Annotated in this window: 59 protein-coding genes, 1 tRNA gene and 1 riboswitch (2 of these 61 only partly in view); of the genes, 22 read left to right on the forward strand and 38 right to left on the reverse strand. The window is 62.8% G+C overall.

Annotation, left to right across the window (positions count from 1 at the left end):
* The 3 genes from fhuF to LAC81_RS12455 form a co-directional block, all read left to right on the forward strand.
* On the forward strand, nt 1-623 hold the 3' portion of the coding sequence (gene fhuF / locus LAC81_RS12445; RefSeq protein ID WP_223725039.1) for a siderophore-iron reductase FhuF. The gene continues 133 nt to the left of window position 1, outside the view; only the last 623 of its 756 coding nucleotides appear in the window; its start codon lies off the left edge, out of view; the stop codon is at nt 621-623.
* 3 nt (nt 624-626) lie between these two features.
* Nucleotides 627-1766 carry an ABC transporter substrate-binding protein gene (locus LAC81_RS12450; RefSeq protein ID WP_419195768.1) on the forward strand — a complete coding sequence of 380 codons (1140 nt, stop codon included), beginning with the start codon at nt 627-629 and terminating at the stop codon, nt 1764-1766.
* 215 nt (nt 1767-1981) lie between these two features.
* Nucleotides 1982-2506, forward strand: coding sequence for a hypothetical protein (locus LAC81_RS12455; protein WP_223725040.1), 525 nt, complete (start codon nt 1982-1984; stop codon nt 2504-2506).
* Between the two features lie 117 nt (nt 2507-2623).
* On the opposite strand, the gene LAC81_RS12460 is transcribed toward LAC81_RS12455, so the two are convergent.
* Entirely contained in the window at nt 2624-3208 is a 585-nt protein-coding gene (locus LAC81_RS12460; RefSeq protein ID WP_223725041.1) for an isochorismatase family protein, read from the reverse strand.
* 114 nt (nt 3209-3322) lie between these two features.
* Here LAC81_RS12460 and LAC81_RS12465 point away from each other — a divergent pair, with 114 nt between their 5' ends.
* A complete protein-coding gene (locus LAC81_RS12465; RefSeq protein WP_223725042.1) occupies nt 3323-3766 on the forward strand; it encodes an Lrp/AsnC family transcriptional regulator in 444 nt (147 codons plus the stop codon).
* 42 nt (nt 3767-3808) lie between these two features.
* Here LAC81_RS12465 and LAC81_RS12470 read toward each other — a convergent pair whose 3' ends face one another.
* The 4 genes from LAC81_RS12470 to LAC81_RS12485 form a co-directional block, all read right to left on the reverse strand.
* A complete protein-coding gene (locus tag LAC81_RS12470) occupies nt 3809-5041 on the reverse strand; it encodes an aromatic ring-hydroxylating oxygenase subunit alpha (protein WP_223725043.1) in 1233 nt (410 codons plus the stop codon).
* Nucleotides 5042-5567: 526 nt separating this feature from the next.
* Entirely contained in the window at nt 5568-7112 is a 1545-nt protein-coding gene (locus LAC81_RS12475; RefSeq protein WP_223725044.1) for a trimethylamine methyltransferase family protein, read from the reverse strand.
* Nucleotides 7113-7452: 340 nt separating this feature from the next.
* Nucleotides 7453-9900, reverse strand: a complete 2448-nt coding sequence (locus LAC81_RS12480; protein WP_223725045.1) for a GcvT family protein — start codon at nt 9898-9900, stop codon at nt 7453-7455.
* Nucleotides 9897-12344 carry a GcvT family protein gene (locus LAC81_RS12485; RefSeq protein WP_223725046.1) on the reverse strand — a complete coding sequence of 816 codons (2448 nt, stop codon included), beginning with the start codon at nt 12342-12344 and terminating at the stop codon, nt 9897-9899. The genes LAC81_RS12480 and LAC81_RS12485 overlap by 4 nt, the downstream gene beginning before the upstream one ends.
* Before the next feature lie 124 nt (nt 12345-12468).
* On the opposite strand from LAC81_RS12485, the gene LAC81_RS12490 reads away from it, so the two are divergent.
* Nucleotides 12469-13344 (forward strand): LysR family transcriptional regulator, encoded by an 876-nt coding sequence (locus tag LAC81_RS12490; RefSeq protein ID WP_223725047.1) that lies wholly within the window; start codon nt 12469-12471, stop codon nt 13342-13344.
* A 15-nt stretch (nt 13345-13359) separates the two neighbouring features.
* On the opposite strand, the gene LAC81_RS12495 is transcribed toward LAC81_RS12490, so the two are convergent.
* The 4 genes from LAC81_RS12495 to LAC81_RS12510 all read right to left on the reverse strand — a co-directional run bounded on the left by LAC81_RS12495 (nt 13360) and on the right by LAC81_RS12510 (nt 15971).
* Nucleotides 13360-14031, reverse strand: coding sequence for an amino acid ABC transporter permease (locus LAC81_RS12495; protein ID WP_223725048.1), 672 nt, complete (start codon nt 14029-14031; stop codon nt 13360-13362).
* A gap of 19 nt (nt 14032-14050) precedes the next feature.
* Nucleotides 14051-14866, reverse strand: a complete 816-nt coding sequence (locus tag LAC81_RS12500) for a transporter substrate-binding domain-containing protein (RefSeq protein WP_223725049.1) — start codon at nt 14864-14866, stop codon at nt 14051-14053.
* 11 nt (nt 14867-14877) lie between these two features.
* Entirely contained in the window at nt 14878-15180 is a 303-nt protein-coding gene (locus LAC81_RS12505; RefSeq protein WP_113540425.1) for a GYD domain-containing protein, read from the reverse strand.
* Between the two features lie 125 nt (nt 15181-15305).
* Nucleotides 15306-15971, reverse strand: coding sequence for a cysteine hydrolase family protein (locus LAC81_RS12510; protein ID WP_223725050.1), 666 nt, complete (start codon nt 15969-15971; stop codon nt 15306-15308).
* 126 nt (nt 15972-16097) lie between these two features.
* Here LAC81_RS12510 and LAC81_RS12515 point away from each other — a divergent pair, with 126 nt between their 5' ends.
* Nucleotides 16098-17012 (forward strand): LysR substrate-binding domain-containing protein, encoded by a 915-nt coding sequence (locus LAC81_RS12515; protein WP_223725051.1) that lies wholly within the window; start codon nt 16098-16100, stop codon nt 17010-17012.
* On the opposite strand, the gene LAC81_RS12520 is transcribed toward LAC81_RS12515, so the two are convergent.
* The 3 genes from LAC81_RS12520 to LAC81_RS12530 form a co-directional block, all read right to left on the reverse strand.
* Nucleotides 17006-18691, reverse strand: a complete 1686-nt coding sequence (locus LAC81_RS12520; protein WP_223725052.1) for an alpha/beta hydrolase — start codon at nt 18689-18691, stop codon at nt 17006-17008. The two genes, LAC81_RS12515 and LAC81_RS12520, sit on opposite strands and share 7 nt — an antisense overlap.
* A 220-nt stretch (nt 18692-18911) precedes the next feature.
* Nucleotides 18912-20201, reverse strand: coding sequence for a mechanosensitive ion channel family protein (locus tag LAC81_RS12525; protein ID WP_223725053.1), 1290 nt, complete (start codon nt 20199-20201; stop codon nt 18912-18914).
* 136 nt (nt 20202-20337) lie between these two features.
* Nucleotides 20338-20796 carry an Lrp/AsnC family transcriptional regulator gene (locus LAC81_RS12530; protein ID WP_113540430.1) on the reverse strand — a complete coding sequence of 153 codons (459 nt, stop codon included), beginning with the start codon at nt 20794-20796 and terminating at the stop codon, nt 20338-20340.
* 126 nt (nt 20797-20922) lie between these two features.
* Between LAC81_RS12530 and LAC81_RS12535 the strand changes: the two genes are divergently transcribed.
* Complete coding sequence (locus LAC81_RS12535; RefSeq protein ID WP_223725054.1) at nt 20923-22206, forward strand: cystathionine gamma-synthase family protein; 1284 nt, start codon at nt 20923-20925, stop codon at nt 22204-22206.
* Between the two features lie 210 nt (nt 22207-22416).
* Here the strand turns inward: LAC81_RS12535 and LAC81_RS12540 are convergent, their stop codons facing one another.
* Nucleotides 22417-22767, reverse strand: coding sequence for a VOC family protein (locus tag LAC81_RS12540; protein ID WP_034792008.1), 351 nt, complete (start codon nt 22765-22767; stop codon nt 22417-22419).
* Between the two features lie 126 nt (nt 22768-22893).
* Entirely contained in the window at nt 22894-23514 is a 621-nt protein-coding gene (locus LAC81_RS12545; RefSeq protein ID WP_223725055.1) for a TetR/AcrR family transcriptional regulator, read from the reverse strand.
* An 82-nt stretch (nt 23515-23596) separates the two neighbouring features.
* Here LAC81_RS12545 and LAC81_RS12550 point away from each other — a divergent pair, with 82 nt between their 5' ends.
* The 3 genes from LAC81_RS12550 to LAC81_RS12560 are packed head-to-tail and all read left to right on the forward strand — an operon-like array spanning nt 23597 to nt 25400.
* Nucleotides 23597-24433 (forward strand): crotonase/enoyl-CoA hydratase family protein, encoded by an 837-nt coding sequence (locus LAC81_RS12550; protein ID WP_223725056.1) that lies wholly within the window; start codon nt 23597-23599, stop codon nt 24431-24433.
* Nucleotides 24434-24465: 32 nt separating this feature from the next.
* Nucleotides 24466-24831, forward strand: a complete 366-nt coding sequence (locus LAC81_RS12555; RefSeq protein ID WP_223727816.1) for an ArsR/SmtB family transcription factor — start codon at nt 24466-24468, stop codon at nt 24829-24831.
* 2 nt (nt 24832-24833) lie between these two features.
* A complete protein-coding gene (locus tag LAC81_RS12560) occupies nt 24834-25400 on the forward strand; it encodes an SRPBCC family protein (RefSeq protein ID WP_223725057.1) in 567 nt (188 codons plus the stop codon).
* A 69-nt stretch (nt 25401-25469) separates the two neighbouring features.
* Here LAC81_RS12560 and LAC81_RS12565 read toward each other — a convergent pair whose 3' ends face one another.
* Genes LAC81_RS12565 through LAC81_RS12570 form a run of 3 tightly spaced genes read right to left on the reverse strand, consistent with a single transcriptional unit; the run spans nt 25470 to nt 26776 of the window.
* Entirely contained in the window at nt 25470-25949 is a 480-nt protein-coding gene (locus tag LAC81_RS12565) for a DUF1772 domain-containing protein (protein ID WP_223725058.1), read from the reverse strand.
* Entirely contained in the window at nt 25946-26206 is a 261-nt protein-coding gene (locus tag LAC81_RS38410; RefSeq protein WP_328716181.1) for a hypothetical protein, read from the reverse strand. Before LAC81_RS38410 ends, LAC81_RS12565 begins: the two co-directional genes overlap by 4 nt.
* A 3-nt stretch (nt 26207-26209) precedes the next feature.
* Nucleotides 26210-26776, reverse strand: a complete 567-nt coding sequence (locus LAC81_RS12570) for an SDR family oxidoreductase (RefSeq protein ID WP_328716183.1) — start codon at nt 26774-26776, stop codon at nt 26210-26212.
* Between the two features lie 104 nt (nt 26777-26880).
* Here LAC81_RS12570 and LAC81_RS12575 point away from each other — a divergent pair, with 104 nt between their 5' ends.
* The 3 genes from LAC81_RS12575 to LAC81_RS12585 all read left to right on the forward strand — a co-directional run bounded on the left by LAC81_RS12575 (nt 26881) and on the right by LAC81_RS12585 (nt 29050).
* On the forward strand, nt 26881-27573 hold the full coding sequence (locus LAC81_RS12575) for a TetR/AcrR family transcriptional regulator (RefSeq protein ID WP_223725059.1): 693 nt from the start codon (nt 26881-26883) through the stop codon (nt 27571-27573).
* A riboswitch (cobalamin riboswitch) is annotated at nt 27572-27836 on the forward strand. (Overlaps the previous gene by 2 nt.)
* Before the next feature lie 42 nt (nt 27837-27878).
* A complete protein-coding gene (locus LAC81_RS12580) occupies nt 27879-28055 on the forward strand; it encodes a CbtB domain-containing protein (protein ID WP_034791966.1) in 177 nt (58 codons plus the stop codon).
* Between the two features lie 197 nt (nt 28056-28252).
* Complete coding sequence (locus LAC81_RS12585; RefSeq protein ID WP_223725060.1) at nt 28253-29050, forward strand: CbtA family protein; 798 nt, start codon at nt 28253-28255, stop codon at nt 29048-29050.
* Nucleotides 29051-29095: 45 nt separating this feature from the next.
* Here the strand turns inward: LAC81_RS12585 and LAC81_RS12590 are convergent, their stop codons facing one another.
* The gene (locus LAC81_RS12590) at nt 29096-29887 is read right to left on the reverse strand and encodes a (2Fe-2S)-binding protein (protein ID WP_223725061.1); all 792 of its coding nucleotides are present in this window, start codon (nt 29885-29887) and stop codon (nt 29096-29098) included.
* Nucleotides 29888-29940: 53 nt separating this feature from the next.
* A complete protein-coding gene (locus LAC81_RS12595) occupies nt 29941-31248 on the reverse strand; it encodes a glucoamylase family protein (RefSeq protein WP_223725062.1) in 1308 nt (435 codons plus the stop codon).
* Nucleotides 31249-31404: 156 nt separating this feature from the next.
* Between LAC81_RS12595 and LAC81_RS12600 the strand changes: the two genes are divergently transcribed.
* From LAC81_RS12600 to LAC81_RS12610, 3 genes are all read left to right on the forward strand, one after another.
* Nucleotides 31405-32199, forward strand: a complete 795-nt coding sequence (locus tag LAC81_RS12600; RefSeq protein WP_223725063.1) for a DUF1194 domain-containing protein — start codon at nt 31405-31407, stop codon at nt 32197-32199.
* 103 nt (nt 32200-32302) lie between these two features.
* Nucleotides 32303-33025 (forward strand): GntR family transcriptional regulator, encoded by a 723-nt coding sequence (locus LAC81_RS12605; protein ID WP_419195769.1) that lies wholly within the window; start codon nt 32303-32305, stop codon nt 33023-33025.
* Between the two features lie 130 nt (nt 33026-33155).
* The gene (locus LAC81_RS12610) at nt 33156-33395 is read left to right on the forward strand and encodes a DUF982 domain-containing protein (protein WP_057253209.1); all 240 of its coding nucleotides are present in this window, start codon (nt 33156-33158) and stop codon (nt 33393-33395) included.
* A 142-nt stretch (nt 33396-33537) separates the two neighbouring features.
* Here LAC81_RS12610 and LAC81_RS12615 read toward each other — a convergent pair whose 3' ends face one another.
* From LAC81_RS12615 to LAC81_RS12625, 3 genes are all read right to left on the reverse strand, one after another.
* Nucleotides 33538-34554 carry a glycoside hydrolase family 26 protein gene (locus LAC81_RS12615; protein ID WP_223725064.1) on the reverse strand — a complete coding sequence of 339 codons (1017 nt, stop codon included), beginning with the start codon at nt 34552-34554 and terminating at the stop codon, nt 33538-33540.
* A gap of 163 nt (nt 34555-34717) precedes the next feature.
* Nucleotides 34718-35068, reverse strand: coding sequence for a hypothetical protein (locus tag LAC81_RS12620; RefSeq protein ID WP_223725065.1), 351 nt, complete (start codon nt 35066-35068; stop codon nt 34718-34720).
* A gap of 211 nt (nt 35069-35279) precedes the next feature.
* Nucleotides 35280-35534 carry a hypothetical protein gene (locus LAC81_RS12625; protein ID WP_223725066.1) on the reverse strand — a complete coding sequence of 85 codons (255 nt, stop codon included), beginning with the start codon at nt 35532-35534 and terminating at the stop codon, nt 35280-35282.
* A 372-nt stretch (nt 35535-35906) separates the two neighbouring features.
* On the opposite strand from LAC81_RS12625, the gene LAC81_RS12630 reads away from it, so the two are divergent.
* On the forward strand, nt 35907-36869 hold the full coding sequence (locus LAC81_RS12630) for a phosphatase PAP2 family protein (protein ID WP_223725067.1): 963 nt from the start codon (nt 35907-35909) through the stop codon (nt 36867-36869).
* Between the two features lie 230 nt (nt 36870-37099).
* On the opposite strand, the gene LAC81_RS12635 is transcribed toward LAC81_RS12630, so the two are convergent.
* Together LAC81_RS12635 and LAC81_RS12640 are read right to left on the reverse strand one after the other, a co-directional pair.
* Nucleotides 37100-37426, reverse strand: a complete 327-nt coding sequence (locus tag LAC81_RS12635) for an ATPase inhibitor subunit zeta (RefSeq protein WP_223725068.1) — start codon at nt 37424-37426, stop codon at nt 37100-37102.
* A gap of 191 nt (nt 37427-37617) precedes the next feature.
* Nucleotides 37618-37693 (reverse strand) — tRNA-Ile (locus tag LAC81_RS12640).
* Nucleotides 37694-37948: 255 nt separating this feature from the next.
* Here LAC81_RS12640 and LAC81_RS12645 point away from each other — a divergent pair.
* Nucleotides 37949-38689, forward strand: a complete 741-nt coding sequence (locus tag LAC81_RS12645) for an SIMPL domain-containing protein (RefSeq protein WP_223725069.1) — start codon at nt 37949-37951, stop codon at nt 38687-38689.
* Between the two features lie 99 nt (nt 38690-38788).
* Here LAC81_RS12645 and LAC81_RS12650 read toward each other — a convergent pair whose 3' ends face one another.
* The 5 genes from LAC81_RS12650 to LAC81_RS12670 all read right to left on the reverse strand — a co-directional run bounded on the left by LAC81_RS12650 (nt 38789) and on the right by LAC81_RS12670 (nt 41827).
* On the reverse strand, nt 38789-39193 hold the full coding sequence (locus LAC81_RS12650; protein WP_223725070.1) for a hypothetical protein: 405 nt from the start codon (nt 39191-39193) through the stop codon (nt 38789-38791).
* A gap of 422 nt (nt 39194-39615) precedes the next feature.
* Nucleotides 39616-40002 carry a hypothetical protein gene (locus LAC81_RS12655; RefSeq protein WP_223725071.1) on the reverse strand — a complete coding sequence of 129 codons (387 nt, stop codon included), beginning with the start codon at nt 40000-40002 and terminating at the stop codon, nt 39616-39618.
* 398 nt (nt 40003-40400) lie between these two features.
* On the reverse strand, nt 40401-40805 hold the full coding sequence (locus LAC81_RS12660) for a ketosteroid isomerase-related protein (protein ID WP_223725072.1): 405 nt from the start codon (nt 40803-40805) through the stop codon (nt 40401-40403).
* Nucleotides 40806-40909: 104 nt separating this feature from the next.
* Nucleotides 40910-41332 carry a secondary thiamine-phosphate synthase enzyme YjbQ gene (locus LAC81_RS12665; protein ID WP_223725073.1) on the reverse strand — a complete coding sequence of 141 codons (423 nt, stop codon included), beginning with the start codon at nt 41330-41332 and terminating at the stop codon, nt 40910-40912.
* A 141-nt stretch (nt 41333-41473) separates the two neighbouring features.
* Entirely contained in the window at nt 41474-41827 is a 354-nt protein-coding gene (locus LAC81_RS12670) for a DUF1428 domain-containing protein (protein WP_223725074.1), read from the reverse strand.
* Between the two features lie 151 nt (nt 41828-41978).
* Between LAC81_RS12670 and LAC81_RS12675 the strand changes: the two genes are divergently transcribed.
* Nucleotides 41979-42431 carry a VOC family protein gene (locus LAC81_RS12675; RefSeq protein WP_223725075.1) on the forward strand — a complete coding sequence of 151 codons (453 nt, stop codon included), beginning with the start codon at nt 41979-41981 and terminating at the stop codon, nt 42429-42431.
* Between the two features lie 91 nt (nt 42432-42522).
* On the opposite strand, the gene LAC81_RS12680 is transcribed toward LAC81_RS12675, so the two are convergent.
* Complete coding sequence (locus LAC81_RS12680; protein ID WP_113540451.1) at nt 42523-43092, reverse strand: hypothetical protein; 570 nt, start codon at nt 43090-43092, stop codon at nt 42523-42525.
* Between the two features lie 87 nt (nt 43093-43179).
* Here LAC81_RS12680 and LAC81_RS12685 point away from each other — a divergent pair, with 87 nt between their 5' ends.
* Nucleotides 43180-43995, forward strand: coding sequence for a DUF2066 domain-containing protein (locus LAC81_RS12685; RefSeq protein ID WP_223725076.1), 816 nt, complete (start codon nt 43180-43182; stop codon nt 43993-43995).
* Between the two features lie 25 nt (nt 43996-44020).
* On the opposite strand, the gene LAC81_RS12690 is transcribed toward LAC81_RS12685, so the two are convergent.
* The 4 genes from LAC81_RS12690 to LAC81_RS12705 all read right to left on the reverse strand — a co-directional run bounded on the left by LAC81_RS12690 (nt 44021) and on the right by LAC81_RS12705 (nt 47370).
* Complete coding sequence (locus LAC81_RS12690) at nt 44021-44314, reverse strand: GYD domain-containing protein (RefSeq protein ID WP_223725077.1); 294 nt, start codon at nt 44312-44314, stop codon at nt 44021-44023.
* 193 nt (nt 44315-44507) lie between these two features.
* Nucleotides 44508-46565, reverse strand: a complete 2058-nt coding sequence (gene rpoD, locus LAC81_RS12695) for an RNA polymerase sigma factor RpoD (protein WP_223725078.1) — start codon at nt 46563-46565, stop codon at nt 44508-44510.
* A gap of 89 nt (nt 46566-46654) precedes the next feature.
* On the reverse strand, nt 46655-46879 hold the full coding sequence (locus LAC81_RS12700) for a hypothetical protein (RefSeq protein ID WP_162768926.1): 225 nt from the start codon (nt 46877-46879) through the stop codon (nt 46655-46657).
* Nucleotides 46880-47025: 146 nt separating this feature from the next.
* The gene (locus tag LAC81_RS12705) at nt 47026-47370 is read right to left on the reverse strand and encodes a GFA family protein (protein ID WP_113540456.1); all 345 of its coding nucleotides are present in this window, start codon (nt 47368-47370) and stop codon (nt 47026-47028) included.
* A 217-nt stretch (nt 47371-47587) separates the two neighbouring features.
* On the opposite strand from LAC81_RS12705, the gene LAC81_RS12710 reads away from it, so the two are divergent.
* On the forward strand, nt 47588-48046 hold the full coding sequence (locus LAC81_RS12710) for a hypothetical protein (protein WP_223725079.1): 459 nt from the start codon (nt 47588-47590) through the stop codon (nt 48044-48046).
* A gap of 37 nt (nt 48047-48083) precedes the next feature.
* On the opposite strand, the gene tdh is transcribed toward LAC81_RS12710, so the two are convergent.
* The 3 genes from tdh to recQ form a co-directional block, all read right to left on the reverse strand.
* Entirely contained in the window at nt 48084-49118 is a 1035-nt protein-coding gene (gene tdh / locus LAC81_RS12715) for an L-threonine 3-dehydrogenase (RefSeq protein ID WP_223725080.1), read from the reverse strand.
* A 13-nt stretch (nt 49119-49131) separates the two neighbouring features.
* Nucleotides 49132-50319 carry a glycine C-acetyltransferase gene (locus LAC81_RS12720; protein WP_223725081.1) on the reverse strand — a complete coding sequence of 396 codons (1188 nt, stop codon included), beginning with the start codon at nt 50317-50319 and terminating at the stop codon, nt 49132-49134.
* A gap of 338 nt (nt 50320-50657) precedes the next feature.
* The gene (recQ, locus tag LAC81_RS12725; protein ID WP_223725082.1) at nt 50658-52535 is read right to left on the reverse strand and encodes a DNA helicase RecQ; all 1878 of its coding nucleotides are present in this window, start codon (nt 52533-52535) and stop codon (nt 50658-50660) included.
* A 201-nt stretch (nt 52536-52736) separates the two neighbouring features.
* Between recQ and LAC81_RS12730 the strand changes: the two genes are divergently transcribed.
* Nucleotides 52737-53576, forward strand: coding sequence for a glycosyl transferase (locus tag LAC81_RS12730; RefSeq protein WP_419195770.1), 840 nt, complete (start codon nt 52737-52739; stop codon nt 53574-53576).
* A 55-nt stretch (nt 53577-53631) separates the two neighbouring features.
* Here the strand turns inward: LAC81_RS12730 and dnaG are convergent, their stop codons facing one another.
* Nucleotides 53632-54156: the 3' end of a DNA primase gene (gene dnaG, locus LAC81_RS12735; protein WP_223725083.1), read on the reverse strand. Its footprint extends 1488 nt past the window's final position; only the last 525 of its 2013 coding nucleotides appear in the window; its start codon lies off the right edge, out of view; it ends in the stop codon at nt 53632-53634.

The following is a 54156-nucleotide window of genomic DNA, read 5'->3' on the forward strand; positions in this document are numbered from 1 at the left end:
TACCCGACTTCTTTTCCTCCGGTGCCTTCGGTCACGCGCTCGATATCTACACGGCAAAATCCGGCGCCAGCGACCGGCGCGCCGTCGCCTCCATGTGGTCGCTCTATTATTTCTCGGCCCTCACTATCCCCTATCTGGTGGCGCGTGTGCTCGACCATCAGGTGCTTCCCGTCACCTTCGACCAGATGAAAGTGGCGCTCGGCGAAGACGGCCTTCCCCGAACCTTCGGCGTGGCGACATCGGGCGACTGGCAGCAGGCTGACGATACCGACGTGTTCGCAACGCTTGGCCCGCCGATGCACGGGCACCTGCGCGAGGTCGTCGGCTACCTCAAGTCCGTAGGTGGCATCGCCCCGAAGCTCGCCTGGAACAACGCGCTCGTCTATATCGACTATGCGCTACGGGCCTCCGGCATCGAGCCGCTGAACGCCCAGGCCGACGCGCTGATCGGCAGCAAGTCCCTGCCGGACGGCACGCCCAACCCCTTCTTCGATTGCCTTCGCCACGAAGAAGAAGACGGCGCCCGTGTCTGCCGCCGCAAGATCTGCTGCCTGCGCTATCTGCTGCCCGGTATCCCGAGCTGCGGCAGCCTCTGCGCCCTCCCCAGCCAAAGGAACCAATAGGTTTTGTCGTCCCGCCGCCCCTTCCAGGCCGCCATTCGGCTGACGCTCGCTCTCGTTGTCGCGCTGCTCTTCGCCTTTTCTGCCCGCGCCGAAGGCAACTGGCCGATGACCGTCACCGATGCGGTCGGCCGCGAGGTGATGATCCCGGCAAGGCCGAAGGCAATCCTGCTTGGAAGCGGCTTCAACCTTGTCGCTTTGTCGCTGATCCATCCCGATCCCGTCAGCCTGCTCGTCGGCTGGTCCGGCGACATGAAGGGTGACAATCCCGAGATCTATGAGGCCTTCCGGCGGAAATTCCCTGATATCGCCGACGTGCCGCAGATCGACGACGGAACCGGCCCCGGCCTTTCCTTCGAAACGCTGCTGACGCTGAAAGCCGACCTCGGCATCCTCGCCAACTGGCAGGCCGATACCGAGCCGGGCAAGCGCGCGATCGACTATCTGACCGGCATCGGCGTGCCGGTGGTGGTCGTCGATTTCAACAACGACCCGCTGACGAGCACGCCGCGCATGATGCGCCTGCTTGGCAGGATCCTCGAACGGGACGAGCAGGCCGACGCGTTTGCCCGGTTCTACGAGGACAGGCTGGCGCTGATCCAGGCCCGCATTGCCGCCAAGCCGGAGCCCCGTCCGCTGGTGCTGATGGATGCCTTCCCCCAGGCAGACCGTTGCTGCTGGGCCTACGGCACCGGCGGTCTCGGCGAATTCCTGACGATCGCCGGCGGCCGCAACATCGCCGAAGGCGTGCTGCCGCGCCCCGGCGGCACGGTCAATGCCGAAGCGGTCATGGCCGCCAACCCCGATATCTACATCGCCACCTCCTCGCCCGGCGGCAAATACGGCACGCTCTCGATCGGGCCCGGTGTCAGCCAGGACGAAGCGCGCCAGACGCTCGCCCGCACCATCGAGGCGCCCGCGCTCACGAGCATGCGCGCCGTTGAGGAAAAGCGGGTCCATGGACTCTGGAACTTCTTCAACGCCATCCCACTCAACATCGTCGCCGCAGAAGCCTTCGCCACCTGGATCCGGCCGGATCTCTTTGGTGATCTCGATCCGAAGAAGAGCCTTGACGAAATCAACACCCGTTTCGCTGCGGTCCCGTTCGAAGGCACCTACTGGGTAGACCTGAAGCCGACGGAGTAGCTCTCCTTCCTCACTTGACCTGTGTCCGTCCCTGGTCGGCCGGGATAGCCACCCGCTGCTTATCGTTGCGTGTTGTCTGCCGCAAGACGCACTATATAAGTGTCGTCACGGCCTTGTTCCAAGAGGGCAAGGACCGTCTAACGCTTTGATCGGCTGCATGGTTTCCCTCTTGCATCGAATCCGATTCAAGGAATGATGCGGTGAGGAGGATCTGGATGCTTTGGTTGATTGCGTTACCGCTGGGTCTTGTCGTTGTGTATCTGGCAGCGCGCTTCAGCCGTTTTCGCCAATGGGCGGAACCGATCCTCTCGGTCGCCGTAGCGGTCGGCCTGCTCGTCGCCTTCATCATCTGGTTCAGCGATCGCGACGGCCGCAAGCCCGTAGCACCGGAGCCGGCGCAGACGACGCAACCCGCGGGCCTCACCGCTGCCGACATCGCGTTGGAAGGGCTAACCTTTGAGCAAAGCCAGCCGGAACGAAGCTTCCGCCTGCGTGGCACGGTGACGAACAGGGGCCAGACTCTGCTCGAATATTTCCGGCTTTCGGTCACGCTGGAAGATTGCCCTGACGATGCCTGCCAGGCGATCGGCGACGACGCGGCCCTCATCCTCGCCCGGGTGCCGGCCGGCCAGAGCCGGCCGTTCGAAACTTTCCTCACCTTTCCGAACCGCGAGGGCCAGAGCCTGACGGCCCCAAAATGGACGACCAATATCGTCGAGGTTCGCGGCACAAACCGGTGAACAGCGTGCGCAGTGCCCGGAATGCGACACAATTCCGGCGGAAACCCGCTTCAAAGTTTATCAGGAATCGCTTGTGAACAGCGCGCGCTCGGCGATTCGACAGGAGAGTGGGATATTCTAGGCAGCGTCCGGACGGCGTAGGGCTTCGACGAAAGCAACCGTCGTCGTCACCTCGGCGAATTCGGCGCGCAAGGTCGCGACATGGGCTCGGTGGACGTCCCGTGCCGGGATTTCCGTTCCATCTCCATCCGGCTGATCGAAGCAATCGCATGCATCCTCGACGAGGATCATGCGGTAACCGAGATTGGCGCCGACGCGCACCGAGGTGGAGACACACATGTCGGTGGAAATGCCGAATGCAACGACTGTATCGACGCCGAGACGACGCAGCCTTAGGTCGAGGTCGGTGCCGATGAACGCTGCGTTGACGCTTTTGGTGACGAGTGGCTCGCCGGCCTGCGGCTCGAAACCGGGCCGGAAGGCGTTGCCGGATGCACCGGGGGCGAGTGTCGAGCCCGGCATGACGCTATCATGGCGTACGTGGATCACCGGCCGGCCTGCGGCGCGCCAGGCGGCAAGCAAAGCGAGACCATTCCGGTCGATATCGGCATTCCATCGGCGTGGCCAGGGGGCGCTGTCGAAAGCCTGCTGCATGTCGATCGGCAGCAGCACGGCATTGTCGGGCACTACGGGTAATTTCATGGCAAGGCTCCTTCGTTGCGAGAAGGAAGCTATCTGTCCTATCGTCCGGTTTCACTGGACAAGATGGCGCCAGACCGGACAAATGTCCGGTCTTCGCACGAAAGGAGATACAATTTGACGGAACTCGACGACAAGGATCGGCTGCTGCTGGCAGCGCTTCGCCAGGATTCTCGCCAGAGCCTGGTGGCGCTCGCCCGACATGCCGGCCTCTCGCGCAGCGGCGTGCACGAGCGCCTGCGGCGCCTCGAAGCCAAAGGCGTCGTCGCCGGCTACACGATCCGTCTCGGCGTCGAGGACAAGAACCCGACGGTCAGGGCCCTGGTCGCCATCACGTTCCAGTCCAACAAGAATTGCGATCACATCGTGCCGCATCTTTCCGCCATGCCGCCAGTGGTCACCTGCTGGTCGCTCGCCGGGTCCACCGACCTGATGGTGCTCGTCGAATGCGCATCCAATGGCGATCTCGACACGATCCGCCGGCAGATTTCCCTGATCCCGGGCATCGCCACAGTGCAGACGCATGTGGCGCTCCGGACGCATTTCGATCGAAGAGATTAGGTGGGGCGGCCTTGGCCGATCTCACACATTTGAGGCCCTGCCTCAGACCGGCCGGCTGATCTCGTCGAGATACCAATGGATGTAGCGCAGCTCGTTCTGCTCCATCGGCGCGATCGGACCCGGCGCGAAATAGTGCGAGCGCACGCCGCGCGAGGTGTGCTCGATGATCGCCTTGTCTTCCTCGGTCGTCACCTTCCACAGCCACGTCAGCCTTTCTAGATCGTAGTCGCGCCCCTCCTCGGCGCTACCGTCGACGAGCCAGATCAGCTCCATCTCCGAGGTCTCCGCGGTCTTGGGCACGAAGCGGTAGATCATGCCGTGATCGGGATAGCAGACGAGGAAGGTGGTGCCGCCGAGGTGAATGGAGGTGACGCCGCCGTCGAAATCGCTGAAGCGCCCCATCAGCGTGCTCAGCGCCTGGCCGTCCTTGCTCCCGGTCTTGGCGCCGTCATAGAGCGGATAACGGAAGGCATGCACCGCCTCCTTGCCGCCGGCAGACGTCTGCCAGTGGTTGCCGGAGCCAACCTCGATGCCCAGTTCACAAGTACGCGCCTCCATCCGCGCGTTCAGTTCCTCGATCATGTGCAGGGGCTGTTCCAGCGCATGCGTCTCGGAATATTCCGGATGCGCCGGACCGCAGTGGTAGCACTCCACATAGTTCTCGACGGCGAGCTTCCAGTTGGCGTCAACCGGATAGGACTGGCGATGAGCGATCTTCGCCGATCCCCAGCCATACTGCCCGCAGGTCGCGTGCAGCAGATGCTCGACCTCGGAGAAATCGAGCGGCTCGTCGGCAAAGGAGATGAAGATCAGCCCTTCGGCGACGCGCACATGCAGCTTCTTCAGCCCGTGGTCCTCACGCCTGAAATCCTTGGGCATCAGCCTTGCTGCCTTCAGCGCCCCGTCATTGCCATAGGTCCAGGCGTGATAGGGGCAGACGAAGGCGCGGGCGTTGCCCTTGTCCTTGGTGCAGACCTCGGCGCCGCGATGACGGCAGACATTGAGCATCGCGTGGATCTCGCCGTTCGCCGTGCGGGTGACGATCACCTGCTCTGAGGCCATGCGAAAGACCTCGAAATCGTTGGCGTTCGGGATCGCACTTTCATGCGCCACGCAATGCCAGTGGCGGCGGAAGACCCGTTCGAGGTCGCGTTCATAGATTTCCGGGTCGAGATAGAAGGCGCGCGCGAGCCCATGGCCGGGTCGATGCGCTGCGACAAGCTGGTCGATCCGGTCGCCGATGGTGGTCGTATTCTTGAGCTCCGAAACGAACATGAGGCTGAACTCCACTAATTGGACCGGAAGGACCGCGTTCCGGCGCGCGTGTATTTTTCGTTTTCCGCGGGGGCTCGTTCGCCCCAAGTTCGTCGCTGGAGCAAAAACTGCCCCTCACCCTGATCCTCTCCCCGCCTGCGGGCAGAGGGGAAAGTCGCCGTTGGCGCCAACGCCTACCTTTGGCCGGCGGGCACATTAACGTTCCTCCCTGCCGGCCTGCTCTATTGGAGCGAGACCTCACAGGGCGTCGCCTCTTTGCCTCACCCTGCGGGTGAGGCACGGCAGTTGCCTCGAGTCTCCTTCTCCCCGCCTGCGGGGAGAAGGTGGCCGGCAGGCCGGATGAGGGCGCCACCCTCACAGCGCCAGCAACGGACAGCACCAAGCACTTGCGTCATTTAAGGCACGGGCCATCGCTCGCGAGCTTCGGTTGACACCTTCGCCCGGCGCAATTCCGTGCAATCTGTAGAAGACGAGCGACCTGACCCGGCAGCCCGTTGCCCCGCCCCGAAACCGGGGCGAGCGAAACTCAGCAGAAGATCTGGAACTTCTCCCGGATCGCCCTGTCGATCTCAGGCGCGATCACCGAAGGCGCCGCCTCGGCCAGTATCCGGTTCTTCTTCTCGATCGCCTTTGCCACCAGGTCCGGACGACCGATCTCGACCCATTCCTTCGGGCTCGTGCGGTCGGCGACTGCCGGATAGATATACTCCGTCTGCATGAGCCCCAGCGTCTGCGGATGGCCGAGATAGTGGCCGGGTCCCTCGAGGCAGACAGAGCGCATGGTTTCGAGCGAGACCGAATCCTCGGTCACGTCGATGCCACGGATGCAGCGCTGGACCTGACCCAGGAGATCGTCGCCGAGCACCAGCGACTCCAGGCAGAAGCCGAGCAGCGAAGCGTGCATGCCGACGGCTTCATAGACCATGTTGAGGCCCGAGAGCCCGGCCATGACGTTGGAGATTGCCTGCTCCCAGCCCGCCTGCATGTCCGGCAGCTTGGCGTCGGCGATGCCAGCGGCAGCGCCACCGGGCAGGCGGTAGAACTGGTGCATCTGCGCGCAACCGGCCGTCAACAGTGCCTGTTCGCCCGAGCCGCCGGACATTGCGCCGGTGCGCAGGTCCGAGACGAAGGGCCAGGTGCCGAAGACTGCCGGGTGCCCCGCCGACATGGCGTTGACATAGACGACGCCCGCCAGGCATTCGGCGACCGCCTGCACGATCGCGGTTGCAAGCGGCGCCGGCGCGGTGGCGCCCGCCTGGCCGGCCGAGAGAAGCAGGATCGGCATGCCGGCGCGGATGCACTTCTCCATGGTGATGCAGCTTTCCTCCGCAAATTTCATCGGCGGCACGACGAAGCAGTTCGAGTTGGAAACGAAGGGCCGCGCCCGCCACTTGTCTTCTCCGCCGGCGATCATGTGGATGAGATCGAAGCAGCCGTCGACATGCGAAGGATCGGAGAAGCTGGTGCCGACATGTTTCGTCGTGCCGGCGCAGCAGGCATAGAGCGTATTGACGTCCATCAGGAAATTGTCGGCCACATCGCGGCAGACCATGGCGCGCTGGAAGAAGTGCACGTTGTCGAGATGGTGGACGAGCTGCGCGGCATTGAGCAGGTCCTTGGAGGTCGACTCGCGGTACTCGCGTTTCTCGACGTCGACGATGTGCACCGCCGCACCCGCCGTGCCGTAATAGACGCGGGTACCGCTGAGCTCGAGATCCTGTTTCGGGTCACGGGCATGAAGCGTGATGTCGCGCGCGGCGATCGCAAGCATGTCCTCGACCAGCGCCCGCGGAAAGCGTATCCGCCCGTCGTCACCGAGGATGGCGCCGGCGCCGGTCATGATCTCGACGCCGGATTTCGGCGCATTGGCAAGGCCGATCTGTTCCAGCGCATCGAGTGCCGCCTCGTGGATGCGCTTCACGCCGGCGTCCGTCAGCGGCTTGTACTGGCCGCCGGAAAGACCGGGACGGACCGGCCGGATATTTTCGGCAAGCGGTGCGGCGCGCAGCGCCACCCGCGCCGCCCGCCCGCCAGACCGTCTCGAAGCCGCAACTGCACAATCGTCAGCCATCATCATCTCCCAATGGGGCTGGTGCCCCCTTAACCGCGCGGTGAGGGTGTTGCCCCTCATCCGCCTGCCGGCACCTTCTCCCCGTTCTGACGGGGAGAAGGGACTTGTTGCTTGCGCTCGTTCCTCTCTCCCCCGTTCACGGGAACAGATACCCATGTTGGAGCCGGCGCTCGTTTTGTAGTCCGCCGGCCACCCGGCCCCTCGCCTCGTCAAGCGAGGGAACGAGTCCGGCGCCACGTGTCCCTTCTCCCTGCCTGCGGAGAGAAGGTGCCGGCAGGCGGATGAGGGGCAATCGTCAAGCACTGAACACGATGCCCGGCGCGCGCCAAAACCGCCTGCCCTACATCCGCACCCGCTCGGCCCGTGGGTCGTACATCGGTTTCAGAGATGCCTCCGCCTTCACTCGCGTTCCCGCGATCTCGATCTCGAAGCTCGACCCGAGCACATCCCGGTCGCTCTCGCCTTCCGACGGCACGTAGCCGAGGCCGATCGCGCCGCCGAGGTGGTGGCCGTAATTGCCTGATGTGATGGTGCCGACGATCTTGCCGTCGCGAACGATCGCCTCGTTGTGGAAGAGCAGCGGCTCCGGGTCGGCGAGACGGAACTGCACCAGCCGGCGCGACAGCCCGCGATTGTGCTTGGCAAGCACCGCCTCGCGGCCGATGAAATCGCCCTTGTCGGCTTTCACCGCAAAGCCGAGCCCGGCTTCAAGCACATGATCCTCATCGGTGATGTCGTGGCCGAAATGGCGGAAGGCCTTTTCGATGCGGCAGCTATCGAGCGTATGAATGCCGCAGAGCTTGAGGCCCAACCCCTCGCCGGCTTCTTCCAATGCCTCGAACACATGCGCCGTCTGGTCGGTCGGGACATAAAGCTCCCAGCCGAGCTCGCCGACATAGGTGACGCGGTGAGCCCGGGCGAGCCCCATGCCCACTTCGATCTCGCGCGCCGTGCCGAACGGATGCGCCGCATTGGAAAAATCGTTGGGGCTCACCTTCTGCAAGAGATCGCGCGATTTCGGCCCCATGACGCAGAGCACGCTTTCGCCGGCGCCGACATCGGTGATGACCACGAATTCGTCGGTCAGATGCTTGCGCAGCCAGGCAAGGTCGCGCTGCAGCGTGGCGCCGGGCACGACCAGCAGGAAGGCGGTTTCAGAGAGACGCGTGACCGTCAGGTCGCTCTCGATGCCGCCACGAGCATTCAGCATCTGGGTGTAGACGATACGGCCGGGCTCGACGTTCATCTCGTTGGCGCAGAGCCGCTGCAGGAAGGAAAGCGCATCGCGCCCCTCGACCCGGATCTTGCCGAAGGAGGTCATGTCGAACAGGCCGACGCCGTTTCGGACCGCCATGTGCTCGTCCCTCTGGTTCTCGAACCAGTTCTGCCGTTTCCAGGAATAGCGGTATTCGCGTTCCTGTCCCTCGTTCGCAAACCAGTTTGCGCGCTCCCAGCCGGCGACTTCGCCGAAGACGGCACCGCGGGCCTTCAGGTGCTCGTGCAGCGGCGAGCGGCGCACGCCGCGAGCCGTCGCCATCTGGCGATAGGGGAAATGATCCGCATAGAGCAGGCCGAGTGTTTCCGAGACGCGGTCTTTCAGGTAGGCGCGGTTCTTCTGGAACGGTTGCGCCCGGCGGATATCCACCTCCCAGAGATCGAAGGGCGGCTCGCCGTCGTTCATCCATTGCGCCAACGCCATGCCGGCCCCGCCCGAGGAAACAATGCCGATCGAGTTGTAGCCGGCCGCCACCCAGTAGCCCTTCACTTCAGGCGCTTCGCCGAGATAGTAGCGATCGTCGGGCGTAAAACTTTCCGGGCCATTGAAGAAGGTGTGGATGCCGGCCGTTTCCAGCATCGGCATGCGGTTGACCGCCATCTCCAGGATCGGCGCGAAGTGGTCGAAATCGTCGGGCAGCTGATCGAAGCAGAAGTCCTCGCGGATGCCGTCCATGCCCCAGGGCTTGGCCTTGAGCTCGAAGGCGCCGATCAGCATCTTGCCGGCGTCTTCCTTGTAGTAGGTGCACTCGTCCGGCACGCGCAGCACCGGCAGGCGCTTGAGCTCCGGGATCGCCTCGGTGACGATGTAGAAATGCTCGCAGGCATGCAGCGGCACGGTAACGCCGGATTGCCGCGCAAACTCCCTGCCCCACATGCCGGCGCAGTTGACGACATGGTCGGTCTCGATCGTATAGGTCTCGCCGTTCTGTTCGCAGGTGACACCGGTCACCCGGCCGTCCTTCTTCAAGACAGACGTGACCTTGACGCCTTCGAGGATCGTCGCACCGTTCTGCCGCGCGCCCTTGGCAAGCGCCATGGCGATGTTGGCCGGGTCGCACTGGCCGTCGAGCGGCAGGTGCACCGCCGCCTTCACATCCGAGGTGTTGAGATGCGGATACATCGCCTTCACTTCGTCGGGCGTGATCTCGCGCACGTCGACATTGAAGGCGCGCGCCAGCGAGGCCTGGCGGTAAATCTCCTCCTTACGCTCCCCGGTGAGCGCCACCGTGATCGAGCCGTTCTGGCGCATGCCGGTGGAAATGCCGGTCTCTGCCTCGAGCTTGACGTAGAGATCGGCCGAATATTTCGCGAGCCGCGTCATGTTCTGCGAAGCACGCAGCTGGCCAATGAGGCCCGCCGCATGCCAGGTGGTGCCGGAGGTCAGCTGCTTGCGTTCAAGCAGCACCACATCGGTCCAGCCGAGCTTGGCCAGGTGATAGGCGACCGAACAGCCGGACACGCCGCCACCGATGATGACCGCACGGGCTTTCGAGGGAATGGGCTTGGTCATGCACGCAGTCTTTCGTTGGAGGGATCCCAGAGCGGCTGGTCCGCTTCGACCGTAGCCTTGAAGCGATCGCCGAAGATCTCAACCTCGATTTCCTTGCCCGGCACGGCGAGATCGGCCCTGAGCATGCCGAGCGCGATCGACTTGCCGACGCGGTGGCCCCAGTTGCCCGAGGTGGTCTCGCCAACGACCTCTCCGCCCGACCAGAGCGTCGACATGTAGGGCGCGTCGCAGCCGTCGGCGGCGACCGTCAGCGTCACGAAGCGCTTGGAAACACCCTGTTGCTTCTCACGCTCCAGGGCCGCCTTGCCCTTGAAGCCGGGCTTGCCCCAATCGACGAAGCGTTCCAGCCCGCCCTGCAGGATCGTGTAGTCGGTCGACAGATCGCCCTTCCAGGCGCGGTAGCCCTTCTCGATCCGCAGGCTGTCGAGCGCCTCCATGCCGAAAGGTTTCAACCCGCGCTTCTGCCCGGCTGCCCAGACGGCGTCGAAGATCACGGCGGTATCCTCGACCCTGGTGTGGATCTCCCAGCCGAGCTCGCCGGCGAAGGAGACACGCACGAGCTGGCAATAGCGCCCGGCGATCTGTGCCGTCTGATGCGTCAGCCAGCCCTTGGTCAGATCGGCGTCGCTGACTTCAGTGAGGATTGCGCGCGATTTCGGCCCGGTCAGGATCTGGCAGGAGAAGGATTTGGTGACATCGTCGATGGTGAAGGCGGCCTCGGCGGGCCGGTGCTTCATCAGCCATTCGAAATCGTGCCACTGAGCCGTTGCCGCCGTGATCAGGAAGAAGAAGTCCTCGTCAAGCATCATGACCGACATTTCGGTGACGATCCGGCCCTTGTCGTCGGCGAAATAGGCAAGGCCGATGCGGCCCGGCTTCGGCACGCGGCCGGTGATGAGACCGGACAGCCACGCGGTTGCGCCCTCGCCCTTCACCCTGAAGCGCGAGAAGCCCGGCAGGTCGAGAATGCCGGCGGCATCGCGTACGGCAAGGCACTCTTCCTCGATGCGTTTGGCCCATGGCCCTTCGCGGCCCCAGGTCTGCGTCGCCTCTTCGGAAGTGTCGTCGCCGGGTTCGGCGTACCACATCGCCCGTTCCCAACCGTTATAGGGCTTGAACTGGGCGCCGAGGGCGGCGACACGATCGTGGATCGGCGAGAGCTTGCGGTCGCGCCCGGCCGGCCAATAATGCTTCGGGAAATGCATCGCGTATTCGTGGCCATAGATCTCCATGCCCTTGGCGATGCAATAGTCCTGGTCGGTGTAGTCGGTGTAGCGGCGCGGATCGCAGGACCACATGTCCCACTCGGTCTGGCCTTCGGTGATCCATTCGGCAAGCACCTTGCCGGCGCCGCCCGCCTGGCAGATGCCGAAGGTGAAGACGCAAGCCTCGAACGCGTTCGGCACGCCCGGCATCGGGCCGATTAGCGGATTGCCGTCGGGCGCATAGGGGATTGGGCCGTTGATAATGCGCGACAGCCCGGCGGTGCCGAGGATCGGCACGCGCTCGACCGCATCGTTCAGGTACCATTCCAGCCGATCGAGATCGTCGGGGAAGAGCTGGAAGGAAAAATCTTCCGGCATCGGGTCCTCGGGCGTCACCCAATGGGCGCGGCAGTTGCGCTCGTACGGCCCGAGGTTCATGCCGTTCTTTTCCTGCCTGAGATAATAGGAGCTGTCGACGTCACGGAGCAGCGGCAGCTTGTGGCCGGCCTCCTTCGACCAGGCGGCAAGCTCCGGGATCTCGTCGAACAGGATGTACTGATGGCTCATCACCATCATCGGCACATCGCGGCCGAACATCTTGCCGACTTCGCGGGCATAATAGCCGGCGGCGTTGACGACATATTCGCAGCGGATCTCACCCTGCGGCGTGGAGATCACCCATTCGTCGTTTTCGCGGCGCGCACCGGTGACCGGACAGAAGCGGATGATCTTCGCGCCCATGTCGCGCGCGCCCTTGGCAAGCGCCTGCGTCAGCTGTGCCGGGTCGATGTCGCCGTCATAGGGATCGTAGAGTGCGCCGGTCAGTTCGTGCGTTTCCAGGAAGGGATAGCGGGCGCGCATCTCGTCGGGCGAGAGGATATCGAGATCCATGCCCTGATAGCGGCCCATGCCCACGACGCGCTTGAACTCCTGCAGCCTCTCCTTGGAGTGGCCCAGCCGGATCGAGCCGGTGACGTGATAGTTCATCGGGTAGTCGACGAGCGCACCGAGGTCGCGATAGAGCGAGGCCGAATAGCGCTGCATGTTCATGATCGACCAGGAGGACGAGAAGGTCGGCACGTTGCCGGCCGCATGCCAGGTGGAGCCTGCCGTCAGCTCATTCTTTTCCAGAAGCACGCAATCGGTCCAGCCGGCCTTGGCCAAATGGTAGAGCGAGGAAGCGCCGATCGCTCCCCCACCGATGATCACGACGCGTGCATGCGACGGCAAATTCGACATCAACTGTTCCCTCGTTTTGGCCGAATTCTTGCCGGTGAAGCGCGGCGCCATCAAGCGAAGGAAACAGGCTTTATTGATCGATGAATTCGATTAGATTGAGAGACTAGCAACGGGAGGCTACGGCATGCAGGTTGAACTGATCGAAACCTTTCTCGACCTGATGGAGAGCCGCTCCTTCAACCGCACCGCCGAGCGGCTGAACATCACCCAATCGACCGTCTCGCACCGGGTGAAGGCACTGGAAGCCCAGTTCAACCGCAAGCTCTTCACCCGCAACAAGGGCGGCACCGTGCCGACCGCTGCCGGGCTGCGCTTCCTCGACTATGCGAAAGCCTTGCAAAACCAATGGCATGAGGCAACGCGCGCGGTCACCAATGCCGGGGCGCTGGAACGCTCCATGCGCCTCGGCATCCAGCACGATCTGGCGGAGGCTTTTGCCGGCGAATGGATGGCGGCCATCCGCCGGGACATGCCGGGCATCGAGGTCTATATGGAGGCCGATTACTCGAACCAGATGAACCGCGATCTCGGCGCCGGCGACCTGGATCTCGCGATCCTCTACACGCCCCACTACCTGCCTGACCTCTACTATGAACGGATCGGCGATCTGCATTACGTGCTGGTCAGCACCGAGGCCCGCGAACTCTCCGATGTGCGCTCCGAGAGCTACATCCGCTCCAGCTATTCTCCGACCTTCGACCGCGCGCACAGGCTGGCCTTGCCGCATCTCTCCGCCGCGCTCGTCTCGGCCGGCCAGAACATGGCGATCACCCGGTTGCTCGCAGCCCTCGACGGCTCGGCCTATGTGACCGCCGCCACGGCGGAGCGGCTGGCTGCAGACGGATTTGCCGCCCGCGTTCACGATGCGCCGGTGATCCCGCAGACGGTCTATGCCGCAACCAGCCTGCGCACCCGTCACGCCCACCAGCACCGCAAGATCATCGCCGCCATGGGCGAACTGCTCGCCACGCTGCCGGTGCCAAATACAGAAAGCGCCTAGATCAGGTTAGATCCGTTATGCCATTCGGCGCTGGATCAGCCGCTGCAGGACCATCAGGATAGAGACGATCGCGAGATAATAGACCAAAGCCGCGGAGTACCATTCGACGAAGCGGAAGCTCGATGCGATCGCGTCGTTGACGACCGCCATGATCTCGCGCATCGAAATCACATAGGCAAGCGACGTCAGTTTGATCAGGTTGATGAACTCGTTGACCAGCACCGGCATGACGATCCTGAGCGCCTGCGGCAGGATCACGAGGAAGAACGTCTGCCAGCGATTGAGGCCGAGCGCGCGGGCGGCATCCGTCTGCCCCTGGCCGATCGCCGAAAGCGCCCCGCGCATCGCTTCGGCCATGTAGGCCGCCGTCACCAGAGTAAACGCGATGAAGGCGGCGACGAAGGGCGTGTACCAGGGCGCCCGCGTCAGGCCCGGAAAGAGCTGCGGTGCGCCGTTCCAGACGATCAGAAGCACGAGGATCAGCGGTGACGAGCGGAACAGCCAGACATAGAGCTGCGCTGCCGTCCGCCTGACCGCCGCCACCGAGTTGAGCGCGACGGCGAGCGGCAGGCAGAGCAGAAAGGAAGCAGCCTGCACCAGGATCGACAGCAGGATGGCAATACCCGCCCCCTGCAGCATCACCGGCATGGTCAGGGCATCCAGAAACAGTTTGGTGTCGAAGTTCATGCCCTGCCCGCCTTCGAGATTAAGAATCGTAGTCGACGTCGAAGAGCGCCGGATCGAGGCCGTACTTCTTGGCGAGCTCGCCGAAGAAACCCTTCTCCTTCAGCGCCTTGAGCGCCGCCTTGACAGCGGCCGCGTCCGCAGCTTCGCGACGGCTGTAGATGCCGTACTTGAAATCCGAGGCCCAGACGTAGGGAAGCTGAAGCGTGCCGTCGGATCGCGAGGCGCGGTAGGCGCCCTCCGCCTCCTCGGTCACTGTCGCATCGACCCGGCCGACGAGCACCTGTTGATAGGCGGCCTGTTGGGTCGGATACTCTTGCACCTCGACCGGCGGCAGGCCCTTGGCGGCAAGTGCGGTGTTGAGCGGTCCGATCCGCTCCTCCTTGTAGTAGGCACCGGCTTCGAGCGCGATCACCTTGCCGCTCAGGTCCTCCGGCACTTTGATCGCATCGCTGCCCGCCTTGGTGACCATGGCAGTGGCCGATTTCATGTAGGGCACGCCGTCATAGGTCTCGCGCCGCTTGGCGTTGATGTAGATGCCACTGATGATGACATCGCAGCGCCCTGCCCCGAGCGTCGGCAACAGGCCGGCAAATTCGGTGACGGTGTAGGCGACCTTGGCGTTCCAGAGGCCGGCAAGCGCCTCGGCGATCTCGATGTCGATGCCGGTCGGCGCCGCATCGGCCGGATGCTCCTTGAAGGACAGCGGCGGAAAGGCGGCGGTGGTGCAGACGCCGATCTCGCCATCGGCGGCAAAGGCCGGCGGCTCGGCCTGTGCGGCGCCGGCCGAAAGCACGGCGGTTGCGAGAAGGGTTGCGCAGGATGCCAGTCTGATCATCTTCATTCCCCTCATTGTGCTGGTGAAACGCGGCCGACGATGTCGCCATAGGTCTGGCTGTCGAAGGCAGGAAGGATGAGCGGATCCACAAAGCCGTCGCGCCGCGCCGTCAGCACGTATTGCATCATCGACGCATTGTCCGGCATCTCGAAAACCTGGACGAAGTCGTAGGCTCCGAGCGTGGCATAGAAGGCGACCGAGCGGCCGCCGAGTGCTGCGACCCGATCCTCGCTCACCTTGCGCCGGGCGCCGCTGTCCGAGAGCTCGGCCAGTCCCTTGGAGGTCAGTCGCATCAGCGAGATATATCTTTGCATGGGGCATCATTCCGTTGAAACGGTTGGCAAAAATCTTGAAAATGTGGACGTGCGCGGCGCGCCCGAAGCAATTCCAGGAAAACTGCGATGCGGTTTTGCGTCCGGAATTGCGCGGTGCCAGAGCGCTAGCGCGCGGCCTTGGCCAATCCGGCAATGACGGCATCACTGGTCGAAACCGTGCCGAAGATGCCGTTCTCGATCGAGATCATGTTGATCGCCGCCTCATGCGCCCACTGCTCGCCGCTGGCACAGCAGTCCGAAATCGTCAGGCACTGGAAATTGCGGTCGCAGGCTTCGCGCAGCGTCGTGTGCACGCAGACATCCGTGGTGCAGCCCGTGAAAAGCATGTGGGTGATGCCCTGGGACCTCAGCACATGCTCGAGATCCGTATAGGTGAAGGAACTGTTGCAGGTCTTGTCGATGATGACGTCGGTGTCGGCGACATCGAGTTCGGGCAAGAGCTGGAACCCCGGGCTCGAACGCAAGAGCACCTGCGTATTCTCCAGCCCCGAGCGCTTGCGCCGCCATTTCTCGTAAGGCGTCATGTCGGCGAGATCGGCACGGTAGCCCTGGCGCGTGTGGATGATCAGGCAGCCGGCTTGCCGTGCCGCCGCAATCACGCGGTTGACCGCCGGCACGATGGCGGCCAACGGCGCCGGATCGTAGCCCATCGACGCGAAGTAGCCGTTGGGCGAGCAGAAGTCGATCTGCAGATCGATCACCATCAGCGCGGTCTGCGACGGAACCAGCTTTCCATCATAAGGAAAATCAAACGGTTGTGCCTCGATCATGGTGTTCTCCCTCTCTCCGGTTCGATTCATAGGAGCAAAAATCGATTGGGAATAGCGATTTTTTATGCTTGATTTTGTGCAGTCTCGCTAAACAATTTCGAGATTCGATCCTGAGGAAAATGACGGATGAAGGCGCTGCATTTCCTGCCCTATATCCGGGCATTCGAGGCTGTTGCGCGCATCGGCTCGGTGCGCCAGGCGGCGGACGAGTTGGGCTTGAGCCCCGGCGCCGTGTCGCTGCAACTGCGCCGCCTGTCGGAGACGACCGGGCTGACGCTTCTCGAAAAGTCCGGACGCAACATCAAGCTCACGGCAGCTGGCCGCGACTTCGCGCAGACGGTCTCCCACGCGATCGGCAACCTTGCTGCAGCCGTCGAGGACGGCACCGACCGACGGCTCGAAAGCCACCAGCACAAGCTGACCGTCGCCCTGCCACCGGCGCTGGCGATTGCCTGGATGGCCGGGCTGCTGGTGCAGTTTGCCGGTGCGCGAGGTTTGACCGACCTTTCAATGCGCAACTGCATTCGCGCCAGCGACGTCGCCTGGGACGATGTCGATCTCGCCGTCGTCTACGACAACCCGCCTTTCGACGGCCTGTGGTGGCAGGCGGTCAGCGACGTGAAACTGCGCACGGTCTGCTCGCCGCTGCTCTTCCCCCGGCTCGAAGGGCCGCTACGCGAGAGGAAGCTGCGCGACGTCACGCTGCTGCATGAGGATGACGGCCGGGAATGGACGCGCTGGTCGGCCGCTTCGCGCATTTCGCTCGAAGGCAGCCGTAGCGTGCGCGTGCAATCGGTCGCGATCGCCGTAGCCTCGGCGCTGCAGGGCCAGGGAATCGCCCTCGTTTCCGACGTACTGACGCGCTCCTATCTCTACGAGGGACGCCTGATCCAGCCATTTCCGACGGCGATACCGGCGTCGGCCGGCTACTACCTGCTCTGCCCGACGGAAAAGGCAGAGGAGCCGCTGATCCAGGCCTTCGCCAACCAGATCGCAGCACACCTGCGCGGCGAGCGATCCGGCGAAAAGCAGGCTCAGTAGCGACCCTTGAGCTGCGCCTTCAGCCGCTCGGCATCCGCCTCGGTCACACCAGACGGTGCCACCGCCTGCATCCAGGCGTCGATATAGTGTTCCGGCGCATAGACATGGCCGTAACCGATCGGCGACGTCGTCGCGAGCGCCATGTCGGCCAACAGCTGGAACATCGTGACAACAGGGAACCAGCGAAGAGCCGGCGAAACGTCCGCCCCGCGCGGCGCCTTCATCCAGTCCGGTTCGCGGTAGAAGGAATAGGGATCGAAGAAGGTGATCGGGTCGCTTGCATATTGCAGGTAGACGATGCGGACATTGCCCCATTGGGCGCCCGGAATGTTGAGCGCGTTTTCCTGATTGGTGAAACGGATCACCGAGCCGTCGCGATAGAGCGGCCGCCATTCCGGCGAGCCCGGATTGCGGTTTCGTGTGATCTGCAGCCAGGTTTTGGTCGGGAATGGCGAGCCGACCCAAAGTGCCCCCTGGAACGGGTCGCTGATGATGTCGAAGGGATCGACCGAGCCTTGCGAGTTCATCGCGCCGAGGCTGAGACCATAGAGATAGAGCCTCGGCCGCTTGTCCTTCGGCAGCGTCGTCCAATAGCCATAGACCGCATCGAAGAGCGCATCGGCCGTCTCCGCCCCATATTCCGGCTCGACCAGCAGCGACAGCCAGCTTGTAAGATAGGAATACTGCACGGCAACGCTGGCGACGTCGCCCTTGAGAAGATACTCGAGCGAATCGAGGCCAGGCGGGTCGATCCAGCCGGTGCCGGTCGGAACGACGATCAGGAGATTGGAACGCTCGAAACCGCCGACGCGCTTCAATTCCTCGAGCGCCAGCTTCGCCCGTTTCTTGGCGGTTTCGGCCGAATTGAGACCGGCATAGACGCGCAAGGGCTCCTTTGCCTCAGCCCCGAAGAAGGCGCCGATGTCCTTCGCGGCCGGGCCGGAAGCGATGAACTGGCGCCCCTGGCGGCCAAGCTCGTCCCAGGTCATCAGCGACGCGCTGCTGCCGGTTTTTGAGGGATCGGTCGGCGGCGCGACGTCGGGGTCGATCAAGGCGTCCAGCCGCTGGAACGAGCTGTCGGCCGCATGCAGGGCAAAGCGGAAGATGACGCCATCGGCGGCTGACCAGAAGAGCGCCAGTGCCGCAACCACCCCGGCGAGCTTGGCCATCGGCCGGGTCAGCACATATTCGAAACGCTTGGTCAGAAACCGGAAGGTCAGCCGGAACAGGCGCGCCAGCAGCACGATGACGACGAAGACGACGGCGGCGATCAGGCCGAGCTTGAACGGCTCGGCGCTTTCGACCGGAGCGAGCCCCATGATCTCACGCACCGTGTTCTGCCAGTAGGCGGTGCGCCAGAGGAAGGTGAGCGCAACGGCGATGCAGCCGAACGCCGCCACCACCTTCACGATGAAGCCGGTGCGTCCGCGGATCTCCGGCAGGTCCAGCAAGGACCAGACCCAGCGCATCAGCACGCCGATCGCATAGCCGGCACAAAGCGACAGGCCCGAGATCACCGCCTGCACCACATAGGGCCGCGGGATCAGGCTCGGCGTCAGCGACATCGCAAAGAAGAAGACGCCGACAATCAGGCCGGAGGTCGAGAAGGATGCAAGCAGCGCCGAAACGAAGCGCGGCACCGGCAGTCTCGACAGTCGCGTCTGTTGAAGATTTGCCATGGCCGATCCCACCCTATGCAGACATGTCCCCGCAACGGCCGAGGCCGTCCGGCGAAGGTCCCGTATCACTTTGAATTGCTGCACATTTATCCTCAAATCGGCGACGATTTGACGAAACGCGCAGCAGGCGCCGGCAGCAATGTCGCCTCCCGCTCGTGTCCAGTCAATCGCCGCAACCGGAAGACGCGCAAGCACTGGCCTGACAGCGGCACTCCGACCCTCACGCGCGGGTCACCTCGACCGGTGTTTTCATGATGATTTCGCGGTGCGGGAACGGGATCGAAATGCCCGCCGCCTTGAAGGCATCCCACAGCGCCATCAGCACCTGACCGCGAATGTTGGTGAGCCCGTTGCTCGGATCGGAGATCCAGAACCTCAGCTTGAAATCGAGCGACGATGCGCCGAAGCCGGTCATCCAGCAGACCGGCTCCGCGTGGCTGCTGGCAACCCGTGGGATCGATTTGGCAGCCGCAATGGCAATGCGCGCCACCTCGTGCGGATCGCTGTCATAGGAGGTGCCGAAACTGACCTCGATACGGACGAAGTCGCTGGAGAACGACCAGTTCACCACCTGCTGCGAGATGAAGTCCTCATTCGGAATGAGGTACTCCTTGCCGTCCCTGGTGATGACGGAGACGAAGCGGGAGCGTAGGTCGCGGACGGAGCCGAAGGTATCGCCGAGCGTGATCGTGTCGCCGGGTTTGATGGATTTGTCGAGCAGGATGATGATCCCGGAAATGAAGTTGGAGACCACCTTCTGCAGACCGAAACCGATACCGACGCCGACCGCCCCGGAAAAGACCGTCAGCGCCGTTAGGTCGATGCCGGTTGCCGACAGCGCGATTGCACCGGCAAAGCCGATCAGTGCGATCTTGACCAACTTGCTGATCAGCACCTTGAAGGAGGGCGTCAGTTCCGCTGAACGCTGGATCCAGTGCGACGAGACGTTGCCGATCAACACCGCAAGCCAGACCAGCGCGGAAGAAAGTACGATGGCTTTGAGAACCAGCAGCAGCGACAGACGAACCGCGCCGAAATTGATGGCAACGCCGTCGAGCGTCGTCAGAATCACCCGATCGAGCCCGACCGCATAGAGCGCAAAATAGATCCAGCCGACGACGGCGGTAACCCGCGCCAGCATCTGGTTGCGGATGATGCGTGTCAGCACCGAGATGACGAACCAGGCCGCCGCCAGCGTCAGCGCAGTGGCCACTAGCCAGCGATAGGAAGGCCATCCGAAGCGCAATATCATTCCGTCGGCGATCCAGAGCCAGACGATCAGAAACAGCCACTGCAGTCGCCGCATGAAGGCGATGATCACGCGCAGCAGATCCGGATTACCCTTGATCAGACGGGCACGGGCTTCGACCAACGGCTCTGTCCGCTTTGCCAGCGCGCCGCAGATCAGGTAGCCGGCGACGATGATGGCGAGCTGATAATACGTCCACTCGTTCAAAAGGACCGTGCGCAACCAGGAAGCGACGGCATCGAACGCTGTTGCGAAATCCATCGTCTCTCTCCGAGAGATCAAGGCGCCCGCCGAGCGTTTGGGGACGCCCTGATCCCTTGAATCTAGGGCATCCTCGACGCTTTCAAAGCCGACCGGAGAAAGTCGAACGTCTTCAAGGATATATGCAGCGTAGACGCTAGATCCGCCGCTCCTTGATGGTGTTCATGACGAAGCTGGTCTCGATCGAGGCGACGCATTTGAGCCTTGCGATCTTCTCCTTGATGAAGCGCTCGTACTGATCGAGGCCGGCGCTCATCACCTTCAGCACATAATCGCGCGAGCCGGTTACCAGGTGGCACTCGAGCACCTCGTCCCAGCCGCGCACCGCCTCCTCGAACATGACGATCTCGTCCTCGTGCTGGCGGCTGAGCCTGACAGTCGCGATCGCCGTCATCGTCCAGCCGTCGACCGCCGGATCGATCAGCGCCGTATAGCCGCGGATGACGCCGGTCTCCTCGAGCCGTCGCAGCCGGCGAAGACAGGGCGAAGCCGATAGCCCCACCCGTTCGGCAAGCTCGTTGTTGGTGAGACGGGCATCCCCCACCAGTTCCTTCAAAATCCTGCGATCCATCTCGTCGGCAATTTTCTGCGCCATATCTTCTCAACTCAGCCAGATCTTTGCGCAACTCAAAGACATAGAGCCGGAAATAGCAAGGATCAGTCCAAGCATCTGATATAATTTGCCTGTCAGTCGAGTCCGCTTCCCATCAGGAGACAAGTCATGACCGCACCGCATCCCTCCAAGACCCATATCGGAAACCACAAGCTGCATCCCGAAACGCAGATGCTGAACTATGGCTACGATCCGGAACTGTCCGAGGGCGCCGTCAAGCCGCCGGTGTTCCTGACCTCCACCTTCGTCTTCCGCTCGGCCGAAGAGGGCCGCGACTTCTTCGACTTCGTTTCCGGCCGTCGCGAGCCGCCGGCGGGCGTCGGCGCCGGCCTCGTCTATTCGCGCTTCAACCATCCGAACAGCGAGATTGTCGAAGACCGCCTCGCCGTCTACGAGCGCACCGAAAGCTGCGCGCTGTTCTCGTCGGGCATGTCGGCGATCGCCACGACGCTGCTCGCCTTCGTCAAGCCGGGTGACGCGGTCCTGCACAGCCAGCCGCTCTATGGCGGCACCGAGACGCTGCTTGCCCGCACCTTCCTCAATCTCGGAGTCGCCGCCGTCGGCTTTGCCGATGGCGTCAACGAAGCGGCGGTGACGGCTGCGGCCGAAGCGGCGATGGCCAAGGGCCGTGTCTCCGTGATCCTGATCGAGACGCCGGCGAACCCGACCAACAGCCTCGTTGATGTCGCCATGATCCGCCGCGTTGCCGACGCGATCGGCCGAAAACAGGGCCATACGCCGATCGTCGCCTGCGACAACACGCTGCTCGGCCCGGTCTTCCAGCGGCCGATCGAACACGGCGCCGACATCTCGCTCTATTCGCTGACCAAGTATGTCGGCGGCCATTCCGACCTTATCGCCGGCGCTGCGCTCGGCTCCAAGGCGGTGATGAAGCAGGTCAAGGCGCTGCGCGGCGCGATCGGCACCCAGCTCGATCCGCATTCCTGCTGGATGCTCGGCCGTTCCTTGGAAACGCTCTCGGTGCGCATGCAGAAGGCCGACGACAATGCCCGCATCGTCGCCGAGTTCCTGCGCGAGCACCCGAAGGTCGAGCGCATCCACTACCTGCCCTTCCATGGCGAGGACACCCCTGTCGGCCGCACTTTCAAGGCACAGTGCACCGGCGCGGGCTCGACCTTCTCCTTCGACATCACGGGCGGTCAGGAAGCGGCCTTCCGCTTCCTCAATGCGCTGCAAATCTTCAAGCTCGCCGTCAGTCTCGGCGGCACGGAATCGCTGGCCAGCCACCCGGCGGCGATGACCCATTCCGGCGTGCCGATCGAGGTGCGGCACCGCATCGGCGTGCTGGAATCGACCATCCGCCTGTCGATCGGCATCGAGCATCCGGATGATCTCGTCGCGGATCTCTCAAACGCCCTGTCGGTCGCCTGATGCAAGCGGCCGCCGGTCCAGCCGGCGGCCCCTTCGCTAAATTGAAATGTTCAATTCCGGACGGAAAACCGTTTCGCACTTTTCCTGGAATCGGCCCGCTTGGCTGGCGCAATTCCGGACGGAAAACCGCTTCGCACTTTTCCTGGAATTGGCCCGCTTGGCTGGCGCAATTCCGGACGGAAAACCGCTTCGCACTTTTCCTGGAATTGCTTAGTGCGCCAGGATGTTGACGATATTGCCGAACGGGTCGCGCATATAGAAACGGCGCACGCCCCAGGGTTCGTTGGTGATGTCGTAGACAATCTCGACACCGGCGGCCTTGGCCCGCTGATAGGCTCGGTCGACGTCGTCGACCTCTATGGATAGCACCGGCACGGGCGTATCGTTGCCGCCCTCGCTGGCGATGCTCACCTGCGGCATCGCGGCCTTGCCCTCGGCGGCAAACGTCAGGATCCAGCCGTGATCCATCACCACGTCGAGTTCCAGCAGGTCGCCGTAGAAGGCGCGCGCCACTTGCGGGTCCGGGGCGTAGAGGTTTGAGACGATACGCTTGACTGTCATGGAATTCTGCTCCCTTCGACGCGCCGCAACGCGGCAGCATCGACGCTTACTGGTTGTTCGGCTGATAACGATACAGCCCATACTGCCGGCCAACGGCAGCCGATTGAAAGCGGAAATCGCCTCGCTTCAGAATGAAGCCGCCGCATGTTCCGATGGCGCCTTCGGTTTTGCTCCGGCAAGCGCCACCCGCACAAGCGTCGCCGCTGCCTTGCCCGCCACCTCCATGTAGCTTGGATCCCGGTGCAGCAGCACGACCGCGAAACTGCCGTCGAGCAACAGCAGGATCTGCCTTGCCAGCATGGCCGGCTCGGCGACACCGGCTTCGGTAAAGGTCTCGGCAATCCAGGCCTCGAACTTCTTCTTGTGGGCGGCACCGATGCGGATCGCCGGATGACCGGGCATGTTGGCAAGCTCGGCGGAGGTGCGCAGGAAGCCACAGCCCTTCCATTTCGGATGGCGCGCCGCCCGCGCCAGGTTGACGAAGATCGCCTCGACCTTGTCGGCAAGGTCCCCGTCGCCCGTGTCGAACCACTTCCGAAAGAGCTTGAGATTGGGCTGGTCGCGACCTTCGAGATAGGCGGCGATCAGCTCGTCCTTGCTTTGGAAGTGGTAATAGAGCGTGCGCTTCGTCACGCCCGCCGCCTCGGCCACCGCATCGACGCTGACGGCGCGGATGCCCTCGGCGTAGAAGAGCTTTTCCGCCGCTGCTACGATCATGTCCCGGGTCGATTTCGCTGCTTTTGCCATCGTGATGTATACCGACTAGTGAATATACAGGACATCCTCCCTCACCTAGCCTCTCCCCGTCAACCCAAGCCGGAGAGCAACCATGTCCAATACCGTTCTGATGCAGATTTCCGAGGGTATCGCCCTCCTCACGCTTAACCGCCCACAGAAGCTCAATGCCTTGAATTACGAACTGATCGACTGGCTCCTTACCCTTCTCGATACGATCGAGGTGAACGACAATGTCGGCGCCGTGATCATCACCGGCGCCGGCGAGCGCGCCTTTTCCGCCGGCGGCGATATCCACGAGTTCTCGGAAAGCGTGCGCCAGGGCGTGAACCCCGCCGTGCGCGATTTCGTCCGGCGCGGCCAGCGCCTCACGGCTCGGCTGGAAGCCTTTCCGAAGCCGATCATCACCGCCGTCAACGGCCTCGCCTATGGCGGCGGCTGCGAGATCACCGAAGCCGTGCATCTGGCTGTCGCCAGCGATCGGGCGCGCTTTGCCAAACCGGAGATCAAGCTCGGCATGCCGCCAACCTTCGGCGGGACGCAGCGCCTGCCGCGGCTTGCCGGCCGCAAACGGGCGCTCGAACTCTTGCTGACGGGTGAGGACTTCTCGCCGGAGTGCGCCCTGGAGATGGGGCTCGTGAACCACGTCGTTCCCCACGACAACCTGATCCCCGCCGCCCGCGACCTCGCCAAGCGCATCATGCATCACTCCCCCCTCGCCGTTCGCTCAATCATCACCGCCGTAACCCGCGGTCTCAACATGTCGATATCAGAGGGCCTGCTGGTCGAAAGCGAGCAATTTACCCAGATGGTGCCGACCGACGACCTCTCGGATGGGCTCGCCGCCTGGAAGGGACGACGCATCCATGAAGACCGCCTGAGCGACGACTTTTTCTCGTCGCTCAGGAGGAATATTCAACCAAAAGGTTGACAAACTTCGTGATCGCGACGATGTTCAACAACATGGTTGAATATCACACTGATCATCTCGATGCCGTGTTTCACGCGCTTTCGGATCCGACGCGCCGCGCCATGCTGCGGAACCTCTCGCAGGGCGAGAGGCTGGTGGGCGAGCTTGCGGCGCCCTTCTCGATCTCGCTGGCCGCGGCATCGAAGCACATCAAGGTGCTGGAAGGAGCAGGTCTGGTGCGCCGTGAAGTGAAGGGCCGCACGCATGTATGCCGGCTGGATGCCGCGCCGATGCATGCCGGCATGGAGTGGATGCGCCACTACGAAGCCTTCTGGCGCACGCGTATCGACGCCCTCGAGACACTGCTTCTCGCCGAAGACGCAACTGTTCGAAACGATCCGAACGACCCGGAGGAATAGTCATGACAAAGCATGCCACAGCCTTTGCCGGTACCGATTACGGCCGCGTCATCGCACCGGACGCGGTGCGCATCGAACGCCTGCTGCCCGGCCCGATCGAGCGGGTCTGGTCCTATCTGACCGACGAAAGCAAGCGTCGGCTCTGGATGGCATCGGGCACGATCGGCTCTTCCGAAGGCGCCGCGGTCGAGCATGTCTTCCGCCATTCCGAACTGACGACGCACGACGATCGGCCGCCGCAGAAATATGCCGAGCATGCCGGCGAGGTGCGCAATTACGGTCACGTGCTCGCCTGGGAGCCGCCGCGGCTGCTCGCCTATACTTGGAACGAAGAGACCGGCACGCCCTCGGAGGTCCGCTTCGAGCTCAGTCCCCGCGGCGACAAGGTGCTGCTCGTCGTCACCCATAAGCGCATCGCCGATCGCGCCATCATGACCAGCTTCTCCGCCGGCTGGCACGTGCATCTCGACATTTTGCGCGCTCTGCTCGAAGGCGAAAAGCCGGCAGCCTTCTGGAGCAAGTTTACCGACCTGGAAGCGCAATATGACGCGCGTATTCCGAAGCCTTGACGGTAGGATGGGCTTAAAGATCAAGACGCGTGCAGGCGCCGGCGAGGATCCACTTGCCGGCGCTTTTCGTCAGGCGCGGGCGAAACCGAGGATGAAGAACGCCAGCGCGCCGATCGATGCAAAGGTGCGCACGTGGTTCCACCAGACCCAGTCGGTGAGATAGCGCTCACGCCAGAGATCAACCGCCGCCTGCCCAGGTGCCGCTGCACCGAGCGCATCGTTCATCGGCACGTTGAAGATAATCGTCACCAGAAGCACGCCGACGACATAGGCGATGCCGCCGGCAGCAAGCCACCACCTGCCCTCGCCGCCCGAGAGGAAGGCCATGACGACGAGCACCAGACCGAGCAGCGCGGTGCCCATGAAAGCACTGAGGAAGATCGGGTTCTGGATGACGACATTGATCGCGTTCATCGCGGCGATCCCCTGCTCCGGCGGCAGCCGCGACAGGGCCTGCATGATGCAGACCGAGAAGATGAAGAACAGCCCGGCCATCAGGCCGGAACCGATCGCGGCGGCAAACGCCAGAGCGGGGATCAGCGGGATCATGCGGCAATACTCCAAACACCAGTTGCTGCGGTTTCCCGGGCATAAACCGCAAAGTCGCGCGGGGGCCGCCCAAGCACGCGCTCGACATCGGACGTCATGCTGGAATTGCGTCCGTCGAGCACCGAGGAGAAGAGATAGCGGATGAGTGCGACATAGTCATCCGGCACGCCGTCGGCCTTGAGTTGCGCCGCAAAATCGTCGATCGGCACCGGCTGATAGGCGATCCGGCGGTTGGCCGCAACGGCGATCTCGGCCACGGCCTAGGCAAAGGTCATCAGCCGCGGGCCGGTCAAGGCATAGACCTTGCCGATATGCGCGTCGTCCAGAAGGGCCGCAACCGCCACGTCGGCAATGTCGTCGCAACTGACGAAGGGCTCGGTGACCTCGTCCACGGGCAGGAAGACCGACCCACTCATCACGCCATCGGCCAAGAAGCCTTCGTCGAAATTCTCGAAGAACCAGCTGCCTCGGATGACCGTCCAGTCGGCACCGGAAGCCTGCAGCGCACGCTCGGCCGCTTCCGCCTCGTCCTCGCCACGCCCCGACAGAAGCACCAGCCGCTTGATGCGCGAGCGAACGGCAAGGCTCGAGAAGCGGTCGATGACATCGACGGCGCCCGGCACCGCCAGATCGGGCTGGTAGCAGACATAGATGCGATCGACATTTTCAAGGGCAGACGCCCAGGTCGCCTCGTCCGTCCAATCGAAGGAAGGCGACGCCGAACGGGCGCCGATGCGCACCGCTACGCCCCGCTCCCGAAGGCGCCCGGCCACCCGCCGCCCCGTCTTGCCGGTACCGCCCAAAACCAGTGTGACTTTCTGAGACATCGTTTCCTCCTGAGGCTTCATCTACAAACATGAGTATCTCTCACATTTGCAAATGTGATAAATCCTCGTATTTTAAGAGTCAAGTCAAAATGTGAGCATTACTCATGATTACAGACACAAACCCCACCACGCCTCCCGCCGAAGACGAGACCACGTTGCGCCGGACGCCCAGCCAGAAGCGCAGCCGCGAGCGCGTCGAGCAGATCCTTTCCTGCGCGACGGCACTCATCCAGGAGAAGGGCAGCGACGCCATGCGCATGAGCGACGTCGCTGAAAAGGCGGGGATTTCAATCGGGTCGCTCTACCAGTACTTCCCGGACAAGGCGGCGATCGTGCGTACGCTGGCCGAGCGCTACAATGCCGTTTGCAACGAGTGCATCTCCGCCGAACTGGCCAAGGTCACGTCGATGGCAGAACTGCGCGACGCCTTCTCACTGCTGTTCGACATCTACTACGACATGTTCCTGGCCGAGCCTGTCATGCGCGACATCTGGTCGGCGATGCAGGCCGACAAGGCGCTGCGTGAGGTCGATCTCCAACAAAGCCGCGCCGGCGGCAAGCTTCTAGCCGATGTCTGGGCCCGCTTTGCGCCCGAGACGCCGCGCGAAACGATCGACAGCGCTGCCTTCCTGATCATGCATCTCGGCGACTGCACCATGCGGCTTGCCGTCTCGGTCGATCGGCCGGAGGGCGACCGCATCGTCGAGGCCTACAAGCAGATGATGCTTCGCGATTTTGTCGCGGATGAAGCGGCCGGCGGCGCAGGCTCAATTGACAACGCCATGACACGCTCCTAATCATTTTGGATCGATTGGTTCCCGGGACGCGAACGCGTTTCGGGAGTAAACGGGAACGTGACGGATGGACCCATGCTGGGCATTCAAATCACGGCCGACCCCGCGACTGTAGAGCGACGTTGATCTTGCCGTTCCGGAGCAATCCGGAAGAAGCCACTGGAACAGGCCCCGAGAGGGTGGTCGAACTGGGAAGGCGAGGCAGATCCCGGGCATTTCGCCCAGCGCCGTGAGCCAGGAAACCTGCCACTCGATACGGGCATAGGGCCCACACCGGGAAATTTCCCGATGCCATCACGGAGGTTGTCATGGCTACGTCTACTATTTCGAGCACCCCGCTCTCCCTGAGCGATCGTCTGACCGCTGGCGTCATCGCCCTTTTCATCGGCGCATTCCTCGTCTTCGGTGCCGGCCTTGCCAATTCGGCCGTGCTGCACGACACCGCGCACGACACCCGCCACTCCTACGGCTTCCCCTGCCACTAAACGATGCGCCGGAACGTGAACAACGTTCCGCATCGAAATAGCCGCGGACCTGAATGCATCCGGCTCACGCCGGATGTCGGCGTTTGCGCATGGCGCTTTGGCGAACATGCAAGCACCGTCCGCATGGCACAGCAAATAGGAAGGCTCACCAACCACGCCGAAGCGCGTGGCGTTTGCCGTTATCGAGGGAATTCAAGATGATTGTCAGAACGCTTCTGGCCGCAATCGTGGCTGGGCTGATTGCCGGTGTCTTCATGACCGGCGCCCAGGAACTGCGGGTAACGCCGCTGATCCTGCATGCGGAGCAATTCGAAGGCGAGGCTCCGGCCGCGACCGAACAGCCGGCCGGCCAACCGGGCACGGCACAACCGGCCGCCGAGGGCCATGACCAGCATTCATCGCTGAAGGCGGTATCGCCGCTTGGCGCCGTACTCGACGCGCTGTCGCCGATCACGCCGGCCTATGCGCACGAAGGCGAACATGAGGAAGGCGGCATCATGTTCGGTATGAGCCGCTTCTCCGGCACGCTGATGGCAAACCTCGTCACCGGCTCCGGCTTCGGCTTGCTGCTCGCCGGCGTCAGCCTGGTGATCGGCTATCCGATCACGCTCAGGAACGGCGCTCTCTGGGGCGCCTGCGGCTGGCTCGCGGTGCACATGCTGCCGGCGATCGGCCTGCCGCCGGAACTCCCGGGCTTCCCGGCGGCCGAACTCGGCGACCGCCAGACCTGGTGGCTGACAACCGTCGCTCTCTCCGCGGTCGGCCTCTATCTCCTGGTCCTGCGCGAAGAAATAGTGTCCAAGGTCGCCGGCCTCGTCCTCATCGCCGCACCCCATGTCTACGGCGCGCCGCAACCGCTCGATATCTCCAGCAACGTCCCGGCCGTGCTCGGCGCCGAGTTCGCGGTCGCCGCGCTCGCCACCACGCTCGCCTTCTGGATCGTTCTCGGCGTCGTCTCCGGCTTCATCAACGAGCGCTTCCTTAAGTCGCATTGAACCCGCTGCGCCTCAAAAGGCACCGGAACATAAAAACGGCGGGGTTCAGGCCCCGCCGTTTTGCATCAGACGCGCTGCCAGCCGCGCGCGGCGATCGTCCGGCTCCAGCAGGACGCAGGTATCGCAGAAGCCGCCGCCCTCCGTCTTGAAATAGAGGCAACAGCCGCAGCGGATCCGGTACTGGCACGACAGTTGCGCGCCGCTTGCCGGATCGGTGGCGGAGATCTCCTCGTAGCAGATCTCTTCCGAAAACAGCCGCGACCCCGGCCGTTTGACGATCGCGAGCGCCTCGGCCATGCCGCGCACTTCGTCCCCGATCGCCCGTCCGATCTCCAGGAACGTGCCCGCAAGCGAATCCGCTGCCAGCCGCCACTGCGCCCCGGAAGAAAGCCCCGAGCGCTTCTTCAGGATCGCGATGACCGGCGCCAGATGCGCTGTGAAGCCGCGCTCGAAAACGCCGATGCATTCCGCCTGCTGCGATCTCTCCGCCAGATCGACGTGGAAATGATAGCGTTTGCCGGCAACCGCGCGGTCCTGGTGAAGGCGACTCCAGTCTTCAAAGCGAATGCCCGCGATCTCAGCCTGAACGCCCGCACCGAGATAGAGCGCGCCGAGAACCACACTTACCTGACGGCTGTAAAAGGCGATCAGATGCGCGGCCCGGATCCGGTCCGTCATGCCGACTGCGAAAAAGTCCTGATAGGCGAGGCTCTCCTCGATCCCGGCCCCGCCCGCAGCCCAGAAGCCGGCCGGGGCGCTGAAGGCGCCGTCCACCGTCCCGAGCGAGACACCGACGTCAGGGAACTCAGCGCGCAACCGCTCGACCACTGCCAGCACCCGTGGCGGATATCCTTCCCCGGTCTGCGCAATCTGTTGCTGGCTTCCCAAATTCATAACGTCTCCGTCGCCAGCCAGCCGCCTTCAAATCCCGCACGCTCAAGTCCGCGCCGGATTGCAGGCAGACTACGCGTCAGCTTCCAGACGAAGCCGCTCCGCCAGTTCTCGATCATCATCACGACGAGCCCCTGGTCAAGGCCGACGACGCGCGTGTCGACCCACCCCTCCGGCCCCTCGCCCGGCAGGCTCGGATTGAAGCCACCCGGAAAGCGCCCCGCCTTCAGAAGCCCGGGGTGGCTGGCTGTCATCTGGCTGAGCGCCGACAGCGACGCATCCGCACAGAAAGGCAGGCAGGCCGCCGCCGCCCAGGGCACGAGCGTGCCATCATCCGGACCGAAAGGTGCGCCGCGATTGGCGTAGCCCCGAAGTCGCTGCCAGCGTCCGTCCTTGCGGCGCAGCCGGCCACGTGGCGCATGGCAGGCGCTGAGCCCCCAGAGGTGTTCGCCATAGCCGGCGAAGCGGCCCTGATTTTGCCGCGCATGGTCACGCTGCAGCCCGATGGCTCGCCGGCTGTTCTCGAAATAGTCCGTTCCCCTCTCCCGCATCGGCCGATCGGCGAGGCCGCGAAGGTCGAGCCAGGCCTGCGGGAACAGGTGGATGAACAACGGCGCCGCGTGGAGATGAGCCCCGCCTTGAACCACGATCCAGTCATAACCGTCCGCAAAGACGGTGTAGTGCTTCGGTTCGATTGCGTGCTCAGGCGCCCCGAGCGCCAGCAGATAGAGCAGCAGTGCCTCGCTGTAGCCTCGCCAGCGATACTTCAGGAACCGGCCCGGTGGGCGCCAGCCCATCGTCAGTGTGTCACTCCGGTTCAACGCCCAGCGCCAGTCGACCCGCGCATAGAGCCGTTCGGCAAGCGCGCGGATCTCGCCCTCCTCCTCATCTTCGCGGGAGAAGAAGGCCGAAGCCGTCAGGCAGCCGGCGATCAGCAGCGCCGTATCGATGGTCGAAAGCTCGCTGCGCCAGGTGCGCGCGCCGGTCCGCATATCGAGAAAGTGATAGTAGAACCCGCGATAGCCGCTCGCCCGCTGGTCTCGCGACTGCGAGCTTTCAGCCAGGAAACGCAGCGTGGTCAACACCCGCCCGACCGCCTCGCGGCGCGAAATCCACCCGCGCTCGACGCCGATGGGATAGCAGGAAAGGCCGAAGCCGGTCGCCGCAATGCTCGACGGCGCGCCCGGAAGCGACGTATCCGCGATCAACCCGGTGACTGGATCCGCATATTCGAGAAAGTAGCCGAACGCCGCCCTCTGCAGACTATCGATCTGAAATAGTTCGGCATTTTCCGTCGGTTTCAGCATTCCGCCTTTCCGGCCCTTGACCGGTCGCAAGTACTTCCGGGCCGCCCGCGACAAAATCACTCTTTGTTGAAGGCCAACTACACCCAAATGGTCGCCGAAATCCAATCCTGTGTTACATTCTTCTAATCTGACCGCGCGCAATGACTGGTTGAAGCGATGTTGAGCGTGTTGGCGTTGATCCTCTCATTGAGTGGTGGCACGAGCCCATCGACCGCCATGTCGACGGATGTCGATGTCGAACTGATCCTGGCCGTCGATATGTCCGGCTCGATGGATCTGGATGAGGCGCGCATCCAGCGCGCCGGTTATGTCGAGGCGCTCCGGCACCGCGATTTCCTCGACGCGGTCGAAAGCGGACAACTGGGCAAGATCGCCATCGGCTATTTCGAATGGGCGGGCACAGTAAACGAATCCTCCGTCGTCGCCTGGCAAGTTATCTCCACCGCCGCCGACGCCGATGCCTTTGCCAAGCTGATCGAGGCGCGCCCGGTCGGCACCAGGCGCGGCACGTCGATTTCGAACGCGATCACCTACGGTACGGCGCTGATCGATTCGAACGCCTTCAACGGCATACGCCGGGTCATCGACGTTTCCGGCGACGGCCCGAACAATATCGGCCCGCCGGTCATCCCGGCCCGCGAGACGGCAATCGCCCGCGGCATCACCATCAACGGGCTGGCGATCCTCATTCGCCCCTCGGTCTCGACCGGCCCGCTCGACCAGTATTACGCCGAATGCGTCATCGGCGGCCCCGGCTCCTTCGTGCTGCCGGTGCACGAACCGGAGGATTTTTCGATCGCCATTCGCCAGAAGCTGGTGCTCGAGGTCAGCGGCTTGCAGCCGCCGCCATCCGTTCGCCTGGCCGATGCGCTGCCGGCATCCGACTGCCTGATCGGCGAGAAGCTGAGGCCCGGTTTCCTCGACCGCGTCTATCCCGAACTCGACAAATAGTCTTCGCCGCCTAGTTGTTGCCGCGCAACCCACGGGCGTCAGATTGTCATTTCCCTTCGCTTCGTCCGGCGATAAGATGAGCCGTTGCTTCGCGGATCGATTCATGTCCTTGACCACTACGCCCCCACCGGCCGACATGGCCGCAGACCCGGCCACCGACACCGGCAGTCAGCATATCCGCGACACGTTGCGCGATGCGATCGTCGAGCGGCGGCTCACCCCCGGCACCAAGCTTTCGGAAAGCGATGTCGGCGAACTCTTCAATGTCAGCCGTACTCTCGTGCGCGCCGCGCTGCAGGCGCTCTCCTATGAAGGCCTCGTCAGCGTCGAGAAGAACCGCGGCGCCTTTGTCGCGCACCCCTCGATCGACGAGGCGCGCCAGATCTTCGCGACCCGCCGCCTGATCGAGCCCGGCGTCGTGCGGGCTGCTGCCGCGAATATCGGCAAGGCCGAACTTGCCGAGCTCCGGCGCATGCTGGCAGAGGAGCGGCAGCTCACCGAACAGCGCGGCCAGTCGGCCCGCCGCGCCGAGATCAAGGCCTCGGGAGATTTTCACCTGGCACTCGCCGATCTCAGCGGCAACGCCATCCTCCGGCGTTTCATGGACGAGCTCGTCGCCCGCTCTTCGCTCGTCATCGCGCTTTACGGCCAGTCGACCGTTTCAAGCTGCGGCCACAGCGAACATGACGAGATCGTCAATGCGCTGGAACGCGGCGACATCGACTTGGCTGCCAAGATGATGGTCCACCATATCGACCACATCGAAGCCGACCTCGATCTTCGCGCGCACAAGTCGAGCGACCTCAAGGCTGCACTCGAGCTTTAGAGCTCGCCCCCAGCACTCGCCGAATCACGAAAAGGTCACGGGCTGAAAAAAGTCGGTGAGCCGGCGGAACCATTGCCGCGCCACAGCGTTGGCCTCGCGCTCGAAAAAGACTGAGAACGAGGATAAGCAAATGAGCGAGAAGTTCTTCGCCACTCCCATCCCCCTCCGGTTATCCGCAAAACGGCAGACCGTCGTCAGAACGGTCTTCGAAGCCGTCGAGTTGCTGCGGCAATGGCCGGGGCGCCGTGGACGTGAGTACCGCGCGGCTCTCAGGCGCTGCCTGGACGCGCTGGATGGATTGACGAGTACGGACCGGGCCAGCCGCTGCTTTGCTGCCGCTGCCCGCGAATCGGGCCTGCTTCTGGCCTGACGCGGAAATCCCAAGATCCGGGGCCATGTGTTCGTAGATCGGGTCTCTTACGATGCGCCGAAGGACGATCGGCGCATCGCCTCCCCCCAAAAGGCGCTGCGCCATCGCACAAGCCTGACTTTTCCACGAACGTAATGGACGATCAGTCGGCGAGTTCTGCCGCTTGCTTCGTCTGACGCTCGGCAAGCGCCTTCAGTGCTTCCCTGTCGAGCCGCCAATCTGGTGAGCCGTAGCCGAGCGGCCACTTGTAAGGCTCCTTGTCGTTGAAAAACACGACGGTGGTCAGCAGCGGGAAAGCCCGGCGATAGGTCTGCTGATCAAGGATTTCCTTGTACCAGGCGCGCCTGTAGTCGGCCGAACCCGAGACGCCGAGTTCGGCGATCATGACCGGTTTGCCGAAGCCTGCCACGCGCTGGTACTTTTCGTTCAGCGCTTCCGCGAAGCGGCGCTCGCGGCCCCAATAGTCGACATCCATTTTCTGCAAGCCCCAGATGGGGATCCCGACCACATCGACGACATCGTCACCCGGATAGTAGGCGGCGAGATTGCGGTGGCCCTTCGGCGACCAGACGAACCGCGCTTGCGGCGCGAGCTCGCGGCATTTGCCGACGAAATAGCGAAACGCCTTCTTGTAGCCTTCCGTGTCGCGACGTGCCCAGGGATAGCGGCCGTCAGGGTCCTCCATCTCGTGCCCCCAGCGCACATAGACCGGGCCATCGAAGGCGGCAGCGCGGGCGCAGACGTCGCCGATCTCGCGATCGAAGCGGCCCTTGCCGATATCGGCAAACAGCCTTTCGCCGCCGGCGCGCCAGTCGGCGGCATGGGTATAGGGCTCGACCGAGAGCATCAGCGCCCGGCCCTGCCGCGCCGCAGTCGCGATCTTGCGCTTCAACAGCGCGCGGTCCGGCTTTTGCCAATAAACGAACACATGCTCTAGCTCGAGCGCCTCACTGTCGGCAACGGCGTCATGCGGATCGTAGACGCCGATGGCAACCGCCCGCTCCTTCGCGCCCTTTGCCTCGGGCGCGATCGCAGCTGTCGTCAGCGCCCGGTCGATGCCGGCGGCCGGATCATCCGCACGCGCCGCCGGCGTGCCGGAAACGGCGAGAAGCGCCAGCGTTCCCGCGGCAAGGGCTGATCTCAAAAGTCTGGCCGACAACGAACATTCTCCGGCGGATCGTCTTTCGACGCCGCAAATGAAAGCAGACGCATCACGCATGCGGCGGTCCGTCACCGCCGAAGACGGGGATCCCAGTCCCCCAAACGATCCCGAGCGGCTTGGCCGCGCCGGAATTATGCAAACTCGAACTGAGACAATCCCGCTAGAGCGAAGCTCGGAGGAAGCAGTGCGACGTACGGCCGAAGCCGCTCGGCGAGCAGATGTAGGGCGCGCGACCCAGATAGGCGGCCGTGGTCTTCCTCACAGGCTGCGGTGCGACCACATCCCCATCCGCTTCGGCGACCTGCAGCTGCTTCTCTTCCTTGCGAATCTTGACCGAAGGGCTCGCGTAAGCGCTGGAATGGCTCGATGCGAACAACGGCGTTTCTCCAATAACCGTCGACGAGCAGCCGGAAAGCAGCAGAAGGCCAAGAATTGAGGCGGTCGGTACGAGATACTTGAAACCCGAAATGGGGGTGCGGCTCGCGCCGGCACATGCGGTCTTATCTCGCATAAGCATCCTTTCGAATTAGCGACCTTGGCCGCCCGATGCCTCCTTTGGGGGATATGGCGGCGTTGTTCAACCCCCTGTCCATTATAGATTGCTAAATTTAACAAATTCTTTCTTAGGGCTTTCTTCCGGCGGTTGCAGCGGATGGCACCGGCGCCCGGCACAAACACGGCTGCTGATTGGCACACGCTGGGCTTGGGGCGCCGCACGAGGATCAGGAAGACAAATCAGGAAAACCAGATGCTTGCCCAACAGCAAGCCCGAAGGCGAACCGGCCCGCCACTTGCAGGCCCACCCGCGCCGTCAGCCACCACGCCCGGTGGTAGCTGCGCCGCCGGAAACGCCGGATGGTTCGCAAGGAAATTTTTTCGCGCGAAGGCGCAAAATCGGCCGCACTGGCGCGGAAACCGCCAGGCCCGTCGATCAAGCGGCGCACGGCGACAACGGACGCGGCACCGTCCTTCCTCATTTTTAGCTATCACGCATTTACAGTTCGTTGACCTCTGGCCGCCACCTTGGAGCGAGGCGCAACATGTTGAGCGTATGCGCCCACTCCAAAACTGCCCGCGTCGTGCGGGCATTTTTTTGCGCTGAGAGCACCTTCTTCGTGCCGCCCCCTCACCTTCCCGCCCCTTGGCGAGACGCCCGATACCTGGCGCGGTACTTATGGACGCAGGCGCCCCCTGACGGGGAACGCGCATCATCGTTGATGATTAAGAAGAATTTCAGCTATTGATAATATCAATGTTACTAATTTAATCGGGATTTCTTGGCGGCTATGCTTGATCCTCGAACATTTATAGGCGCATTGCTTTCCGGTATGCGCAGAGACGCTTGCGTCGTGTCTTTGTCGATCGCCTATCTGCTTCTGGCTTTCGGCCTGCTTGAAGTGACACCCAGCACGTGGATCTGGTACTTCGGCGTTTCCCTGATAGGTCTGATCGCGATTACGGCATTGTTCGCGGCGGGCGTGCGGGGTGCCTACCATGTTCTGGTCAATCGCGTGGACCGCCCCATTACGGCGATTATCCGTGACATCCGCGGCGTGCCGTTCGCAACGGCAGTCTCCTATTTTCCCGTTGCCGTCGCACAAGTGATCCTCACCAGCGTATTCTGGCAGTGGAAGACGCGCCTGCCTGTCTTCTCCTGGGACCAGACGCTGAGCGATCTCGACCGAACGCTCCACTTCGGCTGGCTCCCGTGGCAATGGCTTCAGCCGGTTCTGGGCTATTGGCCGATCACCTTCCTGCTCAGCATCAACTACAGCATCTGGTTCATGGTGATGTGGACCTTCTGGATGGCCGTCGCATTCAGCGAGCGGCCTCAGCGAACGCAATTTCTCGTCACATTCGCCTTGTCATGGATCATTCTCGGCAGCTTCCTGGCGACCGCGTTCGCATCCGCCGGCCCGTGCTTTTTCGGCAATCTCGGCCTCGGGGAAAATCCATATGCCGATTTGATGTCCTATCTCAGGGCCGCCGACCAAAACGCGCCGATCTTTGCTCTCAACGTGCAGAACCTGCTCTGGCAGGGCTACGCGGGTGCCGGCACCGAAATGGGCATCTCTGCCATGCCCAGCCTTCACAATGCGACGGCGCTCTTGATGGTCCTGGCTTCAAGGAGCTTTCACCCCGCCATACAATGGGCGCTCAAGGTCCATTGCGTGCTGATTTTTCTGGGGTCGATCCACCTCGGCTGGCACTATGCCGTCGACGCCTACGTTTCCTATGCCGCAACGCTGGTGATCTGGTTCGGGATTGCCTCGCGGTTCCAATCCCGAAGGCTAACGCCTCAAGTCGCCTAGGCGAAATATCAGAGACTGCGTCGGCTCACCGGGTGCGCACGCATGCCAAAAAGACCGCGGACCGGGCAATAAGGCACGTGAGTTGCTCCGGCTGCGACGGTGTTGCTCCCGGTCGTTTGGGAGAAATCGCCGTTTCCCAGCAAGGTGCCGGCGCCCGATACCATGCCGTTGAGCGTAAGCGTCGACACCGCATCGATAATGAAAGTGCCGGCACGCTCACGATCCTTGCATCACGATCGTTGCATGAGGTGACGCGCAATGTGCACCAGCGCTGCATCGCTGCCGTCGGCCCCCTTCGTTTGTTTTCCCGCCTCCAGCCAGCAGACGTTCATGACCGCCAGAATGTCCTCGTCTGACAGGATCACTCCTGCCGCGTCAAAATCTCTTCGAATTATCACAAGAATGTTGCTGCGTTCGGCGTCCATCGCCGCCATCGCCAGACCATCCGAGTAGGTCTTGGCATTTTCGCCGGCAAGAGCCAGTTTCTCCGCCGCCCAGAAACCAACCAACTTGTTGCGACGTACCATTCGCACCATGTCCACACCCAGACCAGCCATCGAATTTCTCCATTGCTGCCTGGTCGGATATCGTAGCAGAAACTGCGAGGTTTGGGATTGTCCGACGGACACATCTTGACGCTGTATCACATAGCAACAAAATCGCTGGAAAAGCGTCCCAGACCGGTGTGCATATCAAATACGCGACACAAACAGCCAGAAAACCTGCAAATTCAATGTTCAGAAGCGATTGGTGGGCCCGGAGGGACTCGAACCCCCAACCAAGCGGTTATGAGCCGCCGGCTCTAACCATTGAGCTACAGGCCCACTCTGGATCTGCAGGCTTCCTGAAATCGTAACGATCTCAGGGTAAGACAAGCAGCAACTTTAAGTGCTACGGCGACCTTGGCACGTCTGAGAAGGACGTATGGCGCCGTGGCAATCCAGGTGCGCGAACCAATGGCAGTTCGCGGTGAAATGGCTCTAGCGGAAAACCTTTTTGCGGACAAGCCATTGCCGCAATGCTCACACAATCGCCAGCCAAGAAGACGCAGGGACGGAACAACCGGAGAGACATAGACCATGATTTCCACACGCACTGCCCGCACGCTTTCGATTGCCGCTTTCGCCGCCGCTTTTGCCGGTGTGGCCGCCGCTCAGGCGCAGGAGTCGGACAAGGACAAGGCAACCATTATTGTTGCCGGCGAAGGCCGCGCGACGACCGCGCCGGACATGGCGGTCCTGCAACTCAGCGTCGTCAAGGACGCCAAGACCGCCCGCGATGCGCTGGACGCCAACAACAAGACCATGGCCGAAGTGCTGAAGGCGCTGAAGGACAGCGGCATTGCCGACCGCGACCTGCAGACGAGCGGCTTCATGCTTAACCCGCAGTACAACTACCCGACCAACACCGATGGTGGGAACCGCCCGCCGGAGCTGATCGGCTATCAGGTCACCAACGGCGTCACCGTCCGCGTGCGTGATCTCGCCAAGCTCGGCGACGTCATCGACAAGTCGGTCACGCTCGGCGTCAACCAGGGCGGCGGCGTGCAGTTCACCAACGACAAGCCGGAAGCGGTCATCACCGAAGCGCGCAAGGCCGCTGTTGCCGATGCCGTGGAGAAGGCCAAGGTGCTTGCCGAAGCTGCCGGCGTCTCGGTCGGCAAGATCGTCACCATCAGCGAGCAGGGCTTCCGCCCCGAGCCGGTCCCGATGATGCGCGCCGGCATGGCCAAGGAATATGCCGCCGACGCCGTTCCGGTCGCAACCGGCGAGAACAGCTACAACGTGACGGTCAACGTGACCTTCGAAATCAAGCAGTAAAAACCTGGCAAAGCCCGCAGCGATCGCGCGCGGGCTTTCACCCTTTTCGCCCCTGGCTCCGGAAATCGGCGCCGGGGGCGAATCGTTTTGGACCCGTACTCATCGATCTTCGCGCCGGAACCGCGGATTGAAACGAGTACGGTAGCTCCGGAACAAGGTGGGGATGCCTTCGTCGGTAAGATGTCCGGCGTCTGGCGAACGCCTTGTCGCGCAACAGATGCCGCAGATCAGCAGATAGCGATGGCCTTCGCTCAGCATTCGCACGCGATCCTCAAACCGGTCGAGAAAGGTCAACAGCGCCTTTCGATGAAACCTTTGTTTGCGAGGCAGCAGACCGGGACAAAGGACGTATTTCTCGACGATCGAACCCAGTCGCGCATTCCCTCTGACGTCACGCCGCAGCTCCGGAAATCGAGCGAGAATATCGAGCCAGATTTTCTCTCGACACCCACGTAACGCCCCAATGACGATGGCTTGTCGACCAATCCGGGAAAGAACGGGCAATGAAGCCCTCAATGAAGAGAAACGCCTCTTCTATCATGCTGAATACATCTGGACCAAACCGGTCGTAGCCACTCTCGTCGCCGAAGCCGTGGTCACAGGGGACGAAATTCAAGGAAGCCCACCGCGGGGTCCGTCTGCAAGTCTGTAGTCGAATGACATCGAAATGCGGACACCACGTGCCGCATTGGGTAAAGACCGCCCCATATCAACCCCTCTGCGATCGCTACTTCGTGAGAGAGGCCGCGCAACCGGAGCCGGAAGGGAGCGGTATGTGGGCGACCAGTAGAGCCGCGCTGCAATGCTCAAACCTTCTGGTCGCAACAACGCGCGGCACAGCACATAAAAAGGCCCCCCATGCCGAAGCGTGGGGGGCCATTCTTCCGCCGGCCGGGGGAGACAAGGCGGGAGATTGGGATTGGCGCTTACCAGCGGCCGATCGTCGGGCAGCCGCGCGCGTTTGCGAAGACGATCGTCTGGCGGTAGCCGTGGCGGCGGCCCTCGACGATGACGCGGCGCGGCGTCACGTCGGCGACATAGGCGCGGCGGAGACCCCGGTCGCGAGCCTTGTCAACGGCCATCCACGGAGAGCAGCCGCCGCGGCGACCACGGTCCCAGTGACGGTCACGACCGCGGTTCCAATCGCGCTCGTCGCCATAGCCGCCGTTGTAGTCGCGATACTGCACGTCGATGCCGTCGCGGGGGCCGAGGCCGAATTCGATCGAGTCCGCCGAAGCGGTAGAGGCCGCACCAAGCAGGCCAGTCAATCCAATGACGGCGGCGGCAGCAGCGTTAAAAAAGCGGTTCTTCATGACATCTCTCCAAGCTTGAAGGGTTCAGCAGGCAATCACCGTCCCAAGCGATTGAGCAAAGAATAGGTTCCCTAAGCTGAACGACAGCGGAACCCGGTGTTCATGGGAGGTTCAGATTGCCGGAACGTGATCCCACCCCCCACTGACGCAGGATTCGGCCTTGCGAAGCGGTCCGGTCCGCGGATTGCAGACGGACGATAAGCCACTGATCCAGAACGGCTTATTGAGATCGTCGGGGACAAGAATGCGGCCCGGCGCGAAAGCGACGATTGCTGATGTGATCGTCGCGGCAAAAGCAAATCGGGTGCCGCCAGGACGGTCGCGCAATCAAAACATCGGGGCATTCTCTGGCGTCGAAGGCCGCAATCGAGCGATTCGCGCTCGCCTTCAGGCCCTCGTCAGCCGGCGAGCGTCCGTTCGAAAACGCGGATGTTGCGATAGTGGCTGAGGCGGGTGATGACCCCCTCCTCTATCTCGAAGATCAGCACGCTCGGGATGGAATAGCTCTGGCCCGTTGCAGGGGGAAAGCCCTCCATCGTTTCGCGATAGGTGCCACGCACCGTCAAGTCGGCCGCCACCCGCTGGCCGAAGGCATCGCGCATCAGCACGACGTCTCCGAACTGTTCGTCGAAGCGGCGTAGGTAGTTCATAAGCCAGGCGCGCAGGGGACCGACGCCAACGGTGCGCTGACCCGTTAGCGAATCGAGCTCGATATCCTCATGGACGAGCCGCGCCAGCGCCTCGAAATCACGCTGGTTCAGCGCTTCGATGAAACGGTTGGCAATGGTCTGTGCATCCGTCATTGCTGTTCCTCTCCGGCGCCGCGCCGGAGCCCTCCGATCTCCATGCACTAACTAGGACGAATCCCGTTCCGGTCAATTGCATCGGCGCGCCGATCGGATGGCGGTCAGGCGCCAAGGTGCAGCACGATCTCGCGACGGTGCGGCCGGTCGCGATGTTCGAAGAGATAAATCCCCTGCCAGGTGCCGAGCACCATGCGGCCACGGGCGACGGGAATACTGAGCGAGACCGATGTCAGCGCCGCCTTGATATGCGCCGGCATGTCATCCGGCCCCTCCTGCGTGTGCACCACCCAGCTCATCGTGGGATCGGAAGACGGCGGCACCAGCCGGCGAAAGAAGGCATCGAGATCGCGCTTCACATCCGGATCGGCATTTTCCTGAATGAGAAGCGAGCAGGACGTATGGCGGACGAAGACGGTCAGGAGCCCCTCTCTGTCTGTGTTGGCCCGCACGAATGCTGCCACCTCGTCGGTGAACTCGTATAGCCCCTGCCCGCGGGTGGAAATGGTGATGCTCGTCTGCGGCATGTCGGTCTCCAGCGCGCAGCGGCACCCGCCGCAAGGCAGGTGCAACTCGTTGATTTGCCCAACGCTTCTACCCCTGGACCGTTTCCGCTCCAAGACAGGGCGCCATGGGAAAAGGTGCCGCGCGCCGCCTACATCTCCAGGCTACATCTCCAGAAAGGTCTGGAAGCCGCCATAGATCATGCGCTTGCCGTCGAAGACTTCCTTCCAGGCGTCGCCCTGCAGCCGCGGATCGGCCATCACCTTGGCGACGATCGTGTCGCGGTCCGCCCGCGACTTGTAGGCGATCCAGGAAAAGACCACCGTTTCATCGTCCTTGGCCTGGACCGAGCGGGGGAAGGACGTCACCTCGCCATAGGGCACGTCGTCGGCCAGGCATTCGTTATAGGAAAGCGCGCCATACTCCATCCAGACATCGCCCGCCGCCTTGGCCATCGCCTTGTACGCCTCGACGTTCGCCTTCGGCACCGCAACGATAAAACCATCCACATAGGTCATTGAGAAATCCTCCTTGGTTCTTTCGACCAGCAAAGGACGCTTGAGGCGCAAAGGTTCCGACACCGCCTTTGATTTTTTTTGAACCGCGCCTGTCGGAACGGGCATGGCTCGTTCGTCCTTGGTTGGTAGCAACACCACGGGAGACATATCCATGCAGAAGATCACGCCCTTTCTCTGGTTCGACGATCAGCTGGAGGAAGCCATCGGTTTCTACACCTCCATCTTCCGCAACGCCCGCGTCACCGACATCCAGAAAGGCCCGGACGGCAAGGCCTTCACCGCGAGCTTCGAACTCGACGGGCAGCATTTCATGGGGCTGAACGGCGGCCCGCATTTCAAGTTCAACGAGGCGGTATCGTTTTTCCTGCGCTGTGCCGATCAGGCGGAGGTCGACTACTACTGGAACCGGTTGATCGAAGGCGGCACGCCGCAGCATTGCGGTTGGTTGAAGGACAAGTTCGGCCTTGCCTGGCAGATCATTCCCAGCGCCCTGATGCGGCACCTTAGCGATCCCGATCCGGCACGCGCCGCGCGCGCCCAGCAGGCGATGATGGGCATGGTGAAGATCGACGTCGCCGAACTGGAGAGAGCGGCAGCCGGCTGAAGCAAAATCCGGCGAAAGTGTCACACGGTTTGGCGTCCGGTTGCGCAAAACAATGGGACAGGACACTCCGGCGCCCTTGGCTGGAAGGACCTTAGCTGCCGCAGCCCCTGAGCTGCTTGTTGTAAATCGACGCCATGCCGGCCGCCCGCTTGGCGCCGGTCTTGGCCGTATCGCTCCAGTTGCCGCGCGCATAGCCGGCGTGGCCGTGATAGTAGGCGATGTAGAGCCGGTAGGCGTCGTTGAGCGCAATGCCGTTCTGCTGCGCGCTCTCACGGTGATACCAGGCGATGAAGCGGATGGCGTCGCCGAAGTCCGAGCGTCGCGCGGCCCAGCGGCCGGTCTCGCTCTGATAGCGTGCCCAGGTGCCGTCAAGCGCCTGGGAGTAACCATAGGCGGTGGAGGCGCGCGTCCAGGGTATGAAGCCGAAGAGCTTGGTGCGCGGCGGCCGGGCATTATGGCGGAAGCCGGACTCGGTATAGATCGTCGCCATCAGGATCGGCACGGGCACGCCATATTCGCGCTCGGCGCCATAGGCGGCACGACGCCAATTGTTGAACAGGCCATCTCGCTGCTCGAAAACCGCACAGGCATTCCGGGTGTCTCTCGGCACCGTTCCGCAGCCGGCCAGCAACAGGAGGACGACGACAAATACGCAACGCATCGCTGAACCTCGGGTTTCCGAGAAATTGATAAAGTGTAAACGTTAAAGATCTCTTTTGATTCAAAGGCGAACGATCGGGAGAACGGCATGACAACGTCACGAATGCTGCTGACGTTCCTCTTCGCTGCGGGTCTTGGCGCCGCCGCCTGCGCCGGCGATATCGAGCGGCTTTATCAGAGCGACGCAATCGTCACCGGCACCGGCGAGGTCAACCGGCAGATCGGCTTTCGCGAATGCCTGGGTGAAGTGCTGGTGAAAGTTTCGGGTGATCCGACGATCCCCAAAGCGCCCGGCTTCGCAGCGCTTGAGGCTGAGGCGGGCAGCTTCGTCGCGTCCTTTTCCTATCGCGACCGGCTGGAAGGCATCCCCATCCACGACGAACAGGGCACCCACGATCGCCCGCACGATCTTACGTGCCTTTATGCACCGGCAACGCTCGACCCGCTTCTCGCAAAGCTCGGCCGCAAGCCGTGGCTCGAGCCGCGCCCGGTGATCGCCGTGTTGCTGGCAGTCGAGGATCAGAGACGCCGCTTCGTGCTCGCGCGCGACGGCGATGAAAGCCCCTATATGGCGGACTCGCTTCAGGCGTCGGCGACACCGCTCGCCCTTTCGGTGACTCTGCCGGACAAGGCGGCCATCGCTGGCCAAGAACTGGACTTTGTGACGATATCGCAAGCCGGCCAGGACACCCTCTCCCGGGTTGCGCGGCTGAGCGAAGGGGACGTGACACTTGCGGGCACGCTGGTCTGGTCCGACCAAGCCCGTGGCTGGATCGCCAACTGGCGGATGGCGTCGAGCGGGAAAGACTACGCGTGGAAAATCAGTGGCGTCAGCTTTGACGATGCTTTCCGCAATGCTTTGCGCGGAGCGGCCCGTATTCTCTCCGGAAACGGGTCGCCCTGAGCGGTCACAGTCGCTACCTTTCAGCCTATCCGAGCGAGGCAATCAATTCGCGATAGGCGGCCTCGGGAAATGCCTTGAGCGTGGTCGAGCGCACATTGCCGCCCATGCCGAGGTTCAGTGCGAAGCGTGCGGCAACGGCATCATCCGGCGCCTCGACGACCGCCACCATGTCATACGTGCCCATGGTCAAAAAGAAATGTTTGAAGGAGCCGCCCATGTCGGCGAGCATCTTCTTGGCCGCGTCGAGACGCTTCGGCGAGTCGCGCACATTCTTCACGCCCTGCTCGGTCCAGTTGAGGAGCACGACATACGTGGTCATTTCACACCTCCACGGGGGCACGCTTCACGCCCGCGGTGCGATTGCTCCCGCGTCTCAGACGGGGTGCCCCAGATTGCTGCGAAAGCGCGAATATACTCCTCGCGCAAAGCGCCCACAATAAATCGCACGGGTGAGTAGGAACGAAAAAGCCGGGCACGGGGCCCGGCTTTTTCAGTTGTTCAATGTGCCCGACTTAGCTGTCCAGGAAGCTTCTGAGCTTCCTGGAGCGGCTCGGATGCTTGAGCTTCCGAAGCGCCTTCGCTTCGATCTGACGGATACGTTCGCGGGTAACCGAGAACTGCTGGCCGACTTCTTCGAGCGTGTGGTCGGTGTTCATGCCGATGCCGAAGCGCATGCGCAGGACGCGCTCTTCGCGCGGCGTCAGCGAAGCGAGAACGCGAGTGGTCGTCTCGCGCAGGTTCGCCTGGATGGCGGCGTCGATCGGCAGCAGCGCGTTCTTGTCCTCGATGAAATCGCCGAGGTGCGAATCTTCTTCGTCACCAACAGGCGTTTCGAGCGAGATCGGCTCCTTGGCGATCTTCAGGACCTTGCGGACCTTTTCGAGCGGCATGGCGAGCTTTTCGGCCAGTTCTTCCGGCGTCGGCTCGCGGCCGATCTCGTGCAGCATCTGGCGCGAGGTACGGACGATCTTGTTGATCGTCTCGATCATGTGCACCGGGATACGGATCGTGCGGGCCTGGTCGGCGATCGACCGGGTGATCGCCTGACGGATCCACCAGGTGGCGTAGGTCGAGAACTTGTAACCGCGGCGGTACTCGAACTTGTCGACCGCCTTCATCAGGCCGATGTTGCCTTCCTGGATGAGATCGAGGAACTGCAGGCCGCGGTTGGTGTACTTCTTGGCGATGGAGATGACGAGGCGCAGGTTCGCTTCGACCATTTCCTTCTTGGCGATGCGTGCTTCGCGCTCGCCCTTCTGAACCATCGAGACGATACGACGGAATTCGGCGATCGAGATGCCGGTTTCAGTCGCGAGATTCTGGATCTCCTGGCGGATGTCGCGGATCGTCTGGTTTTCGCTCTTGGCGAATTCCTTCCAGCCCTTGCCGGCAAGGTTGCTGATCGACTTCATCCAGTTCGGGTCGAGTTCGGCGCCGGAATACTGCTCCAGGAACGAGTCGCGCTTGACGCCGTAGCTTTCGGCAAGCCGCAGCAGGCGGCCTTCGTTCTGCATCAGGCGCTTGGAGATATCGTAGAGCTGCTCGACCAGGCTGTCGACACGGTTCTGGTTGAGCGACAGCGACTTGACCGCCTTGATCAGCTCGTCCTTGAGTTCCTTGTAGCGGCGCTCCTGGGCAGGCGACAGCGTGCCGGTGGCAGCAAGGCGTGCTTCCACCTGCTGGTCCTGCAGCTTGCGCAGCTTCTTGTAGGTCTCGGCGATAATGTCGAGGGTTTCCATGACCTGCGGGCGCAGTTCCGCTTCCATGGCCGCGAGCGAGAGGTTCGACTCGTCGTCGTCTTCCTCTTCTTCTTCGGGCGGCATGACATCGCCGCCGACATTGGTAATGTCGTCGTCGTTGGCGGCCGTGCGCACCTTGCGGGTCTTTTCCTTTTCCTCGGCAGCCTTGCGGTCAGCCTCGATCTTCTCCGGGCTCTGGAACTGCGGGGCAGCCTTGGCCTCAGGCCCGGAATAGGTGGTTTCGAGATCGATGATCTCGCGCAGCAGCGTCTGGCCTTCGTTCAGTTCGTCGCGCCAGATGATCAGCGCCTGGAAGGTCAGTGGGCTCTCGCAGAGACCGGCGATCATCGTTTCGCGGCCAGCCTCGATGCGCTTGGCAATCGCGATTTCGCCTTCGCGGGACAGGAGCTCGACCGAGCCCATTTCGCGCAGATACATGCGGACCGGATCGTCGGTACGATCGGTCGGTTCCTTCTTCTTGCTGGTCGCAAGCGCCGTGCCGCCGGAAGGCGCGAGTTCGCCGCCTTCGCTGTCGCCGTCGTCGTCGCTCGCCTCGTCGTCACCGCCGCCGGCAGCCTCTTCGGCTTCCTCATCCTCGATCACGTTGATGCCCATGTCGGACAGCATCGCCATCGTGTCTTCGATCTGTTCGGAGGTGACTTCCTCGGACGGAAGGACCGAGTTCAACTCGTCCATCGTCACGTAGCCGCGCTTCTTGGCGGCCTTGATCATCTTCTTGACAGCGTCGTCGGAAAGATCGAGAAGCGGACCGTCCGGAGCACCTTCGCGTTCTACGTCAGCTTCTTCGTTTTCTTTGACTTTGGTTGCCATTTAGTTCGTCGCTTTCCTTGTCGCAACCGGCGTGAGTCCGGTGCCAATGCCGCTCGAAGGTTCGGGCACGCCGCGTACCCGCCACCGAATCATTTCCCCTGACGTAACGGGATGATGTTTAATTCCTGTTTAACCACGAGTGCGATCGTGGCAAAGCGGGCAAGCTTCGACAGTCCTGCCACTGAAACGTCTCTGGCATGATTCCCTAACCGCCGTGTCATTTCGCCATTTCTTATTCGGAAATGGTGATTCCCACTATTTTCGATCCCGTCAAGCATTTCCGCTGAAAAACCGGCTGATTCGGCAAAAATCACCGTTCCTATCGCTTTTTGGGGTTTATCAGCTTCCGCTGAAGATGTAGGCGCTGCCCGCCAAAAGACAAGGGTGCCACCGATTTAATCGGCAAGGTCCCGTTGTGCCATATCCGCACCGCAACCAGAGATTCATCTTTCCCCTGCTCCTAAACCGAACGACCGTCGTATTTGACGATCTTGACCGCCTCCAGATCGAACTCCGGCAAGCAACGCAGGTTGATTGCGGCCATCTTCCCGTGCGGTCCCTCGCCTTCGCCGAAAGGGGCGATGCCGCAGCTATCGCAGAAATGATGCCGGATGACATGCTTGTTGAAGAGATAGGTCGAAAGGTCCGTTTCCGGTGTCTTCATCGTCAGCCTGTCGCGGGGAATGAAGGCAAGCAGCCCGCCGCGGCGGCGGCATAGCGAGCAGTTGCAGTCGATAGCCTCGGCGAAATCCCCCTCCACCTCGAAGGCGATCTTGCCGCAATGGCAACTTCCCTCATAACGCATGCACGGTCTCCTCTAACTTCCCAACAAGCCTGGTTGCTGCGACGAAGATAGCGCGGCGGCGCCTGCAAGCAAGCGCCGCTGCCCGCGGCCATAAGCGCGCAAAACAATTCCTCGATCGGCCCGTTTCCGACCGAAGTTCGCAAGTTTGTTCCGGCTTTTTGCTTGCACCCGACCCGATCGCGGACGACTTTCGCCACCGATCTCATGGAGGAACCGGATGCTCATCAAGGAAACCGACGCCATGCGCGTGCTATCGATCGCGCGGCGTCTCACCATTCCCGACGTCAAAAATGAAAGCGCCGCATTGGCGCCAGTCATCGAGGCGGAAATGGAACGCGCCGGAATGACGCCCGCAGGCCCCTGGGTCTTCATCGCGCGGAACCTGCCGAAAAACGCCAAGACCCTCTTCGACTGGCGGATCTGCCGTCCGGTCACGGGTGGCGAGAACTATCGCGGCGATTTCGACCTGATCGACCTGGAGCCGATCATGGTGGCATCGGCCCTGCATCAGGGACCGATGCGCAGCCTTTTCACCCAGGGCTACACGCCGCTGGTCGAGGAGATCGAGATGTCCAGGCACAATTTCTCCGGCGAGAGCCGCGAGATCTATCATCGGTGGGCGGGACAAGGCGCCCGCTACCATGAGATCGAGATCCAGTTCGGCCTTGCCAACTGAGCCGCCGCGCCTTGCGGGGTACGGCGGCCCTTGGGGTTTACCAGTCCATCACGACCTTGCCGGAATTGCCCGAGCGCATCGCCTCGAAGCCGTCGCGGAACTCGTCGATCGTGATGCGGTGGGTGATGACCGGGGCAAGGTCGAGACCGCCCTGCACGAAGGCGATCATCTTGTACCAGGTCTCGAACATCTCGCGGCCGTAGATGCCCTTGAGGTTGAGCATCTTGAAGATCACCTTGTTCCAGTCGATCTCGAAGCCGGCCGGTGCAATGCCGAGGATGGCGATCTTGCCGCCATTGTTCATCTTGTCGATCATGTCGCGGAAGGCGGGAGCCGCCCCCGACATTTCCAGCCCGACGTCAAAACCCTCGGTCATGCCGATCGCCTTCATCACGTCGGCAAGGTTCTCCTTCGACGCGTCGACGACGTAATCGATGCCGACGCTCTTGGCGAGCGCCAGGCGCGTCGGGTTAATGTCGGTGATCACCACCTTGCGGGCGCCCGAGCGCTTGGCAACGAGCGCCCCCATGATGCCGATCGGACCGGCGCCGGTGACAAGCACGTCCTCGCCGACGAGATCGAAGGAGAGCGCTGTGTGCACGGCATTGCCGAACGGATCGAAGATCGCCGCCACTTCATCGGGCACGTCGTCGGGGATCGGCACGACGTTGTATTCCGGCAGGCAGACGAACTCGCCGAACGAGCCCGGCCGGTTGACGCCGACGCCGAGCGTGTTGCGGCACAGATGCCCGCGGCCGGCGCGGCAGTTGCGGCACTTGCCGCAGACGATATGGCCCTCGCCCGAGACCCGCTCGCCGACATGGTACTTGGTGACGGCCGAGCCGACCTCGGCGATCTCGCCCATGAACTCGTGGCCGACGACCATCGGCACCGGAATGGTCTTCTGCGCCCACTGGTCCCAGTTCCAGATGTGCACGTCGGTGCCGCAGATCGCCGACTTCTTCACCTTGATCAGCACGTCGTTCGGGCCGATCTCCGGCACCGGCACACGCTCCATCCACAAGCCCACTTCGGCCTTCGACTTGACCAGCGCCTTCATCATGTTCGTCATTTGATTGCCTCCCTCAGATCACGCCGAGATCGCGGCCGACCTCTTCGAAGGCGGCGATCGCCCGGCGGACGTCCTGTTCGCTGTGTGCTGCCGACATCTGCGTGCGGATGCGCGCCTGGCCCTTCGGCACCACCGGGAAGGAGAAGCCGATGACATAGACGCCCTTTTTCAGCATGCGCGCCGCCATCTCCTGGGCGAGTGCGGCATCACCGAGCATCACCGGGATGATCGGATGGCCCTCGCCGGCAAGCGTGAAGCCGAGCTTGGTCATCTCGGTGCGGAACAGTGCCGCATTGGCATAGAGCCGCTCGCGCAAGGCATCGCCGTTGTCGATCAGGTCGAAGACTTTCAGCGAGGCCGCAGCAATCACCGGCGCCAGCGTGTTGGAAAACAGATAGGGCCGCGAGCGCTGCCTGAGCCAGTCGACGACCTCCGCTCTGGCCGAAGTGTAACCGCCCGAGGCACCGCCGAGCGCCTTGCCGAGCGTGCCGGTGATGATGTCGATCCGGCCCTCGACGCCGCAATGCTCGGCCGAGCCGCGGCCATTCTTTCCGACGAAGCCGACCGCATGGCTGTCGTCGACCATGACCATGGCGCCGTACTTGTCGGCGAGATCGCAGACACCACCGAGATTGGCGATGATGCCGTCCATCGAAAAGACGCCGTCGGTGGCAATCAGCTTGAAGCGGCTGCCCTCGGCCTTCTTCAGCTCTTCTTCCAGCGCCGCCATGTCGTTGTTGGCATAACGGAAGCGCTTGGCCTTGGACAGCCGCACGCCGTCGATGATCGAGGCGTGGTTGAGCGCATCGGAGATGATCGCGTCCTCTTCGCCAAGCAGCGTCTCGAACAGGCCGCCATTGGCATCGAAGCAGGAGGAATAGAGGATCGTGTCTTCCAGGCCGAGGAAGGACGAAATCCGCGCCTCGAGTGCTTTATGCTCCTCCTGCGTGCCGCAGATGAAGCGCACCGAGGCCATGCCGTAGCCGTAACGGTCGAGCGCCTGTTTGCCCGCCTCCGCCAGCTCTTCGTTGTCGGCAAGGCCGAGATAGTTGTTGGCGCAGAAGTTGAGCACCCGATCGCCCGAGGCGACCTCGATCTCACCCGCCTGCTTCGAGGTGATCACACGCTCCGACTTGTACAATCCGGCCGTCTTCAGGCGATCGAGTTCTAAACGGAGATGGGACAGAAAGGCTGAAGTCATGGCCGCCCTCGCTTGAAGAAAACATTGCGTGGCTGACGAGTATCATGACGGCTTTTGACTTGCAGCAAAATCCGGCGCCCAGCCGGATCGAGCGCAAAAACGACAGGGCGTTTCACGGTGCGATGGTACAGCGGAAATAATGTGTCGCGTTCACCGAAATAAGCGACGCTTTGTTTCCGGTGACGCAACGATTGACCACTTCTCTCGCGCCGCGTCTGCGGCGCGAGAGACCACTCAAAACAACGCCGCGAGGGGACTGAAATGTTCAGAAAGGAATTGCTTCGGCCGCTCCCAACCAGAAACGGGGACCACCGGACGATAGTGAATGCCACGGGACGTCACCCGTCCAGATACCCATCGATAACAGCAAGAAACGCCTCACCGTAGCGTTCGCGCTTGCTTTCGCCGATGCCGGGGATATCGAGCAGCTCGTCGAAGTCCCGCGGGCGTTCCTTGGCGAGCGCGATCAGGGTTGCGTCGGGGAAGACGACATAGGGCGGGACGTTCAGATCCTTGGCGATCGTGAAGCGCTCGGCGCGCAGCAGTTCGAACAGCTCGAGATCGGAGCCGGCGAGATCCGCGCGCTCGCGCTGCGAACCCGACTTGGCGCCGCGCGCCGTCTTGCCCGAGGTCGGGCGATCCTTGCGAAAGAAGACCTGGCGTTCGCGCTTGAACACGGCGCGGGCCTCCGGCTCGAGCTTCATCGCACCGAAAGCGGCGTGGTCGACGCTGATCAGCCCCGCTGCCAGCAATTGCCGGAAGACCGATTGCCAGGTGCGGGCCGGCAGATCCTTGCCGGCGCCGAAGACCGGCATATCGACATGGCCGAAGCGCTCGGTCTTCTCGTTGACCGTGCCCATCAGTACATCGACCACATGGCCGGTGCCAAAACGCTCGCCAGTGCGATAGACCGCCGCCAGTGCCTTGATCGCCGCCTCCGTGCCATCCCAGGTCTCGACCGGCTTCAGGCAGGTGTCGCAATGGCCGCAGCGTCCGGGATGGGCCTCGCCGAAATGCGCAAGGATCGCCTGGCGGCGGCAGCCGGTCGTCTCGCAGATCGCGAGCAGCGCGTTGAGCTTGCCGCGCTCGATGCGCTTGATGTCGTCTGCCGCCCCACCCTCGTCGATCATCCGGCGGCGCTGCAGCACATCAGCCATGCCATAGGCCATCCAGACCTCCGACGGCTGGCCGTCGCGGCCGGCGCGGCCGGTTTCCTGGTAATAGGCCTCAACCGAGCCCGGCAGATCGAGATGGGCGACGTAGCGCACATCCGGCTTGTCGATACCCATGCCGAAGGCGACAGTGGCGACAAGGCAGAGGCTCTCCTCTTTCAGGAATGCATCCTGATGCTTGTCGCGCAGCGTCCGGTCCATGCCGGCGTGATAGGGCAGCGCCCGGATGCCCTGGGCGTTCAGCCACTCGGCCGTATCCTCGACCTTGGCGCGCGACAGACAATAGACGATGCCTGACGACCCCTTGAAGCGCGAAAGAAAGCGCAGCAGTTGCTGGCGTGGCTGGTCGCGCTCGACGATTTCATAGGCGATGTTCGGGCGGTCGAAGCTGGTGGTGAAGACCTTGGCATTGGTCAGCGCCAGCCGCTCGACGATATCGTCGCGGGTATGCGGATCGGCGGTCGCCGTCAGCGCGATGCGCGGCACGCCGGGATAGCGCTCCGCCAGAAGTCCGAGCGCGCGGTACTCCGGGCGGAAGTCATGGCCCCATTGCGAAACGCAGTGCGCCTCGTCGATGGCAAAAAGCGCGATGCGGGCATCGCCGAGCAGATCCGCGAAACCGTCGGTGACGATCCGCTCCGGCGTCACGTATAGAAGGTCGAGCGTGCCGTCATGGATCTGTCGCCGCACGGCGACCGCTTCCTCGCGGGTCAGCGACGAGTTGAGGGCCGCCGCATTGACGCCGAGCTGCTTCAACGCCTCTACCTGGTCGCGCATCAGCGCAATCAGGGGCGAGACGACCACACCGAGCCCGGGACGGCAGAGCGCCGGGATCTGGAAACAGAGCGATTTTCCGGCGCCGGTCGGGAAAAGGACGACGGCATCGCCGCCACGGGTCACATGTTCGACCACTTCCTGCTGCCGGCCGCGAAAGGCGGAATAGCCATAGACGCGCTTCAGCACATCGAGCGGCGCCGGGCCGGCGTCGTCGAAAAGATGGCTGGCAGCGCTCTCAGCGCGCTTCGCCCTTTCGACAAACTCCATCACGTCTCCTCCACGGGAATCACTGCCCGCAATCATCGCAAGATGCGACCGCAATGCCATAGGCGTCAGGGCAAATGAAGAGAAAGCCGCGATAATCCCGCGCGATCAGCAGCAATTTCAAGGTGGGGGATTGAGCCTTTGGCAGCTTGACCTTGATGACGCACCAGTACTTTAGTGGCTCGCAAAAATCAGGAAGTCATCATGGCGAACATTCTAGCGGCGAGCGGCGGCGTCAAGCAGATCATCTGCATCAATTGGGGCACGAAGTACGGCGCTCCGTTCATCAACCGGCTCTATGCCATGGTGGCGCGCAATATCACTCCGCCCTTCACCTTCACCTGCTTCAACGACAATTTCGAAGGGCTGCGTCCGGAAATTCTCTGCGAGGACCTGCCGCCGCTCAACATCGCGGACATGCCCACCAACACGCCCGGCATCTGGCAGAAGTCGCGGCTCTGGGGGCCGAAACTCGGCAACCTCAAGGGTCCGGTACTGTTTCTCGATCTCGACATCGTCATCGTCGGATCGCTCGATTCCTTCTTCGAGGTCGGCGAACCTGACGACGTTATCCTCGCCAGGAACCAGACAACCCCCTTCGAACGTCTCGGCCAGACCTCGTTGTTCCGCTTTCCGGTGGGCAAGCTCGTGCCCCTGCAGCAGAAGTTTGCTGCCAATCCTCAGGGGATTGCCGATGAATATCGCTTCGAGCAACGCTTCGTCACACGCAATGCGCCCGGTGGCGTGAAGCTTTTCCCAAGACGCTGGGTCCTGCACTTCCGGCAGGACTGTCACTGGACCTTCCCGCTCAACTATTTCTTCGAGCCGCGCCTGCCGGCCGAGGCGCGCGTGGTGCTCTTCCCGCGCAGCCTGCTGCCGCAGCATGCGATCGACGGGCAATATGGCTATCGTGGCCGGGTGGACACGCCGCTTGGCCACATTCGCCGCCTGTTCAACGGCGACCGTCGTGAAAAGAACCCGTTCCGCTACCTGCGCCACTACATCCGCCCCGCTCCGTGGGTGGCCGAACATTGGCGCGAATAGTCGGCGTTCTGTTAAGATCGGGCGGGATTTCAGCTTGGCGGAGTGAGTTTTTGAGCTAGCGCGCTGCCGGCCCCTTCACGCGGCCGGAAAGCACCCCGAAACCTTCGATGATCGCTTCCTGGTTCTCAAGCCGCGTCACTTCGAGCTGCACTTCCTGAAGCGTGCGCAGCAGTTGCGGCACCACCTCGAGGTCGCCTTCCTCGGTCGCGTGCGCCAGTTCACGCTCGAGTTCGCGCCGCTGCCAATGCAGCGCCTTCGAGCGCTGGTGCAGGGCCAGCGCCTGCAGATATCCTTCGCGGGCATCCTCAGGCGCCGCCACCGTCGTCGCGGTCCAAAGCCGCGCATAACGGATCTGCTGGTCGATCGCGCCGATCAAGGCGCCGAAGCCTTCGGCATGCAATTGCTCGACCAAACCTTCGCGCGTCAGGCGCGGCCCTTGCGCGGCGGCGGCATTCAACACCGCTGCCCAGCAGCGTTGCAGGTCGCGATGATCGAACTCGATCGTCGAGATCTCATCGTATTCGTCGAACAACAGCTGCGGATGATTGACGATGGTGAGCGCCAACACGCTTTCGCGCAA

The organism is Ensifer adhaerens (assembly GCF_020035535.1).
Classification (GTDB): Bacteria; Pseudomonadota; Alphaproteobacteria; order Rhizobiales; family Rhizobiaceae; genus Ensifer.

Excerpts from the sequence above, each read along its gene's own strand:
- LAC81_RS12560 (WP_223725057.1), top strand. The coding sequence starts at position 24,834 with ATGACAAAGCATGCCACAGCCTTTGCCGGTACCGATTACGGCCGCGTC.
- LAC81_RS12585 (WP_223725060.1), top strand. The coding sequence starts at position 28,253 with ATGATTGTCAGAACGCTTCTGGCCGCAATCGTGGCTGGGCTGATTGCC.
- LAC81_RS12550 (WP_223725056.1), top strand. The coding sequence starts at position 23,597 with ATGTCCAATACCGTTCTGATGCAGATTTCCGAGGGTATCGCCCTCCTC.
- recQ (WP_223725082.1), bottom strand. The coding sequence starts at position 52,535 with ATGGAGTTTGTCGAAAGGGCGAAGCGCGCTGAGAGCGCTGCCAGCCAT.
- LAC81_RS12600 (WP_223725063.1), top strand. The coding sequence starts at position 31,405 with ATGTTGAGCGTGTTGGCGTTGATCCTCTCATTGAGTGGTGGCACGAGC.
- LAC81_RS12730 (WP_419195770.1), top strand. The coding sequence starts at position 52,737 with ATGGCGAACATTCTAGCGGCGAGCGGCGGCGTCAAGCAGATCATCTGC.
- LAC81_RS12610 (WP_057253209.1), top strand. The coding sequence starts at position 33,156 with ATGAGCGAGAAGTTCTTCGCCACTCCCATCCCCCTCCGGTTATCCGCA.
- LAC81_RS12675 (WP_223725075.1), top strand. The coding sequence starts at position 41,979 with ATGCAGAAGATCACGCCCTTTCTCTGGTTCGACGATCAGCTGGAGGAA.
- LAC81_RS12705 (WP_113540456.1), bottom strand. The coding sequence starts at position 47,370 with ATGCGTTATGAGGGAAGTTGCCATTGCGGCAAGATCGCCTTCGAGGTG.
- LAC81_RS12505 (WP_113540425.1), bottom strand. The coding sequence starts at position 15,180 with ATGCAAAGATATATCTCGCTGATGCGACTGACCTCCAAGGGACTGGCC.
- LAC81_RS12530 (WP_113540430.1), bottom strand. The coding sequence starts at position 20,796 with ATGGCGCAGAAAATTGCCGACGAGATGGATCGCAGGATTTTGAAGGAA.
- LAC81_RS12655 (WP_223725071.1), bottom strand. The coding sequence starts at position 40,002 with ATGAAGAACCGCTTTTTTAACGCTGCTGCCGCCGCCGTCATTGGATTG.
- LAC81_RS12580 (WP_034791966.1), top strand. The coding sequence starts at position 27,879 with ATGGCTACGTCTACTATTTCGAGCACCCCGCTCTCCCTGAGCGATCGT.
- LAC81_RS12710 (WP_223725079.1), top strand. The coding sequence starts at position 47,588 with ATGCTCATCAAGGAAACCGACGCCATGCGCGTGCTATCGATCGCGCGG.
- LAC81_RS12720 (WP_223725081.1), bottom strand. The coding sequence starts at position 50,319 with ATGACTTCAGCCTTTCTGTCCCATCTCCGTTTAGAACTCGATCGCCTG.
- LAC81_RS12480 (WP_223725045.1), bottom strand. The coding sequence starts at position 9,900 with ATGACCAAGCCCATTCCCTCGAAAGCCCGTGCGGTCATCATCGGTGGC.
- LAC81_RS12540 (WP_034792008.1), bottom strand. The coding sequence starts at position 22,767 with ATGACAGTCAAGCGTATCGTCTCAAACCTCTACGCCCCGGACCCGCAA.
- LAC81_RS12665 (WP_223725073.1), bottom strand. The coding sequence starts at position 41,332 with ATGCCGCAGACGAGCATCACCATTTCCACCCGCGGGCAGGGGCTATAC.
- LAC81_RS12455 (WP_223725040.1), top strand. The coding sequence starts at position 1,982 with ATGCTTTGGTTGATTGCGTTACCGCTGGGTCTTGTCGTTGTGTATCTG.
- LAC81_RS12490 (WP_223725047.1), top strand. The coding sequence starts at position 12,469 with ATGCAGGTTGAACTGATCGAAACCTTTCTCGACCTGATGGAGAGCCGC.
- LAC81_RS12555 (WP_223727816.1), top strand. The coding sequence starts at position 24,466 with ATGGTTGAATATCACACTGATCATCTCGATGCCGTGTTTCACGCGCTT.
- LAC81_RS12460 (WP_223725041.1), bottom strand. The coding sequence starts at position 3,208 with ATGAAATTACCCGTAGTGCCCGACAATGCCGTGCTGCTGCCGATCGAC.
- LAC81_RS12595 (WP_223725062.1), bottom strand. The coding sequence starts at position 31,248 with ATGCTGAAACCGACGGAAAATGCCGAACTATTTCAGATCGATAGTCTG.
- LAC81_RS12470 (WP_223725043.1), bottom strand. The coding sequence starts at position 5,041 with ATGTTCGTTTCGGAGCTCAAGAATACGACCACCATCGGCGACCGGATC.
- LAC81_RS12500 (WP_223725049.1), bottom strand. The coding sequence starts at position 14,866 with ATGATCAGACTGGCATCCTGCGCAACCCTTCTCGCAACCGCCGTGCTT.
- LAC81_RS12660 (WP_223725072.1), bottom strand. The coding sequence starts at position 40,805 with ATGACGGATGCACAGACCATTGCCAACCGTTTCATCGAAGCGCTGAAC.
- LAC81_RS12565 (WP_223725058.1), bottom strand. The coding sequence starts at position 25,949 with ATGATCCCGCTGATCCCCGCTCTGGCGTTTGCCGCCGCGATCGGTTCC.
- rpoD (WP_223725078.1), bottom strand. The coding sequence starts at position 46,565 with ATGGCAACCAAAGTCAAAGAAAACGAAGAAGCTGACGTAGAACGCGAA.
- LAC81_RS12645 (WP_223725069.1), top strand. The coding sequence starts at position 37,949 with ATGATTTCCACACGCACTGCCCGCACGCTTTCGATTGCCGCTTTCGCC.
- LAC81_RS12510 (WP_223725050.1), bottom strand. The coding sequence starts at position 15,971 with ATGATCGAGGCACAACCGTTTGATTTTCCTTATGATGGAAAGCTGGTT.
- tdh (WP_223725080.1), bottom strand. The coding sequence starts at position 49,118 with ATGACGAACATGATGAAGGCGCTGGTCAAGTCGAAGGCCGAAGTGGGC.
- LAC81_RS12605 (WP_419195769.1), top strand. The coding sequence starts at position 32,303 with ATGTCCTTGACCACTACGCCCCCACCGGCCGACATGGCCGCAGACCCG.
- LAC81_RS12670 (WP_223725074.1), bottom strand. The coding sequence starts at position 41,827 with ATGACCTATGTGGATGGTTTTATCGTTGCGGTGCCGAAGGCGAACGTC.
- LAC81_RS12525 (WP_223725053.1), bottom strand. The coding sequence starts at position 20,201 with ATGGATTTCGCAACAGCGTTCGATGCCGTCGCTTCCTGGTTGCGCACG.
- LAC81_RS12570 (WP_328716183.1), bottom strand. The coding sequence starts at position 26,776 with ATGTCTCAGAAAGTCACACTGGTTTTGGGCGGTACCGGCAAGACGGGG.
- LAC81_RS12680 (WP_113540451.1), bottom strand. The coding sequence starts at position 43,092 with ATGCGTTGCGTATTTGTCGTCGTCCTCCTGTTGCTGGCCGGCTGCGGA.
- LAC81_RS12535 (WP_223725054.1), top strand. The coding sequence starts at position 20,923 with ATGACCGCACCGCATCCCTCCAAGACCCATATCGGAAACCACAAGCTG.
- LAC81_RS12620 (WP_223725065.1), bottom strand. The coding sequence starts at position 35,068 with ATGCGAGATAAGACCGCATGTGCCGGCGCGAGCCGCACCCCCATTTCG.
- LAC81_RS12575 (WP_223725059.1), top strand. The coding sequence starts at position 26,881 with ATGATTACAGACACAAACCCCACCACGCCTCCCGCCGAAGACGAGACC.
- LAC81_RS12515 (WP_223725051.1), top strand. The coding sequence starts at position 16,098 with ATGAAGGCGCTGCATTTCCTGCCCTATATCCGGGCATTCGAGGCTGTT.
- LAC81_RS12635 (WP_223725068.1), bottom strand. The coding sequence starts at position 37,426 with ATGGCTGGTCTGGGTGTGGACATGGTGCGAATGGTACGTCGCAACAAG.
- LAC81_RS12685 (WP_223725076.1), top strand. The coding sequence starts at position 43,180 with ATGACAACGTCACGAATGCTGCTGACGTTCCTCTTCGCTGCGGGTCTT.
- LAC81_RS12495 (WP_223725048.1), bottom strand. The coding sequence starts at position 14,031 with ATGAACTTCGACACCAAACTGTTTCTGGATGCCCTGACCATGCCGGTG.
- LAC81_RS12545 (WP_223725055.1), bottom strand. The coding sequence starts at position 23,514 with ATGGCAAAAGCAGCGAAATCGACCCGGGACATGATCGTAGCAGCGGCG.
- LAC81_RS12520 (WP_223725052.1), bottom strand. The coding sequence starts at position 18,691 with ATGGCAAATCTTCAACAGACGCGACTGTCGAGACTGCCGGTGCCGCGC.
- LAC81_RS12485 (WP_223725046.1), bottom strand. The coding sequence starts at position 12,344 with ATGTCGAATTTGCCGTCGCATGCACGCGTCGTGATCATCGGTGGGGGA.
- LAC81_RS12625 (WP_223725066.1), bottom strand. The coding sequence starts at position 35,534 with ATGAGGAAGGACGGTGCCGCGTCCGTTGTCGCCGTGCGCCGCTTGATC.
- LAC81_RS12475 (WP_223725044.1), bottom strand. The coding sequence starts at position 7,112 with ATGGCTGACGATTGTGCAGTTGCGGCTTCGAGACGGTCTGGCGGGCGG.
- LAC81_RS12690 (WP_223725077.1), bottom strand. The coding sequence starts at position 44,314 with ATGACCACGTATGTCGTGCTCCTCAACTGGACCGAGCAGGGCGTGAAG.